The sequence below is a fragment of the Solirubrobacter deserti genome (assembly GCF_027587175.1).
Taxonomy (GTDB): domain Bacteria; phylum Actinomycetota; class Thermoleophilia; order Solirubrobacterales; family Solirubrobacteraceae; genus Solirubrobacter; species Solirubrobacter deserti.
This window is the reverse complement of sequence record NZ_JAPCID010000018.1, coordinates 56785-113405: the sequence shown is the minus strand read 5'-3', so window position 1 is coordinate 113405 and position 56621 is coordinate 56785. Positions and strand designations below refer to the sequence as shown.

50 protein-coding genes, 1 tRNA gene, 1 other RNA gene and 1 riboswitch (2 of these 53 only partly in view) are annotated in these 56621 nt (G+C 70.5%); of the genes, 21 read left to right on the top strand and 31 right to left on the bottom strand.

What is annotated here, in order from left to right; all coding sequences use genetic code 11:
• The 3 genes in view from OJ962_RS14725 to OJ962_RS14715 are tightly spaced (at most 58 nt apart) and all read left to right on the top strand, a layout consistent with a single transcriptional unit that may run on beyond the window.
• Positions 1-1134 carry the 3' portion of an NCS2 family permease gene (locus tag OJ962_RS14725; RefSeq protein ID WP_202957378.1) on the top strand. The gene continues 243 nt to the left of window position 1, outside the view, so only the last 1134 of its 1377 coding nucleotides appear in the window; its start codon lies beyond the left edge, outside the window; it ends in the stop codon at positions 1132-1134.
• Positions 1135-1192: 58 nt separating this feature from the next.
• Positions 1193-4684, top strand: a complete 3492-nt coding sequence (locus OJ962_RS14720) for a serine/threonine-protein kinase (RefSeq protein ID WP_202957379.1) — start codon at positions 1193-1195, stop codon at positions 4682-4684.
• Between the two features lie 48 nt (positions 4685-4732).
• Complete coding sequence (locus OJ962_RS14715) at positions 4733-4963, top strand: PspC domain-containing protein (RefSeq protein ID WP_202957380.1); 231 nt, start codon at positions 4733-4735, stop codon at positions 4961-4963.
• On the opposite strand, the gene OJ962_RS14710 is transcribed toward OJ962_RS14715, so the two are convergent.
• From OJ962_RS14710 to OJ962_RS14675, 8 genes are read right to left on the bottom strand one after another with little or no spacing between them, the layout of a single operon-like run.
• Positions 4960-5463, bottom strand: a complete 504-nt coding sequence (locus OJ962_RS14710) for a DUF2017 family protein (protein WP_202957381.1) — start codon at positions 5461-5463, stop codon at positions 4960-4962. The genes OJ962_RS14715 and OJ962_RS14710 overlap by 4 nt on opposite strands.
• A complete protein-coding gene (clpS, locus tag OJ962_RS14705; RefSeq protein ID WP_202957382.1) occupies positions 5439-5726 on the bottom strand; it encodes an ATP-dependent Clp protease adapter ClpS in 288 nt (95 codons plus the stop codon). Before clpS ends, OJ962_RS14710 begins: the two co-directional genes overlap by 25 nt.
• Before the next feature lie 6 nt (positions 5727-5732).
• The gene (locus OJ962_RS14700; protein ID WP_202957383.1) at positions 5733-7292 is read right to left on the bottom strand and encodes an FAD-dependent oxidoreductase; all 1560 of its coding nucleotides are present in this window, start codon (positions 7290-7292) and stop codon (positions 5733-5735) included.
• On the bottom strand, positions 7289-8215 hold the full coding sequence (coaA, locus tag OJ962_RS14695) for a type I pantothenate kinase (RefSeq protein WP_238932277.1): 927 nt from the start codon (positions 8213-8215) through the stop codon (positions 7289-7291). Before coaA ends, OJ962_RS14700 begins: the two co-directional genes overlap by 4 nt.
• Entirely contained in the window at positions 8209-8397 is a 189-nt protein-coding gene (locus tag OJ962_RS14690; protein WP_202957384.1) for a YbdD/YjiX family protein, read from the bottom strand. The genes coaA and OJ962_RS14690 overlap by 7 nt, the downstream gene beginning before the upstream one ends.
• On the bottom strand, positions 8394-10490 hold the full coding sequence (locus OJ962_RS14685; protein ID WP_202957385.1) for a carbon starvation CstA family protein: 2097 nt from the start codon (positions 10488-10490) through the stop codon (positions 8394-8396). Before OJ962_RS14685 ends, OJ962_RS14690 begins: the two co-directional genes overlap by 4 nt.
• A gap of 48 nt (positions 10491-10538) precedes the next feature.
• Positions 10539-10850 carry an AzlD domain-containing protein gene (locus tag OJ962_RS14680; protein ID WP_202957386.1) on the bottom strand — a complete coding sequence of 104 codons (312 nt, stop codon included), beginning with the start codon at positions 10848-10850 and terminating at the stop codon, positions 10539-10541.
• Positions 10847-11518 (bottom strand): AzlC family ABC transporter permease, encoded by a 672-nt coding sequence (locus tag OJ962_RS14675; protein ID WP_202957387.1) that lies wholly within the window; start codon positions 11516-11518, stop codon positions 10847-10849. Before OJ962_RS14675 ends, OJ962_RS14680 begins: the two co-directional genes overlap by 4 nt.
• 31 nt (positions 11519-11549) lie before the next feature.
• Between OJ962_RS14675 and OJ962_RS14670 the strand changes: the two genes are divergently transcribed.
• Positions 11550-12149, top strand: a complete 600-nt coding sequence (locus tag OJ962_RS14670) for a CGNR zinc finger domain-containing protein (protein ID WP_202957388.1) — start codon at positions 11550-11552, stop codon at positions 12147-12149.
• Here the strand turns inward: OJ962_RS14670 and OJ962_RS14665 are convergent.
• Positions 12129-13205 carry a M24 family metallopeptidase gene (locus tag OJ962_RS14665; RefSeq protein WP_255526191.1) on the bottom strand — a complete coding sequence of 359 codons (1077 nt, stop codon included), beginning with the start codon at positions 13203-13205 and terminating at the stop codon, positions 12129-12131. The genes OJ962_RS14670 and OJ962_RS14665 overlap by 21 nt on opposite strands.
• On the opposite strand from OJ962_RS14665, the gene OJ962_RS14660 reads away from it, so the two are divergent.
• Positions 13197-14120 carry a hypothetical protein gene (locus OJ962_RS14660; protein WP_202957390.1) on the top strand — a complete coding sequence of 308 codons (924 nt, stop codon included), beginning with the start codon at positions 13197-13199 and terminating at the stop codon, positions 14118-14120. The genes OJ962_RS14665 and OJ962_RS14660 overlap by 9 nt on opposite strands.
• On the opposite strand, the gene OJ962_RS14655 is transcribed toward OJ962_RS14660, so the two are convergent.
• Genes OJ962_RS14655 through OJ962_RS14645 form a run of 3 tightly spaced genes read right to left on the bottom strand, consistent with a single transcriptional unit; the run spans position 14117 to position 17041 of the window.
• Positions 14117-15397, bottom strand: a complete 1281-nt coding sequence (locus tag OJ962_RS14655; RefSeq protein ID WP_202957391.1) for a TolB-like translocation protein — start codon at positions 15395-15397, stop codon at positions 14117-14119. The two genes, OJ962_RS14660 and OJ962_RS14655, sit on opposite strands and share 4 nt — an antisense overlap.
• Before the next feature lie 49 nt (positions 15398-15446).
• A complete protein-coding gene (ilvA, locus tag OJ962_RS14650) occupies positions 15447-16658 on the bottom strand; it encodes a threonine ammonia-lyase (RefSeq protein WP_202957392.1) in 1212 nt (403 codons plus the stop codon).
• Positions 16655-17041 (bottom strand): Rid family detoxifying hydrolase, encoded by a 387-nt coding sequence (locus tag OJ962_RS14645; RefSeq protein WP_202957393.1) that lies wholly within the window; start codon positions 17039-17041, stop codon positions 16655-16657. The genes ilvA and OJ962_RS14645 overlap by 4 nt, the downstream gene beginning before the upstream one ends.
• Positions 17042-17060: 19 nt before the next feature.
• On the opposite strand from OJ962_RS14645, the gene OJ962_RS14640 reads away from it, so the two are divergent.
• From OJ962_RS14640 to OJ962_RS14630, 3 genes are all read left to right on the top strand, one after another.
• Positions 17061-19019, top strand: coding sequence for a thioredoxin domain-containing protein (locus OJ962_RS14640; protein WP_202957394.1), 1959 nt, complete (start codon positions 17061-17063; stop codon positions 19017-19019).
• Positions 19020-19158: 139 nt separating this feature from the next.
• On the top strand, positions 19159-20370 hold the full coding sequence (locus OJ962_RS14635) for an MMPL family transporter (RefSeq protein WP_202957395.1): 1212 nt from the start codon (positions 19159-19161) through the stop codon (positions 20368-20370).
• The gene (locus OJ962_RS14630) at positions 20367-21221 is read left to right on the top strand and encodes an MMPL family transporter (RefSeq protein WP_202957396.1); all 855 of its coding nucleotides are present in this window, start codon (positions 20367-20369) and stop codon (positions 21219-21221) included. The genes OJ962_RS14635 and OJ962_RS14630 overlap by 4 nt, the downstream gene beginning before the upstream one ends.
• Here the strand turns inward: OJ962_RS14630 and OJ962_RS14625 are convergent.
• The 6 genes from OJ962_RS14625 to dnaE all read right to left on the bottom strand — a co-directional run bounded on the left by OJ962_RS14625 (position 21181) and on the right by dnaE (position 29458).
• On the bottom strand, positions 21181-22521 hold the full coding sequence (locus tag OJ962_RS14625) for a glutamine synthetase family protein (protein WP_202957397.1): 1341 nt from the start codon (positions 22519-22521) through the stop codon (positions 21181-21183). The two genes, OJ962_RS14630 and OJ962_RS14625, sit on opposite strands and share 41 nt — an antisense overlap.
• Before the next feature lie 56 nt (positions 22522-22577).
• A complete protein-coding gene (locus tag OJ962_RS14620; RefSeq protein ID WP_270006430.1) occupies positions 22578-22853 on the bottom strand; it encodes a winged helix-turn-helix transcriptional regulator in 276 nt (91 codons plus the stop codon).
• 86 nt (positions 22854-22939) lie between these two features.
• Positions 22940-23383, bottom strand: a complete 444-nt coding sequence (locus OJ962_RS14615) for a carboxymuconolactone decarboxylase family protein (RefSeq protein WP_270006429.1) — start codon at positions 23381-23383, stop codon at positions 22940-22942.
• Between the two features lie 314 nt (positions 23384-23697).
• Complete coding sequence (locus OJ962_RS14610; RefSeq protein ID WP_202957400.1) at positions 23698-24384, bottom strand: hypothetical protein; 687 nt, start codon at positions 24382-24384, stop codon at positions 23698-23700.
• Between the two features lie 37 nt (positions 24385-24421).
• Positions 24422-24566, bottom strand: a riboswitch (cyclic di-AMP (ydaO/yuaA leader).
• A gap of 47 nt (positions 24567-24613) precedes the next feature.
• The gene (locus OJ962_RS14605; protein WP_202957401.1) at positions 24614-25123 is read right to left on the bottom strand and encodes a c-type cytochrome; all 510 of its coding nucleotides are present in this window, start codon (positions 25121-25123) and stop codon (positions 24614-24616) included.
• 174 nt (positions 25124-25297) lie between these two features.
• Entirely contained in the window at positions 25298-29458 is a 4161-nt protein-coding gene (dnaE, locus tag OJ962_RS14600; protein ID WP_270006428.1) for a DNA polymerase III subunit alpha, read from the bottom strand.
• A gap of 85 nt (positions 29459-29543) precedes the next feature.
• Between dnaE and OJ962_RS14595 the strand changes: the two genes are divergently transcribed.
• On the top strand, positions 29544-30080 hold the full coding sequence (locus OJ962_RS14595; protein ID WP_202957402.1) for a dihydrofolate reductase family protein: 537 nt from the start codon (positions 29544-29546) through the stop codon (positions 30078-30080).
• Here the strand turns inward: OJ962_RS14595 and OJ962_RS14590 are convergent.
• The gene (locus OJ962_RS14590; RefSeq protein WP_202957403.1) at positions 30065-31276 is read right to left on the bottom strand and encodes an MFS transporter; all 1212 of its coding nucleotides are present in this window, start codon (positions 31274-31276) and stop codon (positions 30065-30067) included. The two genes, OJ962_RS14595 and OJ962_RS14590, sit on opposite strands and share 16 nt — an antisense overlap.
• 34 nt (positions 31277-31310) lie before the next feature.
• Between OJ962_RS14590 and OJ962_RS14585 the strand changes: the two genes are divergently transcribed.
• The gene (locus OJ962_RS14585; RefSeq protein WP_202957404.1) at positions 31311-31844 is read left to right on the top strand and encodes a GNAT family N-acetyltransferase; all 534 of its coding nucleotides are present in this window, start codon (positions 31311-31313) and stop codon (positions 31842-31844) included.
• Here the strand turns inward: OJ962_RS14585 and OJ962_RS14580 are convergent.
• The gene (locus OJ962_RS14580) at positions 31799-32548 is read right to left on the bottom strand and encodes a TetR/AcrR family transcriptional regulator (protein ID WP_202957405.1); all 750 of its coding nucleotides are present in this window, start codon (positions 32546-32548) and stop codon (positions 31799-31801) included. The two genes, OJ962_RS14585 and OJ962_RS14580, sit on opposite strands and share 46 nt — an antisense overlap.
• A gap of 65 nt (positions 32549-32613) precedes the next feature.
• On the opposite strand from OJ962_RS14580, the gene OJ962_RS14575 reads away from it, so the two are divergent.
• A complete protein-coding gene (locus OJ962_RS14575; protein ID WP_270006427.1) occupies positions 32614-33585 on the top strand; it encodes an ATP-binding cassette domain-containing protein in 972 nt (323 codons plus the stop codon).
• Positions 33585-34379, top strand: coding sequence for an ABC transporter permease (locus tag OJ962_RS14570; RefSeq protein ID WP_202957665.1), 795 nt, complete (start codon positions 33585-33587; stop codon positions 34377-34379). The genes OJ962_RS14575 and OJ962_RS14570 overlap by 1 nt, the downstream gene beginning before the upstream one ends.
• A 165-nt stretch (positions 34380-34544) precedes the next feature.
• Here the strand turns inward: OJ962_RS14570 and OJ962_RS14565 are convergent, their stop codons facing one another.
• From OJ962_RS14565 to rnpB, 4 genes are all read right to left on the bottom strand, one after another.
• The gene (locus OJ962_RS14565) at positions 34545-34718 is read right to left on the bottom strand and encodes a hypothetical protein (RefSeq protein WP_270006425.1); all 174 of its coding nucleotides are present in this window, start codon (positions 34716-34718) and stop codon (positions 34545-34547) included.
• Between the two features lie 601 nt (positions 34719-35319).
• Positions 35320-36606: a Y-family DNA polymerase gene (locus OJ962_RS14560; protein ID WP_270006424.1), complete on the bottom strand. Its 1287-nt coding sequence runs from the start codon at positions 36604-36606 to the stop codon at positions 35320-35322.
• Positions 36607-36687: 81 nt separating this feature from the next.
• Positions 36688-37860: a phosphatidylinositol-specific phospholipase C1-like protein gene (locus OJ962_RS14555; RefSeq protein WP_202957409.1), complete on the bottom strand. Its 1173-nt coding sequence runs from the start codon at positions 37858-37860 to the stop codon at positions 36688-36690.
• A gap of 97 nt (positions 37861-37957) precedes the next feature.
• An RNA gene (rnpB, locus tag OJ962_RS14550) (RNase P RNA component class A) lies at positions 37958-38286 on the bottom strand.
• A 55-nt stretch (positions 38287-38341) separates the two neighbouring features.
• Between rnpB and OJ962_RS14545 the strand changes: the two genes are divergently transcribed.
• Both OJ962_RS14545 and OJ962_RS14540 read left to right on the top strand, forming a co-directional pair.
• Positions 38342-38563, top strand: coding sequence for a hypothetical protein (locus OJ962_RS14545; protein WP_270006423.1), 222 nt, complete (start codon positions 38342-38344; stop codon positions 38561-38563).
• A 39-nt stretch (positions 38564-38602) separates the two neighbouring features.
• Entirely contained in the window at positions 38603-39451 is an 849-nt protein-coding gene (locus OJ962_RS14540) for a 3-hydroxybutyryl-CoA dehydrogenase (protein ID WP_202957411.1), read from the top strand.
• Between the two features lie 3 nt (positions 39452-39454).
• Here the strand turns inward: OJ962_RS14540 and OJ962_RS14535 are convergent, their stop codons facing one another.
• From OJ962_RS14535 to lexA, 3 genes are read right to left on the bottom strand one after another with little or no spacing between them, the layout of a single operon-like run.
• Positions 39455-39832 carry a nuclear transport factor 2 family protein gene (locus OJ962_RS14535; RefSeq protein WP_202957412.1) on the bottom strand — a complete coding sequence of 126 codons (378 nt, stop codon included), beginning with the start codon at positions 39830-39832 and terminating at the stop codon, positions 39455-39457.
• Between the two features lie 9 nt (positions 39833-39841).
• Positions 39842-40423, bottom strand: coding sequence for a hypothetical protein (locus OJ962_RS14530; RefSeq protein WP_202957413.1), 582 nt, complete (start codon positions 40421-40423; stop codon positions 39842-39844).
• Positions 40423-41070, bottom strand: a complete 648-nt coding sequence (gene lexA, locus OJ962_RS14525) for a transcriptional repressor LexA (RefSeq protein WP_202957414.1) — start codon at positions 41068-41070, stop codon at positions 40423-40425. The genes OJ962_RS14530 and lexA overlap by 1 nt, the downstream gene beginning before the upstream one ends.
• A 108-nt stretch (positions 41071-41178) precedes the next feature.
• On the opposite strand from lexA, the gene OJ962_RS14520 reads away from it, so the two are divergent.
• The 3 genes from OJ962_RS14520 to OJ962_RS14510 all read left to right on the top strand — a co-directional run bounded on the left by OJ962_RS14520 (position 41179) and on the right by OJ962_RS14510 (position 43130).
• Positions 41179-41263, top strand: a tRNA-Leu gene (locus tag OJ962_RS14520).
• A 380-nt stretch (positions 41264-41643) separates the two neighbouring features.
• The gene (locus tag OJ962_RS14515; RefSeq protein WP_270006422.1) at positions 41644-42708 is read left to right on the top strand and encodes a tyrosine-type recombinase/integrase; all 1065 of its coding nucleotides are present in this window, start codon (positions 41644-41646) and stop codon (positions 42706-42708) included.
• A gap of 83 nt (positions 42709-42791) precedes the next feature.
• Complete coding sequence (locus OJ962_RS14510) at positions 42792-43130, top strand: helix-turn-helix domain-containing protein (RefSeq protein WP_202957416.1); 339 nt, start codon at positions 42792-42794, stop codon at positions 43128-43130.
• Here the strand turns inward: OJ962_RS14510 and OJ962_RS14505 are convergent.
• Positions 43105-43416 carry a helix-turn-helix domain-containing protein gene (locus OJ962_RS14505; protein ID WP_270006421.1) on the bottom strand — a complete coding sequence of 104 codons (312 nt, stop codon included), beginning with the start codon at positions 43414-43416 and terminating at the stop codon, positions 43105-43107. The two genes, OJ962_RS14510 and OJ962_RS14505, sit on opposite strands and share 26 nt — an antisense overlap.
• A 785-nt stretch (positions 43417-44201) precedes the next feature.
• Here OJ962_RS14505 and OJ962_RS14500 point away from each other — a divergent pair.
• Both OJ962_RS14500 and OJ962_RS14495 read left to right on the top strand, forming a co-directional pair.
• On the top strand, positions 44202-45638 hold the full coding sequence (locus OJ962_RS14500) for a hypothetical protein (RefSeq protein WP_202957419.1): 1437 nt from the start codon (positions 44202-44204) through the stop codon (positions 45636-45638).
• Complete coding sequence (locus OJ962_RS14495; protein WP_202957420.1) at positions 45635-47341, top strand: hypothetical protein; 1707 nt, start codon at positions 45635-45637, stop codon at positions 47339-47341. Before OJ962_RS14500 ends, OJ962_RS14495 begins: the two co-directional genes overlap by 4 nt.
• Before the next feature lie 410 nt (positions 47342-47751).
• Here the strand turns inward: OJ962_RS14495 and OJ962_RS14490 are convergent, their stop codons facing one another.
• The 3 genes from OJ962_RS14490 to OJ962_RS14480 all read right to left on the bottom strand — a co-directional run bounded on the left by OJ962_RS14490 (position 47752) and on the right by OJ962_RS14480 (position 53380).
• Positions 47752-49341, bottom strand: a complete 1590-nt coding sequence (locus OJ962_RS14490) for an alkaline phosphatase D family protein (RefSeq protein ID WP_202957421.1) — start codon at positions 49339-49341, stop codon at positions 47752-47754.
• Between the two features lie 80 nt (positions 49342-49421).
• A complete protein-coding gene (locus tag OJ962_RS14485; protein WP_202957422.1) occupies positions 49422-50999 on the bottom strand; it encodes an alkaline phosphatase D family protein in 1578 nt (525 codons plus the stop codon).
• Between the two features lie 2 nt (positions 51000-51001).
• On the bottom strand, positions 51002-53380 hold the full coding sequence (locus tag OJ962_RS14480) for a beta-propeller fold lactonase family protein (protein ID WP_202957423.1): 2379 nt from the start codon (positions 53378-53380) through the stop codon (positions 51002-51004).
• Between the two features lie 419 nt (positions 53381-53799).
• On the opposite strand from OJ962_RS14480, the gene OJ962_RS14475 reads away from it, so the two are divergent.
• Together OJ962_RS14475 and OJ962_RS14470 are read left to right on the top strand one after the other, a co-directional pair.
• The gene (locus tag OJ962_RS14475) at positions 53800-55818 is read left to right on the top strand and encodes a SpoIIE family protein phosphatase (protein WP_202957425.1); all 2019 of its coding nucleotides are present in this window, start codon (positions 53800-53802) and stop codon (positions 55816-55818) included.
• Positions 55819-55893: 75 nt separating this feature from the next.
• Positions 55894-56621 carry the 5' portion of an MEDS domain-containing protein gene (locus OJ962_RS14470; protein ID WP_270006420.1) on the top strand. It continues 190 nt past the right edge of the window, so the window shows 728 of its 918 coding nt (coding positions 1-728); its start codon is at positions 55894-55896; its stop codon lies beyond the right edge, outside the window.

Genomic DNA, 56621 nt, shown 5'->3' with positions numbered 1-56621 from the left:
GGCATCAACGCCGTCGTCGCGTTCCAGATCGTCGGGGGCGAGGGCGTCCCCTGGCAGGTCGCGATGGCCTGCATCGTGATCGAGGGCGTGCTCGCGATCGTGCTGGTTCTCGCGGGTCTGCGGGAGGCGATCATGCGCGCGGTCCCGCACGAGATCAAGCTCTCGATCGGGGTCGGCATCGGTCTGTTCATCACGCTCGTCGGCCTGCGCGACGCCGGCATCACCGTCAACTCGCCCGCGACCGGCATCGAGCTGGGGGACATCACGGCCGGCCCGCCGCTGGTCGCGCTCGCCGGCCTGCTGACGATGATCGTGCTGGCGGCGCGCAACGTCAAAGGCTCGCTGTTGATCGGCATCGCGGTCTCGACCGTCGTCGGCCTCGTCTTCGGCGTGCTCGAGGGGCCGGACAGCATCGCGCGTCTCCCGCAGGGGGACGACTTCTCGACGATCGGCGACGCGCTGGCGCCCGACAACCTGCTCGACGCGCTCACCTGGGCCCTGGTCCCGCTCATCTTCGTGCTGTTCGTGACCGACTTCTTCGACACGATCGGGACGGCGGTCGCGGTCTCCAGTGCCGGCAACCTGCTGGACGAGAACGGTCAGCCGCCCCGGCTCAAGCGCCTGCTGCTCGTGGACTCGGTCGCGGCGGCGGGCGGCGGCGTACTCGGCACGTCCTCCAACACCACGTACGTGGAGTCCGGGGCGGGCGTCGCGGAGGGCGCGCGGACGGGCCTGGCGTCGGTCGTCACCGCCGGCTGCTTCCTGCTCACCATCTTCCTCGTGCCGCTGATCACCGTGGTCGCGCAGACCGTGCTGATCGGCCCGGAGGGCGCGCAGCAGGAGACGCACCCGGCCGTCGCGCCCGCGTTGATCATGATCGGCTTCCTGATGATCCGGCTGGTGGCGGACATCGACTGGAGCCGCCCGGAGGCCGCGATCCCCGCCTTCTTCGTGATCGCCGGCGTGCCGCTGACGTTCTCGATCGCGGCGGGCATCGGCCTCGGCATCCTCAGCTACGTCCTCGTGATGGCGGGCACCGGCCGAGCGAGCCGGGTCCACCCGCTGATGTGGGCGCTCGTCCCGCTCTTCCTCGCGTTCTTCGCCTCCGACTGGCTGTCGGCCAACGTATTCTAAAGGGTCCGTCGGGCCCCGATGATTGCGTCGCGGGCGAGCGGCTGATAGAGACGAGCCCATGGACGAGCTGGCGATCGGGGCGACGTTCGCCGACCACGTGATCCGCGGCGTCGCGGGTCGCGGGGGCATGGGCATCGTCTACCGGGCGCTGCACGTCCCGCTCAAGCGCGAGGTGGCGCTCAAGGTCATCGCGCCGAGCGTCTCGGCCGATCCCGAGTTCCGCGCCCGCTTCCGGCACGAGTTCGAGGCCGCCGCGTCCGTCCAGCACCCGAACGTGGTCCCGATCTACCACGCGGGCGAGGAGGACGGGCTGCTGTACGTGACCATGCGGTTCGTCGACGGCGTCGACCTCGCCCGCCTGGTGATGACCGAGACCCGGCTCGCTCCCACCCGCGCCGCGCTGATCGTCGGCCAGGTCGCGGCGGCGCTGGACGCCGCGCACGCGCGCGGTCTCGTCCACCGCGACGTCAAGCCGGCCAACGTCCTGGTCGAGGGCGAGCACGCGCTGCTCACCGACTTCGGCCTGATCAAGCACATCGAGGGCGCCGACACGCAGGTGACCAAGCCCGGGACCGTGATCGGCACCTTCGACTACGCCGCGCCCGAGCAACTGGACGGCCGCCCGGTGGACGCGCGCACGGACGTGTACGCGCTCGGCTGCGTGCTCTTCCAGGCGCTCACGGGCCGCGTCCCGTTCCCGCGCGACTCGGTCGGCGCGACGCTCTTCGCCCACTTCAAGGACCCACCGCCGTCGGTGACCGCGCTCGTCCCGGAGGCGCCGCCCGCGCTCGACCAGGTGATCGCCGTCGCGATGGCGAAGGAGCCGGAAGCCCGCTACGCCAGCGCCGGTGACCTCGCCCGCGCCGCGCTCGCCGCCGTCGACCACCCGTCGCTCGTGCGCACCCCGTCGAGCTGGTCGTGGCCCGCCCCGGCCGCGCCCAGTGCCGGCCTCCCGCTGCAGGGCGCGCTCGTGAGCGAGCTCGAGAGCGGGCGCTTCGTCGGCCGCGCCGGCGCGCTCGACCACCTGCGCGCCCGCTGGAACAGGGCCGCGGCCGGGGCGCGCCAGTTCGTGCTCGTCAGCGGCGATCCCGGGATCGGCAAGACGCGCCTGGCCGTCGAGTTCGCGCACGAGGCGCACGCCGCCGGCGCGACCATCCTCTACGGCCGCAACGACGCGGAGTCGCTCGTCCCGTACCAGCCGTTCGTCACCGCCGTCCAGCACTTCATGGCCCACCGCGCGACGCTCGAGTTCCCGCCCGAGCTCGGCCCGGAGCTGAGCGAGCTCGCGCGCCTGGTCCCCGCGCTGCGCCGCCATCTGCCCGAGCTGCGCGAACCCGCCGCCGAGGACGGCGAGACACGCCGCTACCGCCTGTTCGAGGCCGTCACCCGCGTCCTGGCCCGAGCGGCGCGCGACGCGCCCACCGTCCTGATCCTCGACGACCTGCACTGGGCGGACACCTCCACGGCGCTGCTGCTCGGCCACCTGCTGCAGGACGTCGAGCCGACGCCGCTGCTGATCATCGGCACGATCCGCGCCGCGGGCGAGCACCGCGCGGACGAGCTGACGGCGCTGCTCGCGCGGCTGTACCGCGACCCGGGCTTCGAGCGCGTCGCGCTCACGGGCCTCGACGACGCCGAGACCGGCGAGCTCGTCGCGGCCGCCGACCGCCGCGCCAGCGGGTCGTTCATCGTCCGCCTCCATGAGGGCACGGAAGGCAACCCGTTCTTCATCAAGGAGACGCTGCGCAGCCTCGCCGACGAGCCCGAGCTGCGCGACGAGACCCTGCGGCTCGTCCCGGTGCCGGAGAGCGTGAAGGAGCTGATCGGCACGCGGCTCGCGCGCCTGTCGGAGACGACCACCGCCGTGCTCACGGCGGCGTCGGTCGTGGGTCGCGAGTTCCGGCTCGAGGTGCTGGAGACGCTGCTGGACGAACCGGTGGAGCGGCTGATCACCGCCCTCGAGGAAGCCGACGAGGCCGGGCTCGTGCGCGAGGTCCCGGACGACGCCGACCGCTTCGCGTTCACCCACGCGCTCGTGCGCGAGACGCTGTACGAGCGCCAGTCCGCGTCGCGGCGCGTGCGCATGCACCACCGGATCGCGCAGGCGCTCGAGCAACTTGACCTCGCGACGCCCGCCGAGCTCGCGTACCACTACGTCGAGAGCCGCCACCTGGACCGCGAGGGCAAGGCCGTGGACTTCTCCGAGCGCGCGGCCGCCGCGGCCTCGGACGCGCTCGCCGACTTCGAGGCCAAGAACCACTACGTCGCCGCCCTCGAACGCCTCGGGCAAGGGGACGAGCCGCGGCGCGCCCGGCTGCTGATCGGCCTCGGCACGTCCGCCGCGCGCCTCTACGACCCGGAGGCCGACGACGCGTTCATGGAAGCGGCAGAGCTCGCGCAGCGCAACCACGAGCCGACGCTGCTGGCGGAGGCCGCGCTCGGCCGCTTCGGCAACTACGCGCACGCGGGCGCGGTCGACTATCCCGCCATCGAGCTGCTCGAACACGCGCTCGCCGCACTCGGCGACGAAGAGAGCCCGCTCACCGCCCGCCTGCTCACCCGGCTGGCCAACGCGCTGCACTTCACGGGCCAGCAGGAGCGCGTCGCGGCGCTCACGGCCCGCGCGCTCGAGCTGGCCCGCGCCGGCGACGACCCGCTCGCGCTGCTGAACGCGCTCGAGAGCCGGCACACCGCGCTGCTGCTCACCGCCGAAGCCGAGGAGCGGCTGGAGATCGCGAACGCGTTCTCGGAGCTGGCGGTCCGCATCGACGAGCCGGAGCTCCTCGTGCTCGGCCTGCAGTGGCGCCTGTACGACTCGCTGGAGCTGTTCGACCTCGACGCCGCCCACGGCTGGTTGCTGACGCTGCGCGAGCTGGCGGACCGCCTCGGCCAGCCGATCTACCGCTACCGCGCGGCGCGCTGGAACGTGATCTGGGCGATGATCGAGGACCGGCTCGACGAGGTGCCGGACCTCATCGCCGTCGCGCACGAGCTCGGCGTCCGCGCCCGCCGTCCCGAGGTGGACGTCGAGTCCGCCGGCCAGCACGCCGGGCTCGCGTACCGCACCGGCACGCTCGGCGCGTTCGCCCCCGCGCTCGCCGCTCAGATCCAGAGCGACCCGCAGCTGGTCGTCAACCTGCCCGTGCTCGCGCTCGCGCACCTGCAGGCCGGCGAACGTGAGGCAGGCGCGGCGATCTTCGAGCGCTTCGCGGCCGACGACTTCGCCTCGATCCCGCGCGACATGCTGTGGATGGGCGCGATGGCCGTGCTCACGCACGTGTGCACGATGCTCGGCGACAGCGCGCGCGCCCGCGTCCTCTACGAGCTCCTGCTCCCCTACCGTGACCGCAACCTGGTGATCGGGATCGTCGCGTGCTGGGGGTCGGTGGAGCGCTTCCTCGGGATGCTCGCGAGTGATCCCGCGGCCGCCGACGCGCACTTCGAGCGCGCGCTCGCGCGCAACGCCGCCATCCCGTCGATGCTGCGGATGACCAGGGCCGCCATCAGGGGCGACTCAGGGATGGCGGCCACACAGATAGGGGGCACCTAGGGTCATTCCCAATGGTGGGCGGGCCGCCGCGACGGCAAGCTGCACACCATGGAAACCAAGAAGACCCTCACCCGCTCCTCCACCGACAAGCAGGTCGGCGGCGTGTGCGGCGGCCTCGCCCGCTACTTCGACATCGATCCTGTCGTGACCCGCGTCGGCTTCATCGCCACGACGCTGTTCACCGGCGGGGCCGGCGCGCTCGCGTACCTCGCGATGCTCGTCGTCATGCCCTCCGACAAGAAGACCGTCGAGCACCACTATGACCCGCTGGCCGCTTAATCGGAAAGCTGCGCGTCGACGATTTCGTCGAGCAGGCCACCGAGATAGCCGTACAGGGCCACCGTGCGTGCGTTGGGATCGTTCGGGTCGAAGCTGAGGTCGTGATCGTCGTCGGTGATGTCGAGCATCGTCCCCAGCACGAGCCGCAGCGAGTTCACGGCCTGCATCCAGGCCGTGAGCTGGTCGATGTCGAGCAGCTCCGCGTCCACCGATGACTCGACGACCTCGATGCTCGCCAGCCGCCCGCTCTGCAGCTCCTCGCGCGTGAGCGAGCGGTACTCGTTCTCGAGCTCGGCGTCATCGGCGTAGGCGGACGGGTACAGCCGGCGCACCCGCGGGTCCTCGGGGCTGAGCGCGAGCAGCTCCCGCAGCTCGGACAGCAGCTGGCGGATCAGCGCGCGCTCCTGGTCGTCCATGCGCACGATGAAGCGGTTCTGGCGCCGGTCGATCCGGCGCCGCTGGCGGCCGAACACGCTCAGTCCTGCCGCATGGTCGCCCACAGGCCGTGCTCGTGCAGCCGGAACACGTCCAGCTCGGCCTTCTCGCGCGTCCCGCTGGAGACGACGGCGCGGCCCTTGTGGTGCACGTCGAGCATCAGCTCGGTCGCCTTCTCGCGCGAGTACCCGAACAGCTTCTGGAACACGAGCACCACATAGCTCATGAGGTTGATCGGGTCGTTCCAGACGATCACGATCCACGGGCGGTCGGCGACGGAATCGTCGTCGGTCTCCGGGAGCTTGACCTCTACGGGAGCGGCGGACACTCCCCCTCAGGCTACCCGGCTCATCGCGTGCTCGGCGAGCGCGGTGATCGTGAGGCTCGGATTGACGCCGACATTGGCCGGGATGGCGGCGCCGTCGCACACGAGCAGGTTCTCGTAGCCGAACACCCGCAGGTCGGAGTCGACGACGCCGCTGGCGGGCGAGGCGCCGATCACCGCGCCGCCGAGGATGTGCGCCGTCGACGGGATGTTGGCCGCGGCCTCCATGATCGAGCTCTGCGCGATGCCGCCCGTGCGCTTGGCCAGCCACTCCGTGAACGCGTTCGCGACCGGGATGAACGTGGGGTTCGGGCGCTCCGGGTCCTGCTCGGTGGTCAGCCGCACGCCGCGGCGCGTCTTGCGCGCCCGCAGCGCGATCGCGTTGTCGAGCGACTGCATGACCAGGACGATGATCGTGCGCCGCGACCAGCCGCGCGGGTTCATCGAGCGCGCGAGCCGGACCGGGTGCCGCGCCGCCGCCCCGACCAGCTTCAACGGGCGGGTGAGGGTCGTGCCGTCGCCGGTCAGCAGCGTGAAGATGCCCGACATCGCGTCGCCGGCGTCGCCGTAGACGACGGTCTCGATGTGCGTGTGCGGGTCGGGGTAGATCGAGCCGGTGATCGCGACACGCCGGATCACGTCCTCGGACGTGTCCTTGGGCAGCGTCACGGCCAGGATCGCCTCCGAGTTCGTGCGCACGAGCTCCCCGAGCCGGTCGCTGATGCGCGGCAGCGAGCCGTGGAGCTTGCACGCGGCCAGCAGCCGGTTGGTGCCCAGCGCACCCGCGGCGACCACGACACCCTTCGCCGTCTGGGTGCGGCGCTGCTTGCGCATCCACGCGCCGGAGCGCTCGCTCGTCACCGCGTACCCGCCGCCCGGCAGCGGCTTGATGTCGGTCACCGTGCGCTCGGGCATGATCCGCGCGCCGGCGCGCTCCGCGAACCACAGGTAGTTCTTGACCAGCGTGTTCTTGGCGCCGTGCGGACAGCCGACCATGCAGCGCCCGCAGCGCATGCAGCCCGTGCGGTCCGGCCCTTCGCCGCCGAAGAACGGGTCCGGGACGGTCTTGCCGGGCGCGCCGAGGAACACGCCGACGCGGGTCTTGGCGTACGTCTCCCCCACCCCGGTCGCTTCCGCGTACTCGCGCAGGTAGTCGTCGGCGGGGTCGTCCTCGTCGTAGGTCGTCACGCCGAGCATCCGCTCCGCCTCGGCGTAGTGCGGCGCGAGCTCCACCTGCCAGTCGTTGAGCTCCGCCCACTGCGGGTCCTCATAGAAGCGGGCGGGCGCGCGGTAGAGCGTGTTCGCGTAGCCCAACGATCCGCCGCCGACCCCGGACCCGCTCGCAATCGCGACGTCCCGGAAGATCGTCATCCGGAAGATGCCTTTCAGGCCGAGCCGCGGCGCCCACCAGTAGCGCCGCAGATCCCAGGTGGACTTGGGCAACTCGTGGTCGGCGAAGCGCCGCCCGCACTCGAGCACCCCGACCCGATGGCCCTTCTGCGCCAGCCGCAGCGCGCTCACGCTGCCGCCGAAGCCAGAACCTATGACGAGCCAGTCGAAGTCGGTCACGCGCGCCGGAGCAGGATACGCGACACGAAGTGGTCCCCGCCCTTTTCGAGGATGAGGTCCGCGCGCGGGCGCGTGGGCTTGATGTTTTCGCGCAGGTTTGGGCGGTTGGTGCGCTCCCAGATGCCCGACGCGACCTCCACCGCCTCCTCGTCGGACAGCCGTGCGTAGCGGTGGAAGTAGGACTCGGGGTTCTGGAAGGCGCCGTTGCGCAGGGCGAGGAAGCGGTTCAGGTACCAGCGCTGGACGTCGGTCTCGAGCGCGTCCAGGTAGAGCGCGAAGTCCGCGAAGTCGGACACGTAGACCCGGCCCGAGCCGCGCTGGAGGACGTTCACGCCCTCGAGCACGACGACGTCGGAGCGGTCGACGATCTGCGTCTCGCCCTCGACGATGTCGTAGGACAGGTGCGAGTAGACGGGCGCGTGGACCTCGTCCACCCCGCTCTTGAGGTCGGCCACGAAGCGCAGCAGCGCGCGCCGGTCATAGCTCTCCGGGAAGCCCTTGCGGGCGAGGATCCCCTTCTCGATCAGGGCCGCGTTGGGCAGCAGGAAGCCGTCCGTGGTCACGAGCTGCACGCGCCACTCGGGTCGCAGCAGCTGCAGCAGGCGGACGATCACGCGCGCGGCGGTCGACTTGCCGACGGCGACGCTCCCGCCGAGCGCGATCAGGTACGGCACGGCGTGCGATGGGTCGCCCAGGAACGAGCCCTGCGCCGCGCTGAGTTGCCGCGCCGCGTCGATGCGCAGCTCCAGCAGCCGCGCGAGCGGCACGTAGACGTCGCTGACCTCGGCCAGCTTGACGGGCTCGCCGAGGCCCGAGAGGTCGGCGAGCTCGTCGTAGGCGAGCGGCGGCGCGGGCGCGCCCAGCTCGCTCCAGCGCGAGCGCTCGACCGCCACGAACGGCGACGCGGCGCCGAGCTTCAGCAACAGCGAGCCTGCGGCCGGGCCTCGCGCTCGTCCTGGCGCCAGCGCTCGAACGCGCGCCGCGTCATCACCGGCTCGTCCGGGTGCTCGCGCCGGCGGTGCTCGACGTAGCGGTCGTAGGCGCTCTCACCTGCCACCTCGCGCAGGTACCAGCGCACGCCGCTGACCACTTCCCGGACGGTCATGCGACGGCCTCGCGCTTGCGGTCGAACAGCCCGTCGGGCGCGTCCAGCGTGGACTCCTCCGCGGAAACCTCGGTGGTGGGCAGCAGCTCGCGCGACCGGATGGCCTTGATGCACATGCGGGTGGCGTCGAGGATGACCACGATGATCAGGACGGCGAACAGGGCGGCGAGGATGCCGTCCACGGTCGAGTTTGTCACGACCTTGTTCATGTCGTCCATGGTCTTGGCCGGCGCGAGCACCTCGCCGTTCGCGATCGCGTCCTGGAAGCGGTCGCGCTGGGCGAAGAAGCCGAGCGTCGGATCGCCGCTGAAGACCTTCTGATAGCTGGCGGTGAGCGTGACCGTCGCGTCCCAGGCGAGCGGGATGCCGGTCACCCACGCCCACTTGAGCTTGCCGTGCTTGATCAGCAGCACCGTGCAGACCGTGAGCGCGACGGCCGCGAGCAGCTGGTTCGCGATGCCGAACAGCGGGAACAGCTGGTTGATGCCGCCGAGCGGGTCGGTCACGCCCGCGTACAGGAAGTAGCCCCACGCGCCGACGATGATCGCGCTGCAGAGCCACACGCCCGGCTTCCACGACACCTCGCGGAACGGCTTGTAGACGTTGCCGAGCGTGTCCTGGAGCATGAAGCGCCCGACCCGCGTGCCCGCGTCCACCGTCGTGAGGATGAACAGGGCCTCGAACATGATCGCGAAGTGGTACCAGAACGCTCTGAGGCCCTCACCGGTCGCGCCGGCGAAGATCTCCGACATGCCGATGGCCAGGGTGGGCGCGCCGCCCGTGCGGCTCACCAGGCTCTCCTCCTCGACCGCGGTGGCCGCGGACTGCAGCGCCTCCGGCGAGATGGTGAAGCCGAGCCCGTTCACGAACTGCGACGCCGACTCGACGCTCCCGCCCGTCGCGCCCGCGGGCGAGTTCATGGCGAAGTAGAGGCCTGGGTCGATGATCGACGCGGCGATGATCGCCATCACCGCGACGAAGGACTCCATCAGCATCGCGCCGTAGCCGATGAAGCGGACCTGCGTCTCCTTCTCGATCAGCTTGGGCGTGGTGCCGGAGGCGATCAGGCTGTGGAAGCCCGAGAGCGCGCCGCACGCGATCGTGATGAACACGAACGGGAACAGCGAGCCGGCGAAGACCGGGCCCTTGCCGGTGGACGCGAACTCGCTCACCGCGTCGTTCTGCATCACCGGCAACGTCACGACGATGCCGATCGCCAGCAGGACGATCGTGCCGATCTTCATGAACGTGGACAGGTAGTCGCGCGGGGCGAGCAGCATCCAGACGGGCAGGACACTGGCCACGAAGCCGTACGCGATCAGGCAGAAGACGAGCGTCTCGGCCTCGAGCGTGAACGTGTCCGCGAGGCTCGAGTCCTGCACCCAGCCGCCGGCCGCGATCGCGATCAGCAGCAGCGTCACGCCGATCGCCGTCGTCTCCAGCACCCGCCCGGGCCGCAGCACGCGCAGGTAGAAGCCCATGAAGAACGCGATCGGGATCGTCATCGCGATGCTGAACGTGCCCCACGGCGAGTCCGCGAGCGCGTTCACCACGACCAGCGCGAGGACCGCGAGCAGGATGACCATGATCGCCAGCACGGCGATCAGCGCGGCGGCGCCGCCGACCGGGCCGATCTCGTCGCGCGCCATCTGCCCGAGGCTCTTGCCGTCGCGGCGCATGGAGAAGAACAGGACGACCATGTCCTGGACCGCGCCGGCGAAGATGACGCCGACGATGATCCAGATCGTGCCCGGCAGGTAGCCCATCTGGGCGGCGAGCACGGGGCCGACGAGCGGGCCGGCGCCCGCGATGGCCGCGAAGTGGTGGCCGAACAGGACGCGCCGGTCGGTCGGCTGGTAGTCGCGGTCGTTGTTGAGGCGCTCGGCGGGCGTGGCGCGCCGCGCATCCGCGCCGAGGACCTTGTACTGGATGAAGCGCGCGTAGAAGCGGTACGCGATCGCGTAGGAGCCGACCGCCGCGGCGATCAGCCAGGCAGCGCTGATCGCCTCGTCGCGCATGAGCGCGATGACGCCCCAGGCGACGGCGCCGACAATGGCGACGGCCGACCAGATCGCAATCGACTTGGCCCTCACGGTGTCTCCTCCCGTCCGCTAGCGGGGAATCCCTCCCCGCGCGCGGGCTCACGTAAACAGGCGCAAGCCCGCTGCCGCGGCGGCCGCGACGAGGACCACGGCGAACATCGGGGCCTTGAGGAGGATCGCGACGATCGCGGCGACCAGGCCGGCGGCGCGCGCGTCGACCGTCAGGCCGCCGCCTTCGGCCCCGAGTGTTTCGAAGACGAGCAGGCCGGCGAGCAGCGCCGGGGCCAGCAGCGCGGTGACGTTGAGCGCGCGCGGTGGCAGCTCGCGGTCGCCGAGGACGAGCGTCCCGGACGCCTTCGCGGCGAACGTGCCGACCGTGAGGACGGCGACGGTGATCCAGACGGCGGTCATCGCGCGGCGGCCGGCGTTCGCTTGAGGCCGATCAGCGCGGCGAAGGCCGCGACCAGTACGGGCACGCCCGGCGGCGTGAACGGCAGCAGCGCGAGCGCGATCAGCGCGCCGCCGACCGCCGCGACCACGCGCGTGCGGTCCTTGAGCTCCTCGAACAGCAGGTAGGCGAAGAACGCGGGGAACATCGCGTCCAGCCCGAGCGCCTGCGGGTCGCCGAGGAACGAGCCGCCGAGCACGCCGATCACCGTCCCGCCCACCCAGGCCGCGCCCTGCGGCAGCGTCGACCCGATGAGCTTGAGGCGATCGAATGTGCCATCGCCGCGGCTCGCGAGCGCGAAGGAGGAATCGACGATCGCGATCGACTCAATCGAGCGCTGGACCGGCCCGCCCTTGAGGAACGGCCCGATCGCGAGCCCCATCGGCAGCCAGCGCGCGTTGAGCAGCATGCCCGCCGCGATCGCCGCGAACGCGCCGCCGCCCGCCGTGAGGACGGTCAGCGCCGCGAACTGCGCCGCGCCCGAGAAGACCGTGATCGACATCACCACCGGCGCGACCGAGCCCATCACGGGTTCCGCCAGGACACCGAAGGAGATGCCGATGGCGAGGGTCGGAAGGACGAGCGGCAGCCCGGCCCTGAGGCCCGCGCGGATGTCGCTGTCTTGATGCATCGCGGGCACCTTACCGTATACTGGCACCACAGTGGTAATACCCACGCCTGAGACGATCAAGCTCCAGGGCGGTTCCCTGTCCCTCGACTTCGCCAACTCGGCGGACTGGACGGCGGCCGAGGAACTCATCGAGGCCCAGGACGTCCTGCTTGAGCCGGACTCGCTGGAGCGCTGGGGCGCACGCATGGGCGTCGCCGGCCGGCCGGGCGGCCCGGAGGAGCTGGAGCTGGCGCGCGGCCTGCGGCACGCGCTGCACTCGATCTTCTCCGCTTTGGCCCGCGACGAAGCGCCCGATCAGTACTCGCTCGCGCGGCTGCGGTTCGCGTACGCGCAGGCGGTCGCCGCGGGGACGCTCGTGCGCCAGCCGGACGGAGGCTTCGGGCTCGAGTGGTCGAGCGAGGAGACGCGGCGCGTACGGTTCGCGGTCGCCGCGGACGCGGTCGCGCTGCTCGCCGATCCCGCCCGCATCGCGCGGCTGCACCGCTGCCCGGGCCGCGACTGCGGCTGGGTCTTCCTCGACACCAGCGGCCGGCGCCGCTGGTGCTCCATGCAGACGTGCGGCTCGCGCGAGAAGATGCGCCGGATGTACGCGCGCAAGCGCGCCGCCGCCTCAGCCGCCGAGGACGCGTAGCTCCAGCGGGTACGGCGACAGGTTCTCCGGCCCGACGAGGATGTCGTCCTCGAGCCGGATGCCGCCGCGTTGCGAGTCGTAGATGCCAGGCTCGACCGTGAAGATCATGCCTTCGCGCAGGGGCGTGTCGCTGCTCGCGACGAGGAACGGCGGCTCGTGGATCTCGGTGCCGATCGCGTGGCCGGCGCCGTGCAGGCAGGCCCCGAGGTCGGGGTGGGCCTCGATGATCCGCCGCTGGGCCGCGTCCACGTCCTTGGCCGTGTTGCCGAGCTTCGTGGCCGCGACCGCGTCGTCGTAGGCCTGCTTGACGACGTCCCAGGCCCGTTGGGCCCAGTCGGACGGCGTCCCGGCGTGGGCGCAGCGCGTCATGTCGCCCCAGTAGCCGTTGAACTGGGCGGAGATGTCGGCCACGACGACGTCGCCGGGCTGGAGCGTGCGAGGGCCGGGCGAGCCGTGCGGGTCACCGGCGTGGGCGCCGAAGAGGATGTGCGGCTCGGGGTGGCTGCCGCCGCGGCGGGCGAGCGCGTACGCGGCCTTGGCGTTTACGTCCGCTTCGCTGTCGCCGACCTTCAGATCCGCCCACAGCTCCTCATAGACGGCGATGATCTGCGTGCAGGCGTACTTGACCGCGGCGATCTCCTCCGCGTCCTTGGCCGCGCGCAGCTCCATGATCAGGTCGCTGGCGGGGACGAGCTCGTAGCCGGCGTCCGTGAGGGCCTTCGCGCGGGCGAAGTTGAGGTGGTCCTCCTCCACGCCGATGCGCTTCGCGCCGTCGAGCGTGTCGTAGAGCGTCGAGAGGCCGTTGCCCTTGGCGGCGTCGTAGAGCGACTTCTCGAGCGCGGTCGGTGCCTGGCCGACGCTGTCGCGGTCCAGGGACGGTGCGATCAGCGCGCCTTCGCCGCCGCGGCGGACGGCGACGCCGAAGAAGCGCTCGAGCTGCAGACCCCAGAAGCCGGTCAGGTACGCGATCGACGCGTCTTTGGTGGCGAGGACCGCATCCAGTCCAGCGTCCGTTAGCAATCCGTCCAGAGCGGAGACTCTCGCAGCGTGCGACATCACCCGGGACCCTATCTCGCCGCCCTCGTGTTCTTCGGCCTGGCCGAAGCCGCCGAGGCCCGCAAGGTCAAGATCCGCCAGCAGGGGGCGCCGGAGGTCACGCTCACGGTGCCGGCGGGCTGGAAGGTCCAAGAACGGCGGACGGCGACCGTGCTGACCCGCTCGGGCCGGCGGATCGTCCTCTATCAGTGCCCGCTCACCCGCCACACGGGGGTCACGGTCAACATGGCCGGGCGGCGCGCGCGAGCTGGGTACGTGCCGATCCGCGGAGGGTCCTGCCTCGGGATCACGGGCGGTTCGCTGCGGTTCGCCCGGAGCCTGCGGCCCGTGCTCGGCGAAGGCGGGCGGACGCCGCGGTCCGACATGGCCGCCGAGCAGCTCGCCCGTGCGGCGCGCGAGCGGACGCTGGCCCAGCCGCGCATGGTGGGCACCGCGACGGCCGTGCCGTTCGGCATCGACGCGCCGATCGAGTCCGCGTTCGCCTACGACGGCGGTTACGCGTACCAGTCCGTGCGCTTCCGCGGCCTCTCGTACCAGTCCGTGCTCGACTCAGACGCCGGATACGTGCGTCACCCTGGTCAGACCTGCTGGGACGGCGGATACGACCCCGACGAGGACGACGCGCTCGAACCGCGCCTCGAGCTCGAGGACTGGGACGCGCCGCCGTCCACCAAGACGTCCTGGCATGTCTCCTACAAGCCGATCATCACGCTCCCGGACCGTTCGCGGCTCGTGCGCTGGACGGGGTTCGTCGCCGACGGCGAGGCGGTGATCGGCGCGGACGGCCTGCTGCAGCGCGTCCGCATCGTCGATCACCACCAGGCGCGTGGCCGGACGTCGTGGCGGACCGTCGAGGTCGTCTTCACCGGCTTTCCGGCGACGATCGCGCGGGTCGCACCGCAGCCCTCGTGCTAGCGGACCTTCAGCGCTGACGTCGTCGTCACACCGTTGAACGTCAACTTGAGGGTGAGACTCCTGACGTTCTGGCGCACCTTGCCGAGCTTCACCGTCACCGTTCCGGCCTGCTTGGCCATGGCTTTGCCGCTCGCGAGCGTCTTGCCCTTGGCGACGGCCGCGAGCTCCACCTTGCCGGCGCCCGGCACCGTGACCTTGATGGCGAGTCCCTTGCGGAGCGCCTTCTTGGTCGTCTTGGCCAGCGCGAGCGTCGCCTTGGCCGGCGCGGTGGCGACCGGCGCGGGCTGGGTGGGCGCGGGCGTCGGCGGGGCCGGCGTGGTGACCGGCGGCGTGTAGGCGGCCGCGGGCGGGTCGGCGGGCCCCCAGTCGGGCTCGGTGCCGGTGGGCGTCAGCAGCACGTCATGGGGCGCGGCGCAGTCCATCGGCGCGAACTTCGTGAAGCGCGTGACCTCGATGCCCTTGCTCGACCCCCACGCGAACCCGGCGCCGTCCGGCGCCCACGTCGGGTCGTGGTACTTGCGGTCCGGCTGCGTCATCTCGCACGCGTACTCGGGGTGGGCGGGCGGGAGCTCGGTCTTGACGTCGCCCTTGACGGCGAAGAACTTGATCTTGAGGTTCTCCCCGTAGTCGGAGGTGACGGCGAGCTTGGTGCCGTCGCGGGTGACTTCGCCGTCGCCCATGTCCCCGTTCGGGACCATCCAGGGCTTGCTGTTGTAGTCGCCGGCGTCGAGGTCGTCGATCGCCACCTGGCGCCCGAAGCCGCCGAACACCAGCGTGCGCGTGTTCGTCACCCATTCGGGGTTGGAGACGCTGTGCTGGTTGCCGTAGACGCTGTGCGGCGTGGCCGTGGTGACGTTGGCGTCCGTGTAGAAGACGGAGCGCTGGACGCCGCCGCAGCCGGCGCCGGGCGGGCACGAGTGGCCGAGGTAGGCGTAAGCGATCTTCGTGCCGTCGGGCGAGAAGGACAACTGCACCGGGTTGGGCGCGAAGGTCCCGCCGTTGCCGGACTTCGCGGGCGGCGTGGTGATCGTGTGCAGCGGACGTCCGTCACGCGCCATCACCTGGATCGGCCCGGTCCCCTGGACCGCGGCGATCGTCCCGTTGTCGGCCTGCGTGGGCGAGTGCCAGCTCCCGCCGGTCGTCAGCTGGACCTTGTGCGAGCCGTCGGGAGCGGCGGACCACACGTTGCCCTGGTCGACGTAGACGATCGAGTCGGCGTTCGCCGCGGCCGGCGCGAGCGCCAGCAGGCCGGCGGCGAGGATCAGGCGTGAGAGCATGACCGGGAATTTCGCTACCCCCGGTTGCCAAAAGGTTGCCCGCGCCTTGTCAGCTCAGCACCTGGGCCTCGTAGCCCTCCTCCTGCAGCCGGCTGAGCACCTCCTGCGCGTGGTCGCGCCCGCGCGTCTCGAGCACCAGCTCGACGGCGGTCTCGCGCACGTGCAGGCCGAGGCCTTCGCGCACGTGGGACACGTCGACGATGTTCGCGCCCGTGCCCGCGACGGCGGCGAGCAGCGTGGCGAGGCCGCCGGGCCGGTCGGGTATGCGGGTGAGCGCGACCAGGCGCCGCCCGGCCTCCGTCTCGTGGCGGCGGGCGATCGCGGCCAGCAGGCCCGCGTCCACGTTCCCGCCCGAGAGCACCGCGACGGTCGTACCCTCGACCGTCTCCGCCTGGCCGCCGAGCAGCGCCGCGACGCCCACCGCTCCCGCGCCTTCGACGACGAGCTTGCAGCGTTCCAGCAGCAGCGCCATCGCCTCGGCGGTCGCCTCCTCACTGACGACCACGAGGTCGTCGAGGTGCGTGCGCAGGATCTCGAGCGGGATGCCGCCGGGGCGCTTGACCGCGATGCCGTCGGCGATCGTCAGCGCGGTCTTGGCCTCCACCGGCGTCCCGGCCTGCATCGACTCGGGGTACGGCGCGCAGGCCGCGGCCTGGACGCCGATGATCTTCACGCCGGGCTTGGCGGCCTTGATCGCGAGCGCAGAGCCGGCGCACAGGCCGCCACCGCCGACCGGGATCACCACCTGGGCGAGGTCCGGCACGTCTTCGAGCAGCTCGAGCCCGAGCGAGCCCTGGCCGGCGACGATCGCCGGGTCGTCGAACGGGTGCACGAACGCCAACCCGCCGGTCTCGGCCCGTTCCAGCGCCGCGACGATGCACTCGTCCACGCTCTTGCCGCCCTCGTGCACGATCGCGCCGTAGCGGCGGGCGGCCTCGACCTTGGCCATCGGGGCGTCGTGCGGGACGAACACCTCGCACCGGACGTTGCGGGCCGCCGCCCCGGCCGCGAGCGCCTGCGCGTGGTTGCCGGCGGACGCGGCCACGACGCCGTTCGCGCAGCCCGGCGCGCCGAGCGCTTCGAGCTTGGCGGCCACGCCGCGGACCTTGAACGAGCCGGTCCGCTGGAGATTCTCGGCCTTCAGCGCCACCGTGCCGCCCGTGCGCTCGGAGAAGGTGCGGGTGGACAGCATCGGTGTGCGGCGCGCGACGGTCTGAACCGCCGCGCGTGCGGCTTCGACGTCGCGCGCGGTGACGGTCACAGCGCGATGATGGCGTCCATCTCGACCTCGGCGCCCATCGGGAGGGCGGCGACGCCGATGGTGGTGCGCGCGGGCGGGTCGGCGGGGAAGTAGGTCGCGTACGCCTCGTTCATCTCGGCGAACACGCTGATGTCGGTCACGTAGACGGCGACCCGCACGGCGTTCTCGAGCTTCGCGCCCGCGGCCTCGGCGATGATCGTGAGGTTGTCCAGGCAGCGCTTGGCCTTCTCGGCGGGCGAGCCGTCGATCAGCTGGCCCGTCTCCGGGTCCAGATGGACCTGTCCGCTGATGAACAGATGGCCGTTCGACTTCACGGCGTGCGAGTAGGGTCCGGCAGCCGGCGGGCCCGGGTTCGCCGTCACGGTTTCGCGAGAATGGCTCATGTGAAGGACCGTATCTGAGATGCCGAACCGCCTTGCTTCCGAGACATCGCCCTACCTGCTGCAGCATGCGGAGAACCCCGTGGATTGGTATCCGTGGGGTGACGAGGCGTTCGCTCGTGCTCGTTCTGAGGACAAGCCGCTCCTGATCTCGATCGGCTACGCGGCGTGCCACTGGTGCCACGTCATGGAGCGCGAGTCCTTCGAGGACCCGGCCATCGCCGCGCTGATGAACGAGCATTTCGTGTGCGTGAAGGTGGACCGCGAGGAGCGTCCGGACGTCGACGCGATCTACATGGACGCGGTCCAGGCGATGACCGGCCACGGTGGCTGGCCGCTGAACGCGTTCGTCACCCCGGAGGGCAACCCGTTCTGGGCCGGCACCTACTTCCCGCCCGTCTCGCGTCAGCAGATGCCGTCCTGGCGTGACGTCGTCGCGTCGTTGGCGCAGGCCTGGCACGACCAGCGCGACGAGATCATGACCGCCGCGCGCGAGATCGTCCCGCGGCTCGCCGGCGCCGCCTCGTTGGAGGCCGGCGGTGACGAGTTCGACCCGGGCCAGCTGGAGTTCGCGGTCGGCATCCTCGGCGAGGTCTTCGACCGCCAGTTCGGCGGGTGGGGCGCGGCGCCCAAGTTCCCGCTCACCTCCGTGATCGAGTTCCTGCTCGCGCGCGGCGAGCGGCCGATGGCGCTGCAGACCTTGCGCCGGATGGCGTCGGGCGGTCTGTATGACCAGATCGGCGGCGGCTTCGCCCGCTACTCCGTGGACGCGCGGTGGCTCGTCCCGCACTTCGAGAAGATGCTCTACGACAACGCGCTGCTCGCCTCGGCGTACCTGCACGCCTGGCAGATCACCGACGACCCGCTGTTCCGGCGCGTGTGCGAGGAGACGCTGGACTTCGCCGTGCGCGAGCTGCGGCAGGACGAGGGCGGGTTCGCCTCGTCGCTGGACGCGGACTCGGAGGGCGTCGAGGGCAAGTTCTACGTCTGGACGCCCGATCAAGTGCGCGCCGCGTTGAGCTCGGATCTCGCGGAAGCCGCGATCACGCACTTCGGCATCACCGAGGCAGGGAACTTCGAGGGCGGCAGCACGGTCTTGACGCGCGTGACCGGCGATCCGGCGTCGTTGTCCGAGATCAAGGCCGGGTTGCTCGCCGCCCGTGCCGCGCGGGTCCGTCCCGCGCTGGACGACAAGCGCGTGTGCTCCTGGAACGCGTTGATGATCTCGGCGCTGGCGGAGGCGGGTGCGGCCTTCGGGCGCGCCGACTACGTGTCGGCCGCCGAGACGTGCGCGTCGTTCATCGAGTCCGAGCTGCGCGCTCCGGACGGGGGCGTGCTGCGCGTCTTCAACCGCGGCGTGGCCAAGCAGCCGGGCTTCCTCGACGACTACGCGTACCTGCTCGAGGCGTACCTGACCCTGTACGAGGCGACCTTCGACGAGCGCTGGTTCGTGCGCGCAACCGAGCTCGCCGAAGCGATCCTCACCCGCTTCCACGACCCGGAGCGCGGCGGCTTCTTCTCCACCGCGGCCGAGCACACCGGCTTGATCGCGCGCCGCAAGGACCTCGAGGACGCCCCGATCCCCGCCGGCGCCTCCTCGGCCTGCTTCGGCCTGCTGCGCCTGGCGCGCCTGACGGGCGAGCGGCGCTACGAGGACGCCGCGGTGTCGTTGATCGCGCTGCTGCACCCGATCGCGCCGAAGCACCCGCTGGCCTTCGGCCACCTGCTGCGCGCGATGGACTTCTACGCCGCGCCGGTGCGCGAAGTGGCGCTCGCGGGTGCCGACGTCGCCGACCTCGCCGCGGTCGTCCGGCGCGGGTTCTTCCCGCACGTGGTCCTCGCGGGCGGCGGCGGCAACGCGGTGCCGCTGCTGGAAGGGCGCGAGCCCGTGAACGGCGAGGCTGCCGCCTACGTGTGCGAGAACTTCACCTGCGGTCTGCCGGTGACGCGCGGCGAGGAATTGGCGAACTTGTTGCAATAGCGCGTAGATCCGGCACAGCGCCCGCGGTGATGCTTCGTGGAGTTCCAGGATCACCCGCTCGCCCGCCAGGACGACGCGCCACCGGACCAGACGATCGCGAGAATCCAAGCCGCGGGCGCGCGCCGTAGAGGTCCCTGACATGCTGACGCTCCCCGCGGGTCGCCGCTCCAAGTACGTCGTCCTCTTCCTCGCGATCGTCTGCTTCGGTGGCTTGGCGTCGTTCGCCGGCAAGTTCGAGGGCATCCAGAAGAACGAGTCGTCGTCCTTTTTGCCGGGGGACGCGGAATCCGTGCGTACGCTCGAGGCGCTCGAGCGGCTACCAGGAGGGGAGCTCGCTCCGGCCGTGGTCGTCTTCGAGCGTCGCGGCGGCCTGACCGAGGCCGACCGGCAGCGCATCGCGGACACGCGGACGCGGCTCAACCAGGACCGGCGCGAGCTCGTGCTGGAGGCGCAGGAGCCCGTGTTCAGCGAGAACGGGGAGGCGGCGCTGATCGTCCAGCCCGTCCAGCCGGGCGGCGGTGTGGCCGACAAGTTCGAGAACGCCGTCCAGTCCGTCCGCGACCGCGCGGGCACCGCGCAGGACGGGCTCGAGGTCAAGGTCACGGGCGCGGCGGGTTACAGCCTCGACGCGATCAAGGTCTTCGGCGGCGTCAACGGCCCGCTGCTGTTCGCGGCCGCGGGCATCGTCCTGATCCTGCTGATCGCCATCTACCGCTCGCCGATCTTCTGGGCGATCCCGTTCTTCAGCGTGCTGCTCGCCGAAGGGGCGTCGCGCGGCGCGGGCTACGTCCTCGGCGAGGCGGGCCTGACCATCAACGGCCAGACGGGCGGCATCCTGCCCGTGCTGGTGTTCGGCGCGGGCACGGACTACGCGCTGCTGCTGGTCTCGCGCTATCGCGAGGAGCTGCGCCGGCACGAGGACAAGCACGAGGCGGTGGCGATCGCGATGAGGAGCGCCGGGCCGGCGATAATCGCCTCGGGCGGCACCGTCATCGCCGCGCTGCTGTGCCTCTCGCTCGCCGAGGTCAACTCCACCGCGGGCCTCGGGCCGGTCGGCGCGGTCGGCGTCGTGCTGGCGATGCTGTCGATGCTCACCATCCTTCCCGCGCTGCTCGCGATCGCGGGCCGCAACGCGTTCTGGTCGCCGTTCGACACCATCCCGCACCCCGGCCAGGGGGGCGTGGACGAGACGCACGGGTTCTGGCGCGGGATCGGCAACCGCGTCGCCTCGCGGCCGCGGGCGGTGTGGATCACGGGCACGATCGTCCTGCTCGTCATGGCGGCGAACGCGCTCGCGCTGGACCCGACGCAGACGCAGGACAACAGTTCCGCGGCGAGGTGGACAGCGTGACGGGCCAGGAGATCCTCGCGCGCAACTTCGCGGCGGGCGCGTCCGCGCCGACGGACATCGTCGTGCCCGACCGCGCGAACGTCGAGCGCGTCACGCAGGCCGCGAGCGAGTTCGGGCAGGTGCGCCCGGGTCCGTCCGGCGAGGCCGGGACCGTGCTCAGCGTGACGCTCGCGGACGCGCCGTTCTCCAACGCGGCGCTGGACACGGTCCCGCGCCTGCGGCAGGCCGTCGGCGAGGCGGGCCTCGTGGGCGGGCCCTCCGCGCAGGAATACGACCTGCGCGAGGCGGCGAACCGCGACAACCGGCTCATCCTGCCGCTCACGCTCATCGTCGTGTTCGCGATCCTGGTCCTGCTGTTGCGCGCGATGGTCGCGCCGCTGCTGCTGATCGCGTCCGTGATCGTCTCGTTCGCGGCCGCTCTGGGGGTCGGCGTGTTCGTGTCCGACTACATCTTCGGCTTCACGGGCGTGACGCCGACGCTGCCGCTGCTTGCGTTCGTGTTCCTCGTCGCTCTCGGCATCGACTACAACATCTTCTTGATGGCCCGGGTACGCGAGGAGGCCCTCAAACACGGTACGCGCGAGGGCACGCTGCGCGGGCTGGCCGTGACCGGCGCGGTCATCACGGGCGCGGGCATCGTGCTCGCCGGGACCTTCGGCGCGCTGGCCGTGCTCCCGCTCGTGATCCTCACGCAGATCGGCTTCATCGTCGCCTTCGGCGTGCTGCTCGACACCTTCCTCGTGCGGTCGGTGATCGTCCCGGCGGCCGTGATCGACATGGGCCGCCGGGTCTGGTGGCCTTCGCGGCTAGCTAAAGAATCGAGAGATACCGCTCGAGTTCCCACGGAGTGACCTGGACGCGATAGTCCTCCCACTCCTGGCGCTTGATCTCAATGTAGCGGTTGAAGATGTGCTCGCCGAGCGTGCGCAGCACGAGCTCGGACTCGGCGGTGACCTCGATCGCCTCGCCCAGCGTCTCCGGCAGCTGCTCGATGCCGAGCCGGCGGCGCTCGTCGGGGCTCAGGTGATAGAGGTTCTTCTCCATCGGCTCCGGCAGCTCGTAGCCGCGCTCGATCCCCTCGAGGCCCGCCTGCAGAAGCACCGCGAACGTCAGGTATGGGTTGCACGCGGGGTCTGGCGCGCGCAGCTCCATCCGGGTCGCGTTCTCCTTGCCGGGGTGGTAGAGCGGGACGCGCACGAGCGCGCTGCGGTTGCGGCGTGACCACGCGACGTAGACCGGCGCCTCGTAGCCCGGCACCAGGCGCTTGTAGGAGTTCACCCACTGGGCGAAGATGCTGCAGATCTCGCGCGCGTGGCGGAGCTGACCGGCGATGAACGCCTTGCCGATGTCGCTCAGGAAGTACTTGTCGTCCGCGTCGTAGAAGGCGTTGCGGCCGTCCTTGAACAGGGACTGGTGGGTGTGCATGCCCGAGCCGTTCTGGCCGAACAGCGGCTTGGGCATGAACGTCGCGTGCCAGCCGTACTTGAGCGCGTACTCCTTGACCGTGATGCGGTAGGTCATGCAGTCGTCGGCCATCTTGAGCGCGCTGCTGTAGCGCATGTCGATCTCGTGCTGGGACGGGCCGACCTCATGATGGGAGTACTCGACGTCGATGCCGAGGCGCTCGAGCGCGAGGACCGTGTCGCGGCGGACGTCCGAGCCGGCGTCCAGCGTCGTGAGGTCGAAGTAGCCGCCCTCGTCGAGCACCTCGGTGCCCTTGTTGTCCTTGAACAGGTAGTACTCGAGCTCCGGGCCGATGTTGAAGACATCGAAGCCCATGTCCTTCGCGCGCTGCTCGGCGCGGCGCAGCACGTGGCGCGGGTCGCCCTCGTACGGGCGGCCCTCCGGCGTCTTGACGTCGGCGAACATGCGCGCGACACCGGCCCCGTCCTCCGGCCGCCACGGCAGCACGTTGAACGTCGTCGGGTCGGGCATCGCGATCATGTCCGACTCCTCGATGGCGTTGAAGCCGGTGATCGAGGAGCCGTCGAAGCCCATGCCGCCCTCAAAGGCGTCGTCGAGCTGCTCGGCGGAGATCGAGAAGGACTTGAGCTGCCCGAGGATGTCGGTGAACCACAGGCGGATGAAGCGGATCGAGTTGTCCGCGACGAGCGCCTTGACGTCTTCGGGGGTTTGGGGGCGGTCAGACATGGCCGCGTGGAGGCTAGTGGACCGGGCGGCGTGCTGGGGTGGACGCGCGGTCGGACTCAGTCCAACCAGCGGTCGGCCCAGGTCTTGAGCTCCGCCATCGCGGGCGCGAGCTCACGGCCCTTCGCCGTGAGCTCGTACGAGACCCTGGTCGGCGTGCCGTCGCTCACGTGGCGCTCGACGATCCCGCGGGACTCGAGCTCCTTCATGCGCTCCGACAGCAGGCGATCGGACAGGTCCGGCACCGCGTGCGCGATCTCGGTGAACCGCATCCGTCCACCGTGCAGCAGGACATAGAGGATCGCGCCCGTCCACCGCTTGCCCACCAGCTCCACGGCCTCGTGGTACCGCGGGCAGCAGTGCGCGCACTCGGCGCTGGCGCTCGGTGCCTCGGTTGTCGTGGACCCGGACTTCATAGGCGTTACGCGGCGCGCAGCACCCGCGTCTCTTCGACGGAGCCGTCGACCGGGACGTCCCCGGCGACGTTGACCATAGCGGTGAAGGATTCCATCGACAGCACCGCGATCGCTTCCAGCAGCTGCGCGTCGCTCCATCCCGCCTCGCGCGCTTCCTCGTGCAGGTGCTGCGGGAACTCGCCGTCGATCAGCAGCGGGCGCAGATAGCGCAGCAGCGCCGCCTCGCGGGCGTCCGCCGAGTCCCAGCGCTTCGCCCGAGCGACCTCGTCGATGCCCAGGCCCGCCTGCCGGCCCGTGCGCGTATGAAGCTGGAGCCCGGGCTTGGAGCCGTAGTACTCGGCCACCGCCAGGCCGATCCGCTCCGCCGAGTGCTTCGGCAGCTCGCCGTGCCGCAGCTCCGCGCGGGAGCGCGTGTACGCGCGCAGCGCCGCCGGAGCGTTGGCGAGCACGCCGAGGAAGTTCGGAAGTTGCCCTGCTGCCGACGACGCACCCTTGAGGATCGGAAGCGAACCTTCGGGCGCTGTCAGATCGTCGTGGATAGGGAACCGGCTCATCTCTGTCTTGGGCATTGCCACCACCGTGGGGGAGCTAGGGGGGCTTACGACAGATAAGGGTATTTGCGGACGGCGCACCCCGCAAGGCAGGCGCTCATCATTGGAAAAGGAAATGACGCCGGATGGCACGGCGGCAACCGTCCGGTCGTCGTCCGCAGTGGCGATCAAGCTGCGGCCGGACAGTGTGCACCCGGCCGGCACGCGCCGGATCACTGCCCGGTGGTCAGCACCGCGATCAGCACGAGCAGGAACCCGAGCGCGACCGCGTACGCCGCGATCCGGTCCGGCCGGTGGCCGATCCGCTCCACCGCGGTCCGCGGCGCCCGCTGCGTCCGCGGCGCGGGCAGCCGGTCAGGGTGCCCGCTGATCTTGATCGTCCGGCGCTCGCGCACCTCGCCGCCCGCAGCGACGTACTCCTTGGTGTCCCTCGCCAGCTCCCCGTCGAGCATCAGCTCGTCGTACGCGCGCGGGTCATGGCCCGCGTCGTCGTAGTCCTGCGCGTGCGTGTCCGCCGCCGTGCCCGGGCCCGCGTCGCGCGAGAGCACGATCGTCCGGGTCTCGCCGGGGACCATCGGCGCCGTGTCGTCGTCGAGGTCCGCGCCCCAGGACATCATGGCCCGCGCGGCCGCGCGCGGGTCCAGCGCGCCCGTCTCGCCGGAACGCGCCGAGCGCTCGGTGCGAGCGGACACGGCGCCGCGCACCGGCGGCTCGCCCTGCTCGATCACGGCGACGCTCGCGTCGGTCTCGTCGCGACGCAGCACGATGTCGTGGTGCTCGGCGCGCCGTTCGAAGCGCGCGACGCGGCTCGGCATGCGGTCGAAGATGTCCTCGTTGACGCCCCAGTCGGCCGCAGCACGACGGCGCCGTCGCGGCTCGTCGCTTTCGTGGTCGTACAAAGCCCGCGTATGAGCTTCTGATTCAGGGGCCATCGACTCGTCCTCTTCCTCGGCTTACGGGGTTAGCTGACGGGCTCGCGCCAGAAGAGCGGCGCTACGAGGCTTGACCGACCATCGATTCGCCCCACCTGCAGTGGGTCCCCCGCTTCCCGCTTCCAACGGGAATTCAGCGGATGCGATTCGAGATCGTACCAGCGCCGAAAGCGCCTGCACGCTTGTGCTTTTTACATCAACCGCCGGACGGAGTCTCGGCGCCCACGGACTTTGCGACAAATTTCGCGACGTCCTCGGCGTCCTTCCCCGTGAACAGCTGAGCGGGCATCTGCCCGTTTCCCTGCGAGCGGCCCTTGAGGATCGCGTCCAGCGTAAGCGCCTCATTCGGGCGCATCTCGTCGAGGTTCGGACCCACCTTCGCGACCGCGTTCGCGGCCTTCAGGGTGTGGCACATGCTGCACCGCGTGCCGAACAGCTCGTGCCCGCGCTTCTCGTCCTCCGTGAGACCGGACACCTGAGCCGACGGAATGTCGTCCCGGTTGACCTCCTCGCTGATCACCCACGCCGGCACGGCCGCGCCGAGCACGAGCAGCGCCACGAAGAACAGGAACGTCGCGAACCGGCGGCTGCCCCGCGTCTGCGAGTGCATCAGGCCGGCAAGACCGCCACGACCGCGACTCATCGCGATCACCAGCGTGATCAGGCCGAGCGCTACGAAGACCAGGACGAAAAAGAGGGTGCCCACGGGCGTGCAATGTACCCGCTCGGCCGAACGGCTAGCGGCCTCCTCCCCTCCGACGGCTCCCATCTGACCACCAGACGCGCGAAATCCGGCGCCGCGCCGCGCCATCCATCACCGGCGAGACCACGGCACCGAAACAACTGTCGACGCGGCCCTGATGACGCGCTGCGGGCGCCCTCATCGGCGCCTCCCTGACGCGAAGCTCTGAATCGGCGGCGAGACCTGGCGGAACTCGCCGAGCGTCGACGCCGCCTCGCGCCCGCCCTGCGCGCCCTCGCCGCGCCCCGTCGCCGCCGCCTGCACGCGCCGCTCCGCGAGTTCGACCACGTCCGCCTTCACGTCGTCCGGAGTCACCAGCGCCCGCACCGCCTTGACGAACAGGTTGATCCCTCCCCCCGCCTGCGGCAGCTTCTCCAAGCGCCCCTGACACAGCAGCAACGGCTCCGACCGCACCGTCAGCCGGTTCGCCTCGTAGAGATCCGGCGGGACGATGAGGTTGATCGTCCCGAACTCATCCTCGAGCAACAGGAACACGATCCCCTTCGCCGTCCCCGGCCGCTGCCGCGCAACCACCAGCCCGCCCAACCGCACCGGTGTGTCGTGCGGAATCCGCTGCAGATCCGCGATCGACACCGTGTTCGGCGGCAACGACGGCCGCAACAGCTTCATCGGATGCGGCCCGAGCGTCAGCCCCGTCGTCGCGTAGTCGCCGATCATCGACTCCCACGGCGTGAGCGGCCGCAGATCCGGCGCCTGCGGAACATCGAGCGGCAGGGACAGCTGCGTCCCCTCCACCACCCGCTCCCCGGGCGCCGCCACGCCCAGCTGCCACAGCGCGGTCCGCCGCGCATGCTCGGACGACCCACCCGTGAGCGAGTCGCACGCCCCCGCCCACGCCAGCTTGTCCAGCGACGGCCGCCCCGCCCCCGCCCGCGACGCCAGATCCGCCAACGAGGTGAACCGCCCGCCCTCCTCACGCGCGGCCACGAGCGCCTTGACCTCCTCCTCCCGCACCCCCGACACGAACCCGAGCCCGAGCCGCACGATCCCCGTGGGGACGGCGCCCGCCTCGCCGCCCCCGCGGTGCGGGCCTCCCATGCCCGCCGCGCCGCCCCCGCGGTGCGAGCCTCCCATGCCCGCCTCGCCGCCCCCGCGGTGCGGGCCTCCCATGCCCGCCTCGCCACCCCCGCGGTGCGGGCCACCCATGCCCGCCTCGCCACCCCCGCGGTGCGGGCCACCCACGCCCGCCTCGCCACCCCCGCGGTGCGGGCCACCCACGCCCGCCTCGCCGCCCCCGCGGTGCGGGCCACCCACGCCCGCCGTCCCGCCCCCGCGGTGCGGGCCTCCCACGCCCGCCGTGTCGCCCCCGCCGCCCTTTTCCGGCCGAGTCGCGACCTGCGCGGTCACGTCCCTCTCTGCGACATGCGCGGTCACGTCCTCTTCCGGCCACGAAACGGTTGCGTTCGCGCGATCTCCCCGCGCTGCAGCGCTGAGCGCCGCCGCACCACCTCCCACGCGCGCGATCGCCGACCCCGCCCGTCCCTCGCGCGCCACCGCGCTGAGCGCCGCACCGCTGCCGCCGGCCTTCGCGACGGCGCGCAACGCGCCGCCCTCATCCGCGGCGGACCCGATCTCGTGCAACGCCGCGACCGCCCGTTCCGCTTCGGCCTCCGGCACGGGTCCTGGATACGGCCCCATCTCGGGCACCCACTCGACCTTGCACAGCGCGTCGCTCTCATTGACGTCCGGCGGCCGCAGCTCGATCCCACGGCGCTGGGCCTCGTGCGCGAGCGTGTCCGGCGCGTAGAAGCCCATCGGCTGCTCGTTGAGCAGTGCGGCCAGGAACTCTGGGGTGTGGTGCACGCGTAGCCAGGTGGACTGGTAGGCGAGCAGTCCGAAGGCGGCGCCGTGGGCCTTCGGGAAGCCGAAGCCGGAGAACCCGACGATCATCCCGTAGACGCGCTCGGCGACCTCCTCGCTCACGCCGTGCGTCTTCATCGCCCCTTCCAGGAACCGCTGGTGATAGGCCTCGATCGCCTCCTCCGAGCGCTTGCGGCTCATCGCGCGGCGCAGGCCTTCAGCCTCGCCCGGCGTGAAGCCCGCGAACGCCATCGCGACCTCGATCACCTGGTCCTGGAAGATGATCGTCCCGAGCGTGTCCTTGAGCGGCCCGCGCAGTGACTCGTGCTCGTAGGGAACCTCGTAGTCCGGGTTCTCGCGCTGCGTCTGACGCCGCGAGATGTAGGGGTTGACCGCGCCGCCGAGGATCGGCCCCGGCCGCACGATCGCCACCTGGATCGTCAGGTCCTCCAGCGACTCGGGCCGCGTGCGCAGCAGCGACGCCATCTGCGCCCGCGACTCGATCTGGAACACACCCATCGTGTCCGCGACCTGGATCGCGTCGTAGGTCGGCTTGTCGTCGTACGGGATCCGCGACAGGTCCACCCGCTGCCCGCGCACGCGCCCGATCTCCTCGACGCACCGCTCGACCGCCGACAGCATCCCGAGCCCGAGCAGGTCGATCTTCAGGAACCCCGCGTCCGAGCACGAGTCCTTGTCCCACTGGCAGAGCTGACGACCTTCCATCGCCGCCGGCAACACCGGGCAGCAGTCGATCAGCGGCCGAGTCGAGACGATCATCCCGCCCGAGTGCTGCGACAGATGTCGCGGCAGGCCGTACGCCTCGTCGCACAGCCGCGCGAGCCACGCCCACCGCCCCGGCAGGTGCGTGTACGACCGCTCGGAGGTGTCCGTCTCGTGCGCATCAGCCTGGTCCGGCCGCTTGCCGTTGACCATCGCCAGCCACTCCGACGTGCTCATCGCGAACGCGTTCGCCCGCGCGTCGGGGTCCACGAACGGGCCCGGCTCCCCCGTGGGCTCCATCCCCATCGCGACCTCGACGTCCCGCCCCACGTTCTTGACCGCCCACGGCTCCGCCCCGCGCGCCACCCGCTCGAGCTCGCCGGCCGGGAGGCCGAGCACCTTTCCCAGCTCGCGGATGGCCCCGCGCGAGCGGAACGTCGGGAACGCCGCCACGAGCGCCGACCGCTGCTTGCCGTAGCGGTCGTGCACCCGCGGGATGAGCTTCTCGCGCACGTCGCGCGGGAAGTCCAGGTCGATGTCCGGCAGCGAGTTGAGCTCCTCGTTGAGGAAGCGCCCGAGGAACAGGTCGTTCGCGATCGGATCGATGTGCGAGAGGCCGGTGAGGTAGCACACGATCGACGACACCGACGACCCGCGACCGCGCCCCGGCGGCAGCAGCGCCCGCGCCGAACTCGGCCCGCGGACCTCGACCGCGACGTCCCGCGCGAGCTCCAACAGATCCCGGTGCAGCAGGAAGAACCCGGACAGGCCGAGCCCGTCGATCACCCGCAGCTCCTCGTTCAGCCGCGCCTGCGCAGCGCCGTGGTTGGGCGACCCCGGCGGATAGCGCACGTCCATCATCGCCCAGCACAGGTCGGAGAGCTTGCGCGTGGACTGCGGATCCTCCGCGCCGGGGTAGCGGTAGCCGAGGTCCTGCGTGAGGTCGAACCGCAGCCGCGCGGCGAGCTCGCCGCTTTCCTCGACCGCGTCCGCGTGGCCTTCGAAGCGCGCCGCCATGGCCTTCGGCGAAGCGAGCACGTGCGCTGTGTTGCCGCGCCGGACGGGTTCCGACGAGTCCAGCGTGAGGTGGTGACGGAGCGCGACGAACGCGTCCTGCAGGGGCGCGCGCGACCGCGCGTGCACGTGGACGTTGCCCGTCGCGACCGTCCGCAGCCCGAGCCCGCTCGCCAGCTGCGCCAGCTCCCGGTTGCGCGCGCGGTCGTGACGCTGGAACGGCCGCTGGAGCTCGACCCGCAGGTTGTCGGCCCCGAACGCGGCCTTCAACCGCTTCAGCGTCGGCGCGTCGTGCACGCCGTGATCCGCGCACCCGCTCAAGCAGACCAGGCCGGCCGCGTGCGCCTCCAACGTCTCGAGCGGCACCATCGGCGGCGGATCGTGCGGGTCTCGATCATGCACGTGCGCGCGCGTGACGATCCGGCACAGGTTGCGCCAGCCCGTCGCATTCTCGACCAGCAGCGTGACGTGCCGGGTCGGCACCGGCTCGCGCGCGCCGCGCCCGCCACGTGCCCCCTCCCAGCGTGGTTCCTCGACGTCGATCTCCACTCCGTGGATGGCGCGCAGGCCGAGCGGCTGGGCCGCCTGCGCGAACTCCATCGAACCCGAGACCCCGTTGTGGTCGACCACCGCCATCGCCTCGTGCCCCAGCTCGATCGCCGCGGCCGCGAGCTCGGCGGGCGAGGAGGCGCCGTCCAGGAACGAGAAGGCGGTATGGGCATGGAGCTCGACGTAAGGCACGAACACATGTTCCCATTCCGTCCGGACGGAAGCGTACATTCGTTCGCATCGATGACTTCCGCCCTCGACACCGGTCTTTCCCTGCATGCGGAAACTGCTCTTGAAGATGGAGATGTCGCTCGACGGCCACGTCGCCGACTCGGAAGGCGGCTCCTCCTGGCCGCTCGACTTCTACGACGACAAGCTCACTGCGGACTGCGTCGCGTTCTTGGCCGCCGCGGGACTGCACATCATGGGCCGGCAGTCGTACGAGGACATGGCGCCGTACTGGCCGACGTCGACCTCGCCGTTCGCGAAGCCCATGAACGACACCCCGAAGGTCGTCTTCTCGCGGTCGCTCGAAGAGGCGAACTGGCCCGAGACGCGGATCCACCGCGGCGACCTCGCGGAGGAGATCGAACGCCTGAAACTCCAGGACGGAGGCCCGATCGTCGTACACGGCGGCGTGCGTTTCGTTCAGTCGCTCACTCGGAGCAGACTGATCGACGAGTACCGCCTGCACGTACATCCGACGGCGCTCGGCTCGGGCCGGTCGCTGTTCGACGCGCCGCTGAAGCTCAACCTCGTCGACATGCGGCGGTTCTCGAGCGGAACGGTGGCGATGACCTACACGCCGGGCTGAACCGCCGGCTCGTCGCGCAGATGGCGGATCGCGGGCACGGCGAGCAGGGCGACGGTCGTCACGAGCACGACGGCGGACGCGACCCAGAGTGCCGGGGAGATTCCGATCAGCGCCGCGATCGGCCCCCAGATGATCATGCCGACCGGCTGAAAGGCGATCGACCCGAACCAGTCGTAGGCGCTGACGCGCGACAGCGCCTCGCCCGGCACATGGCGCATGAGCGTGGACTCCCAGATGGCGTTGCCGAGCACCATCGACACGCCGCCGAGCAGCGCTGCCGCGGCGAGCAGCGCGACGGGGGCGCCGGCGGCGAGGAACGCAAGCGGAAACGCCATCAGGACGAACGAGCCGCCGGCGACGACAAGCGGGCCTCGCGGCCGCACGCGCACCGCGACGAGCGCGCCGATCAACGCCCCGACGCCGATCGCGCCGAGCACGGTGCCCCAGGCCGCCGCGCCGCCGAGATCCTCCTCGGCGACGATGGGTCCGAGCGTCGACCACGCTCCCCACACGAGGTTCCCGATCGCGGCCGCGAGCACGAACGTCCACACCCATGTCAGCGAGCGGAACAGGCTCCACCCTGCTTTGAGATCGGCCACGAACGACGAGGCCGCGCGGGGCACCTGGTCAGGAAGGCGCAGGCCGAGCAGGAAGAGCGCGCTGACGGCGAACGTAAGCGCGTCGATCGCCATCGCCCAGCCGGCGCCGACGGCCGCGATCAGCACGCCCGCGATCGCCGGTCCGACGATCTCACCGGCGCTGAGCGCGGTCGCGCGCACACCGTTGGCCTCCTGCAGACGGTCAGCCGGGACGATGACCGGCAGCAGGCCCGTGGAGGCGGGGTTGAAGAAGCCCGTGGCCGCGCCCGTCAACCCGGACAACACGGCGATCATCCAGACCTCGGCGGTGCCGGCGATGAGCAGCGCAGCGATCGCTCCTTGGCTGAGCAGCCGGGCGAGGTCGGCGCCGACCATGACCGCGCGCCGCGACATGCGGTCGGCCAGGACGCCGCCGATCAAGAGCGTGAGGACCATTGGCAGGGTGCGGACGGCGAGCACGATGCCGATCTCGGAAGCCGATCCACCGAGTTCGATCACGGCGAACGCGAGCGCGATCGCGACCATCCGGTCACCCAGGACGGAGACTGCCTGGGCGCCGAACAGCAGGCGGAATTCGCGCAGCTTGAGAACCCCCACCGCACGCAGCGTACGAGTGAGGTAGAACCGAGGCGTGGATCAGCTCGTGACGCCCCGCCTGCTCCTGCGCCCGTTCGTGCCCGAGGACGTGGAGCTCGTGCATCCGGTCTACTCGGATCCGGAGGTCATGCGCTACGTGGCGACCGGGCCGATGGCGGACATCAGCTACACGCAGCGTCTGATCGACGACTACACCGACCACCAGCTCCAACACGGCTACTCGTTCTGGGCCGTGATCGAAAGCGCGTCCGGAGCGTTGATCGGCGACGCGGGCCTGTACCGGACGCCGAACGGCGAGGTCGAGCTCGGCTACACGCTCGGCAAGGCGTGGTGGGGCCGTGGGTACGCGACGGAGGCGGCGGGCACGTGGTTGCGTGTCGCGTTCGAGGAGCTGCGGGTGGAGGAGGTCGTGGCGCTCGCCGAGCCGGCGAACACGGGCTCGCTGCACGTGCTGGAGAAGCTCGGGATGCGGCGGGCGGGCGAGCGCCTCGCGTTCGGGCGCCCGCACGCGGTGTTCCGCGGTCAGCGGCCGGCGAGCATCGCCTCGATGCCGTCGAGCACGCGCTGAAGGCCGAACTCGAACTGGTCCACGGGCTCCTCGTATGCGCCCTGCTCCCACATCAACGTGATGTGCGGGAAGCGCTCGACCTCGAAGTACTCCTCCCAGAACGCGTTCCGCTCTCCCCACCACTCCTCGTCGGAGACACCGCTCTCCTCCGTCACCTGCACGGCCTCGACGGCGGCGCGCGTCGAGCCGCGGACGTAGTTGTCGATGAGCTCGGTCACCGCCAGCGTCTCGTGCGGCTCGAGCCCGATGTCCTTCGCGGCACCCAGGATCGCGTTGAACACGGCCATGATGTTCGGCCCGAGCGGCGGGCGCTGCCCCATCCGGACCTGCAGCATCCACGGGTGTCGCTGGATGAGTGCGCGGCTTTGATGAGCGTGCCAGGTGAGCCGTGCGCGCCACGGTTCGGTGTCGGCGGGCGGCGTCGCGTCAGCGTGCTCGGCGTGGATGCGGTCGAGCATCAGGTCCAGTAGCTCGGCCTTGGACGGGACGTAGCGGTAGAGCGACATGGCACCGACGCCCAGGCGCTCGGCGACCCGGCGCATGCTCACCTGCTCGATGCCCTCGGCGTCGGCCAGCGCGATGGCGGTCTCGACGACCCGATCGACCGTGAGGGTCGGTTTCGGGCCGCGCGGCGCGCGTTCCTTCGTGCCCCAGAGGAGCTTGAGGCTGATGCGGAAGTCGCTTCCGCCGGTGGATTCAGGCATGCAGACTTGACAAAGTGCGTACGCTGTACTCGCTTATGCGTACAGCGTACTCGGAGGAGTCGGATATGGGGTTGGCGATCGTCGCAGAGGACTTACGCAAGCGCTACGGGGACACTGTGGCACTCGACGGTTTGGATCTCGCCGTGCCGGAGGGAACGGTGTGCGGGCTGCTCGGGCCGAACGGCGCCGGCAAGACGACGGCGGTGCGCGTGCTGGCGACCCTGCTGCGGATGGACTCCGGGCGAGCGACCGTGGCGGGGTGCGATGTCACGAGCGACCCGCGCGCGGTCCGCGCCAAGATCGGCCTCACCAGCCAGCACGATGCGGTCGACGAGGCGCTCAGCGGCCGCCGCAACCTCGAGATGTTCGGGCGCTTGCACCACTTGTCGCCGGCGGCGGCGCGGCGGCGTGCCGACGAGCTGCTCGAGCGGTTCGGGCTGAGCGAGGCGGCCACGCGGCCGGCGAAGAAGTACTCCGGCGGGATGCGGCGGCGGCTCGATCTCGCGGCGAGCTTCATCCGTGCGCCGCGCGTGCTGTTCCTCGACGAGCCGACGACGGGGCAGGACCCGCGCAACCGCAACGAGGTCTGGGACGTGGTGCGGTCGCTAGTCGCGGAGGGCACGACGGTGCTGCTGACCACGCACTACCTGGACGAGGCGGACCAACTCGCGGATTCGATCTCGGTGATCGATCGCGGCCGCGTGATCGCGTCGGGCACGCCGGCGGAGCTGAAGGCCCGGGTCGGCGGCTCTCAGATCGATGTCGTCGTCGCAGCGGAGTCGGACCTGTCCGTGGCGGCCTCGGCGGTCGGCTTCGCCTGCGGGTGCACGCCGTCCGTGGACACGGCCGTCCGCCGGGTCACCGCGCCGGCCGTCGAGCCGGTCGCCGCGCTGGGCGCGGTGCTGCGCGGACTCGAGGACGTCGGCGTGACCGCCGAGGACGTCGCGTTGCGCCGGCCGACGCTCGACGAGGTGTTCCTGCAGCTGACGGGCCGGCCGGCCGAGTCCGAGACGTCGGCCGAGGAGGTGGCGGCGTGATCGCGCGCCTGCAGTGGGGCGTGTACGACACGTGGACAATCACCCGGCGCGACCTCATCACGTGGGTCATCAACCCGGTCCGCGTGGTCGGCGAGCTGGTGTTCCCGATCATGTTCGTGCTGCTGTTCGGCTACGTCTTCGGGAGCGGCATGGTCGTCCCCGGCGGCGGCGACTACCGCGACTTCCTGATGCCCGGCATCTTCGCCATGACCATGGCGTTCGGCATCGGCAACACCATGACCGTCGTCGCCACCGACATCGAACGCGGCGTGATGGACCGCTTCCGCTCGCTGCCGATGGCGCCTTCGGCGATCGTCGCCGGCCGCTGCTCGGCCGACATGGTGAACTCGTTCCTTGGCCTGCTGATCACCATCGCGTGCGGCCTGGTGGTCGGCTGGAGCTGGCACGACGGCCTGCTCAACGCGCTGTTCGCCGTGCTGCTGTTGTTGCTGTTGCGCTTCGCCTGCCTGTGGATCGGGATCTACCTCGGCCTGATCGTCGGCAGCCCGGAAGCCGCGGGCGCGATCTGGGGTCTGCTGTTCCCGTTCACCATGGTCACCAGCGCCTTCGTCGCCCCGGAGCTGATGCCGGACTGGCTCGGCTTCCTGGCCGAGTGGAACCCGCTCTCCTCCACCGTGGGCGCCGCCCGCGAGCTCTTCGGCAACGTCGGCGCGGAGACGGGCAGTTCCTGGATCGCCTCCAACGCGGTGCTGATGGCGGCTGTGTGGCCGCTCGTGATCACCGCGATCTTCCTCCCGCTGTCGGTGCGTCGCTACCAGCGCCTCTCGCGCTAGGCGTTCGGGGTGAGGTCGGAAGCGTGCGCTGAGCGAGCTTTCCGACCGCACGCACCGCCCGCGGACAGGTGCGGTCGGAGAGTGTCCTCCCAGGCAACTTTGCGACCGCACCCCGCCGACGCCACCGGGCGGGAGCGGCGCCCCGGCACGCGCCGCAGGGGTGGCCTATCGCTGCGAGTACCAGAGGCCCTCTTCGAGGTCGCGGAACACGACGAGGTCGCGACCGTCGCCGGTGACGACCTCCCAGTAGCGCCGGCGCAGTGGCGTGTCCGTCCACCAGCGGTCCTCGACGAGCCAGGACTCCCGCACGGCATCCACCTCACGGCGGCCGATCGTCAAAGGGCGACCGGCATTGTCGGCCTGGACCCGGACCGGCTTGGGCTTTGCAAGGCGGCGCGGGCCGCGGCTGGCGATCGGCTCGATACCGACGCTCGCCGCACCGCCGTTCGCGCCACCGCGTCGGGGCGCCGGCGGACGCGAACCGGGCGGGCCGGCCGGTGCGCGACGCAGGCCACGGGACTCGTCCCGCTCGACCGCACCCGGTGGCACGGTGGTGGGCAGCCGACGTGGCCCGCCCTGGGCAGGCGGAGGGCCAGGCTGAGGACGGCTGGGCGGATGGCCGCGTTCGGCGCTCATGGCTCACACGGCACGAGCACCCGGCAATGCCGGGCCACGCGCGAGTCGAGAGCGACAATGGGCTGCGCAGGCGTGGACACCCAAGGCGCAAGCGCCCGGCGACGCGTGGGCACGCGCGAGACGAGAGCGACAATGGTTCGCGCAGGCGTGGACACCCAAGGCCTGAGCGCCCGGCGACGCGGGGGCACGCGCGAGACGAGAGCGACGATGGTCCGCGCAGGCGTGGGCACCCAAGGCCTGAGCGCCCGGCGAGGCTGAGACACGTGCGAGACGAGATCGACGAAAGGCGGCAAGGGCGTGGGGCTCATGGCTCCCACGGCGCGAGCGCGAGGCGACGTTCTGGCACGCGCGAGTCGGGGTCCACAGCGAGGATGCGCAGGGCGGCGTCCGGGCCGGCGGCGGCGCGGGTCTGGCGGACGGCTTCGCGCAGGCGGGCGCGGCGGATGGCGGCCGGCTCGGCCAGCAGGGAGCGCTGATCCCCGGACGGCGGGCCGAAGGCCTCCACGCGCAGGCGCAGTGAGTCGGCGGGTGCGGGGAGTTCGGTGAGGCGGCCGACGAGCGCGAGGCGCATCCGGCGGGGATCGGCGAGGGACTCGCGGAAGGTGAGCTGGGTGCGCCAGGTGCCGCCGCCGACGAGCGCGGCGGAGAGCACGACGGCGCGGACCGTCCGGCCGCGGCGCTCGGGCCGGGCGAGCACGCGGTCGATGAGCATGCCGAGGGCACGTTCGAGCTGAGGGCCGAGCGCCGACTCCGGCAGCTCGAGCACCTCTTGCAGGCGCTCGGCAGGGACGCGGGGCCGCAAGGGAGTGTCGCGGCCGAGGGCGAGGTCGCGCGCGAGCAGGCCGGGCTCGCCGAAGCGGTCGGCCAGCGCGGCGCGGGGCAGCTTGGCCAGCTCGCCGAGGGTCGCGATCCCGAAGCGCTCCAGCGCTTCGGGCAGAGCCGCGACCTCGGGCCGGGAGGTCAACAGCGAGACCGGCAACGGCGCGAGGTAGGCGGCCAGGCTCGCCGGCTTCTCCGGCGCGACCTCGGGCCGGCGGGCCCGCGCACGGTGCGCGGCGGACAGCGCGGCGAAGCGAGACGGCGCGACGCCGATGCGCGCGCCAGCGCCGGCCGACAGGCCACTTGAGGCGGAACCCGCGTGCGGCGCGGACGCACCGGGCGGGTCCGACGCGACGGCGAATCGAGGTTCGCGGAGGCATTTGGCCAGTGCCCGGCGGGTGACCGTGATCACGCCTTCGACGCTTCCGCCGTGGAGGCGGCGAAGCCCACGTTCGTCGAACCAGGCCATGCCGGGGCGGTCGGTCTCGACCGCGGCGCCGATGCCTTCGAGGGCGTCGACGATGGTCTCCCAGGCGTCGGCGACACCGGCAGGGTCGGGCGTGACGAGCTGGAGCGTCGGACAGCGTGCCAGGGCCTCGCCGAGGCGCAGGCCGGCGCGGACGCCGTGGGCTTCGGCGGCGGCGGACGTCTCACCCACCAGTTGCTCGCGGCCGATCTCGGGCGCGGGGGCGAGCGGCGCGGCGGCGAGCGCCTCGCGGCCGCCGGCGGCGACCGCGAGCTCGAAACGGGGGAAGAGGGCACATACGATCATCGAGCAGAACGTATGTTCGCATGCGGGGCGGCGGGAAACGCCGCACCTGTCACCGAGGCGACGACAATCCGCCGTCGCCGATTACCAGTCGCGCGACGGTTCCAGCACGCTCGGTCGGCACCCGCGGGGGACGAGGATCGGGTTGCAGCGCCAGGTACCGCCGCCCGGGACCTCCGCCACGAAGTCGCTGTCATAGCGGGCGGACATGCCGACGTCCTGGAAGTCGGTCGAGATGAGCTGGGCGCCGCTGCGGAGGGCGGCGTCGAGCTGGGTGGTGTCGCCGGACAGGATGGTCGTGAGCGGCACGTCCGAGCGGGTGCGGACGAGGTAGCCGCGGCGGACGAGGTCCTGGATCTCCGCCAGACCGGCGTTGCGGGGCTCGTTGCGCTTGATGAAGGCCATGTCGCTGAAGCCGGGGCGCGAGTTGGTGAAGATCGCGCGGCCCTCGAGGTTGGGGCGGTTGGCGGTGTAGGCGTCGCGGATCGGGCCCGGGTCGTTGTCCATCAGGAACAGGACCTTGCCGCGGGCCTCGTCCAGCGACGGCCAGCCGCGACGGAGCACGGACTGCTCGAGCGTCATGCCGCGGCGGCGGATGTCGTCGGCGGTGATCATGTCGCGGTCGCTGAAGACGGAGCGGATCTCGCTCTCGACGGTCTCCAGCGCCGTGATGTCCCACGGCGGGGCCTTCACGCCGCCGCCGGCGACGACGCGGGCGTCGCTCTGCTTGAACTCGAGCATGATCAGCAGCGGAAGGTGGCGCGGATTCGCGTCCGACCAGGCGCGGATCTGCTGCAGGCAGCTGACGAAGCGGATGCAGCCGGCGGACGTGTTGTAGTCGAGGTCGGCGATGTGGATGAGCTTCGTGCCCGGCTTGGTCCACTCGGCGTTGGGCAGCGGGCCCTGGCCGAGCGCCTTGCGCACGAACGGGTGCGCGTACAGGCCGCCCTGCGGGTCGGGCCAGAGGTCGAGCTCGAGGCCGCGCACGTCCTGGCGCGCGAGCTGGTTGGTGATCGACGGGTGCGAGTAGGCGAGGTACTTGGCGTAGTCGCCGGGCGTCTGGATCAGCTCGTCGTACTTGGCCTGCTCGGCGGGCGTGATCTCGCGCTTGTAGCTGTTGTGGGTGCCGATGACCTGGACCTCGTTCAGCGCGAGCCCGCCGCCGTGGCGCGTGGCCTGCGCGACGGACGGCACGGCGGCGGCGACGCACGCGAGCGCGGCCGCGGCGGCGATGAACGGACGGCGGCGATGCCGCATCATGGCGAACCTCCCGAGTTCGATTGGCGCCCGGGAGTCAAGCGCCGGGGCGGCGGCGGTATGTGAAATAGATGGGGCTCCGGTTTCCCGGAGCCCCACCCGTAGCGGTTCTGTAAGCCGGATTCTGTCGAGAGCAGCCATCCATCTGTGCGACCGACCTGGACCTCGGCGGGCAGCCTGCAATCGGCCCTGCTTGGTCTTGCATCAGGTGGGGTTTACCTGGCCGCCGCGTCACCGCGACGCCGGTGCGCTCTTACCGCACCTTTTCAACCTTGCCGGGCCACTCTCGCGAGCGGCCGTAGGCGGTGTGTTTTCTGTGGCACTTTCCCGCGGGTTTCCCCGGGTCGGCGTTACCGACCACCTTGCCCTGTGATGTCCGGACTTTCCTCGAAGGCGCAAGGCCCCCGCGGCTGCTCGAACCGCCCGGTCAAAGTAGCTGGTTGTGAAGCTATGGTGATCTTGGGTCCTGGATCCATCCGGGGTGCCGAAGATCATGGACGTGACCATGTACGACGTCGTCTACATCGACGCGCAGGGGACGGAGACCCCGGTGGCGCAGCAGCTGGATGACCGGAAGGACGCCGCCGATGTCGCGCGCAAGGCAGCCGCCGAGCGTGGGGCCGGACGGATGATGCTCCCGGGCTCGAGCCGCCTGCCGAACTGTGTCTGCGTCATCCCGGTGCCGCCGGCCAAAGCCGCGTAACGCGCGCCCGCGGCCCGCGAGCCGCTAGGTTGCTCCGGCATGCGAGTCGGTGTGATCGGTGGTGGCCAGATGGGCGCGGGGATCGCGGAGGTCTGCGCGCGTTCGGGCGTTGACGTGACTGTGGTCGAGGCGGACGAGGCGGGCGTCGAGCGTGCCCGTGCGGCGATCGAGCGCTCCTTGGACCGGGCCGTGCGCTCGGGCAAGGCGAGCGAGGAGGACAAGGCCGCGGCGCTCGACCACCTGGTGGTGACCTCGGTGTTCGAGGACCTCGAGGGCGCGGACGCGGCGATCGAGGCCGTCGTCGAGAACGAGGCGCTCAAGCGCGACGTGTTCCGGCGGCTCGACGAGCTGCTGCCCGACGCGCAGTTCCTCGCCTCCAACACGTCCTCGGTGCCGATCATGAAGCTCGGCGCGGAGACCAAGCGCCCCGGCCGGGTGTTGGGCATGCACTTCTTCAACCCGGTGCCCGTGCTGCCGCTGGTGGAGCTCGTGACGTCGATCATGACCGAGCCCGAGACGGTCGAGAGCGTGCGCGCGTTCGCCGAGGGCACGTTGGGCAAGCAGTGCATCGACTCCCAGGACCGGGCGGGCTTCGTCGTGAACGCGCTGCTGATCCCGTACCTGCTGAGCGCGATCCGCATGTATGAGTCGGGGTTCGCGTCCAAGGAGGACATCGACCAGGGCATGGTGCTGGGCTGCGCGCACCCGATGGGTCCGCTGCGGCTCTCCGATCTGATCGGCTTGGACACGTTGCTGGCGGTCGCCGAGTCGCTGCACGACGAGTTCCGCGATCCGGCTTCGGTCTCGCCGGCGCTGCTGAACCGGATGGTCGAGGCGGGCCTGCTCGGTCGCAAGACCGGGCGCGGCTTCTACGACTACTCGAAGTAGCGCTCAGCCCAGGGTCGACGAGTGGCGGGCGACGACCTGCCACCCGTTCGTCCCGCGGGACCAGACGTCCGTCAGGCGGAACACGTTCGAGAGGTTGTTCTGCTCCCAGCTCGCGACCTGACTGAAGCGCGAGTGGATGACGGCGGTGTCGCCGAACACGTCGATCTCCATGCGCTCGAACGCGAACGAGGTGATCATGTAGCCGTCGCGGGCGGCGTCCATCCACTGCTCGCGTGACATCGGCTCGTCATTGAGGTGAACCGCGGTGAAGCGGAAGCCGTCCGCGACCAGTGCCTCAAGGCGATCCATGTCCCGCGACTGCATCGCGGACATCCACTCCTCCTCGAGTCCAGCGAGTTCCTGGCGGTCGGCTGCACTCATGCGACGAGGCTAGTCGATCGTCGTCCCGCAAGAGGTGCAGCTGCCGCCGTTGACGCCGGGCGGTGCCGGCAGCACCTCGCCATCGCAGACCGGGCACGCCGCGGGCAGCGCCATGACCAGACCCTCCCATACGCGCGACACCACGTCGTCGAGCGTCGGTCCGGCCAAGGGCGCGCCCGCGGCCCTCTGCGTGCGCGGTGCGCCGGGAACGTCCGGAGCGAGCATCGAGCGTTCCGCCTCGTCGACGTCCGGCGCGATCTCCGTGAGCCACTCGTCCTCGGGCGCCACCGTCGGAGCGGGCTCGAGGAGACCCGTGGGAGGCGCGAGCGTCTCGGCCGGCGACGGCGCGGCAGCGGGCACCAACGCACGCTCGCCGAGAGCTTCAGTGGCGGGCGACGGGGTCAGCGCCGACGCGTCCGCCCCCGGCTCGGCGGACGCCGGGACCTCACGGCGGCGCGGGAACTCGACGACGCGGCCGCCCTCGGGCTCTTCGCCGCTCGGCCGTGCCGACGGCTGCGCGAGCACGTCGAACAGGGACGCCTGGCGCTCTTCATCCGCGAAGTCGCGGTGATCGGCCATCAGCGCACTCATTATGCGACCCTCCGCATCACCCCGACCACCCGGCCGAGGACGTTGACCTCACGCGACCGGATGGGCTCCAGCGCGTCGTTCTCCGGTTGCAGGCGAATGTGGTCGTCCTCGCGGAAGAAGCGCTTGACGGTCGCTTCCTCGCCCACGAGCGCGACGACGATCTCGCCGTCCGCGGCGGTATCCTGCTTGCGGACGACCACTACGTCGTCCGGGAGGATGCCCGCCTTGATCATCGAGTCCCCGCGCACGCGCAGGAGGTACTCGCCGTCCTCTCCGCCCGCGATCTCCGGGATGTGGACGTACTCCTCGATGTTCTCCTCGGCCAGCAGCGGCTGACCGGCGGCCACGTGCCCGACGAGCGGCAGCCCGCTCGGGGACACGGCCGATTTGACGGCGTCCATGGCGGACGCGGCGGTCGACGCCGCCTTGTCCAGCAGCTCGATCGCGCGCGGCTTCGACGGGTCCCGCCGCAGCAGGCCGACCTTCTCGAGGTTCGCGAGGTGCGCGTGCACCGTCGAGGACGACGCCAGGCCCACGGCCTTGCCGATGTCCCGCACTGTGGGCGGATAGCCGTGGCTCGCTGAATAGCGCTTGATGAAGTCGAAGATCTCCTGCTGGCGCTTCGTCAGGTCCTTACCGATGTCCATACGCTGTGCGTCTCCTCGAGTTCCCGAACGTGTGTTCGCACAAGGTACCCGGCTCGGCGGACGGACTCAACCTTGCCCCGTCGCTGGCTATACTTCGCCGCCGCTCTCGCGCCGATGGCGGAATTGGTAGACGCGCCAGGTTGAGGGCCTGGTCCGGGATAACCGGGTGGAGGTTCGAGTCCTCTTCGGCGCATGTGTGAAAGGCCCGCTCCGGCGGGCCTTTCGACGTTCTGGAGCCGTTCGTCCCGGTGGGGGAGAACATTTCGCGGCAACGCCTATGGCAACCGGAGAACACCTTTCGTTCTCCACGTTCCCCTTCGAGCAGGAGGCGCCATGAGCGTGCACTACGACCGGACCCGCGAGCGTTGGGTCGTTCGCTGGCGTGAGGCAGGACGGCAACGGGCGCGGCGGTTCGTATCCGAGGATGCGGCGAGGGCGCTCGATGCGAGGGTGTCGCCAGCGCGCACCGCACCCGCCGCGGAGGCACCGATTGCCGACGGCGCTGGCGTCTACGGGTACGAGACCGCGGACGGCCCACGATGGCGGTTCGTCTTCCGGCTCTCCGATGGCCGCATGACGTCGCGACGCGGATTCACCAGCCGATCCGCAGCGCTGGCCGCCCGGGCGAAGGCGGTCGAGGACGTCCGCCGCGGCGACGTGCGCGCGACGCGGGACACGTTCGGCGAGTTCTGGGCGAAGGTGCTCGAGGCCAAGCGTCCGTATGTCACGGCCGGCACGCTGCAGGACTACACGACGCACGGGCGCAAGCGGCTGTTGCCGTGGTTCGGGGCGCTGAAGCTCGCCGCCGTCGACGAGGACCGCATCCGCGACTGGCTCGCGCAGATGGCCGAGCTCGTGGCTGACGGCGAGCTGAGCGCCAAGACGGTCAACAACGCGCGGACGTGTCTGTCGATGACGATGGGCGAGGCGGTGCGCCGCCGGTACATCCCGCAGAACCCGTGCCGGTGGGTGCCGGAGCTGCCGGTCGAGCGGACGGAGATCGACTACCTGCGGATGGGCGAGATCGATCGCTACCTCGACGCGTGCGCAGACTTCTACCGCCCGCTGGCCGAGTTCCTGGTCGGGACGGGCGCGCGGATCTCGGAGGCGCTCGGCGTGCGTTGGCAAGACGTCGACCTGGAGGCCGGCGTCGTCCGCATCTCGCGCCAGCGCGCGCGAGACGGCGACGGCACCGCGCCGACGAAAGGCAAGCGATTCCGTTCGGTGCAGGTCGGGCCGCAACTGGCCGCGACGTTGCGCGGCGTCCGTGAGGAGCGCACGACCTCGGGTTTGGATGACGGCGACTGGATCTTCCTATGCCCTCCCCCACGCCGCGGCCGCTACTCAGTCCGCACGGAGCCGGTGCCACCGAGCCGCAAGACCGCGCACGACTGGCATGAGTGGGCACTGCAGGACGCCGGCCTGCGGGACATGCCGCTGCACTCGCTGCGGCACACCGCGGCGACGGCGTGGCTCGCGACCGGCCACCCGCTGATCTTCGTGCAGCGCCAGCTCGGGCACCGGTCGATCACGACGACCGAGGAGCACTACGGCCACCTGGAGACCTCGTTCATGCGCGAGGCGGCGGCGCGCACTGAGGCGCTGATCGCCGCGGGCGGCGATCGCCGTGCGGCGTAATGATTGCGTTTCGGTAATGCAATCATTACGCTGATGCCCTACGACGCGGACGACTTGCTCGACGCGCTGCGGGAGGACTCGCCGTGACCGAACGACCCAAGCTGACGAGCGCCGACGACGTCCGGCGTCGGCGCCCGCCTCGTCGCGAGCGCGTCGAGACGATCAAGCGCGTGGTCGAGTTGGAGATCGCGCTGCACGAGTTGCGCGAGCGGCGAGGCGTGACGCAGGAGCACGTTGCTGAGCACCTCGGCACGAGCCGGCCGAACGTGTCGCGGATCGAGCGCGAGGACGACGTGCGCGTGTCGACGCTGCAGCGTTACGTCGCGGCGCTCGGCGGCGAGCTCGAGGTGATCGCTCGATTCCCCGACGGCGGACGCGAGACTTTGCTCGGCTCGACTACGGAGCGCCCTGGCCGTCGATGATCGTGTCGATCGACAGCTGAGCCGGCACCAGCGACACGGGCCGCGCCGCTCGACGCGTCGCGGCCGTCGTCGTTTCGCCCGGTACCCAAGCGCTGCGTGCGCGGTCGAGCCACGCGTCGACGTCGTGGGCGAGGAAGCGCAGCGGCCCGTCAGGACCACCGAGCCGCACGCTCGGAATGCGTCCTTCCTTCGCCGCCTCGTAGACCCAGGAGCGCGAGACGCGCAGGCGCGCAGCGACCTCGGTCGGCTTGAGCAGATCAGTGTCCAGATTGGCCGTCATGTCCATCAAGCCGTGTCGGGCCGCCTCCGGGCAATCTTTCTGCGCCGAGGGACGGCTCTCATCTTCCGGCTACCGGCTTCGGGCGAGAGCTTCCAGCTCGTCGAGGTGCGCGCGAATCGCCGCGAGGGCGGACACGGCGTCCGTGCTCGTAGACGGCTCCCGCGCACGTTCTACCTCAGCCGCGACCATCTGACCGAGCCGAATGCTTGCGGGCGTGGACCCGCACAGCTTCTTGAACGCCTCCCAGGTCACGTCGTCGACCGCAACTCGCGCTACACGAGCACCAACGGGACGCTTCTTCCGTGAACGTCCCGCGCGACGTATGACGGGTGGCTCGATGGTCGCCGGCGGCTCGATGGTGGCCGCTACATCGGCCAGCAGCGCGGGAGGTTCATCTGACTCTAGAGGCGGCGCACTCGCGGCTCGTTCGCGCTTCAGTCGGCTCTTGCGACCCACGTCTGAACTGTAGCGCCGCTGTATACAGCACTTGAGTGCAACTGCGTGCCCGATCTAAATCCGGTGTTGCCGGTCTGCGTCTGCCCCGCACCCAAGCCAGGTCGCATGCCCACATCGACTGAGCCGCCATGTGAGAGCACCGCAAGTATGTGAAGCTCGCCGAGCTTCTGAGTGCCGACGCGTTTTGAGGCCTGGCACATCGTGTGGTCCGGCCAAGGCATTTGCCTGCCGTGCGCAGTGCCCACCGTAGCCCTAGCTAAGGGCACGGCTCATCGCGTTGGTTCGACGACACTGAAAGAACAGTCTTCACTGAACCGCTCGACCGCTGCGTTCAGATGATTGAATCTGCACCCAACGACTCTATGGATACTCACGGATGGCTCTACAACGTACTGCTGCTTGCCGCGATAGCGAGCAACCTAGCCGCAATCGGCTGGCTCTTTCGCATGCTTGCCGTACATCCGGCGCCTGTTGCAGGACGGCTGTCCTTACGACGTCAAGCACTCAAACTGCTGTCTGCCTCAAACCGGCGGAAGCGATGGACCGACGCGATTCAGCGCCGGCGCCAAAGGCTTGGCTGGACTCGTTTTGTCATCTACGCTGCCGCCCTTTTCGTTGTCGTCCTGATCCCGGTCGATGTTCGATGGGGACCCCTGGACGATGTCGAGGACTCCGAGGAGTTCCTTCGGACGCTTTGGCAGGTTGTGGGTGCTGCACTCGGCGTGTCCGTCGCCATGGTGGCTTTTGCCTTCGAGGCATTCCGCGGCTCAGGCCAACAGGCGTACGGTGGATCTCTACGGGAGTTCGCTGGCGCGTCACGACTGCTTCTCGTGATCGAAATCGGGCTCGTGTCGTTGCTTCTGGACGGGGTGGTGCTATTCGGCTGGGGGCACAATGCGCCGCGCGGGCTTCCAGCGGCGTGGGCGATTATCGTCTCGGGGATCACTCTTGTTGGAGTGGGGTACGTGATGCACCGCGTTGTGCGGCTTCTCGACGACTCCGCGTTGCGGCGTATGCGAGAGGAGCGAGTGCGACGGTTGGTGGACCAGGCGATGACCCAGCAACTTGTCGGACAGGCAGCTACGTTGTGGCTGGGTAGCTCTTCCCTGCCGATCCGCACGTCATTCGGGAACCCTGGTGGCGCGACGCCGATTGTCGCGTCGCGCGCGGGTGAGGTGGTTGATGTCCGCCTCGGTCCCCTGAGCCGTTTCGCGGTGCGGCATCCTAACTCACAGCTTTGGCTGCCCGTAAATCTCGGCGACTCGGTAGCAGAGTCAGGGACTGGCCTGTACCTCACTGGACAAGTGTCGCCGCGCAAGAGACGGCGTCTGGCCGCGGCTGTGCGAGTCCGCAGGGCAGACGACGAATCGGGGAATCGGGCGCTCACGGAAGCGCTCGAGCGCCTTCACCAGCAGGCTATGGGCGCGGCTCGGGGCGGACGCGAAAACGAGTGGAGGGCCATCGGCCAGCTGTACGAACTTGTGCTCCTTGCGCTTCCTAAGGCCGCGGCGGCCTGGGGTATTCCGTTCGCGGGCGCGGTAATGGCCCCCGGATTCTTCGGCGTCGGGCCGGTACAACGGATCGCTGATTTCCTCTATGACGAACTCGTCGCTGCGGTGAACGCGAATAGTCGGGAACTCATCGGCCCAATCACGTACCTTCCACAGCACGTCGCAATCGAGGCCACGCGGCTCGGTGCACCGGCGCTAGCGGCGCCTCTTTTCCAGCTTTATCCAGCAATGTACGCCCTCGCGAGAAGGGGTCGGGCGTGAACCACTCCGAGGAGTTGCTCCTCCATCAAAGTGTCGATCACCTCTTCGCGGCACGTTGGGCCGTCGAGAGCGCTTTCTCGGGTTCCTCCGACGCACTGACAGAGGATGAGGGTCGCGACCTCGGGTTCTCGTTCTTCAACGCCGTGAACGGGCTCCTGAAGAGCGCCATCGACCTTGCTGATGAGGCCACGTTCGCGACGGTGGAACGCAAGTGGGAAGCAATGTTCGATGAGGTGTGGCTGCCGGCTTTCCCTCACGCGGACCTTGCCCATGCGTTCAACGAACGGCGCGGCGGCGAAGTCCAGTCAGAGCTGCTCGCTCTCCTAAGACGTAGAGAGATCCTGCGCTTCGGTCTCGCAATGTGGGTCGTGCATCTCCTCGAGCGTCCCCAGCCTGTTGAACGAAGCGCTTTCTTGCACACGGCTTTCGGAGTGCTTGCATCGCAGTTCCCGAACGTCGAGTGGGTCCTCGACGCCTATGACGCGTCGACAGCTGCGGAAGAGAGCGACAAGCCCCCTTGGACAATGTGGTTTCTCGCGGAGCTTCCCGACGAGGCAGCCCACTTCATCCCGACATCGGAGAAACTCCTGCTCACGGCGCTGTTGCTGTGCACACGGCTCGTCGCGCCAGGGGAGCCTTCGGAGCTCCGCCCGCGCGACTGGTTTGAGTGGCGACACGAGGAGATCCAAGCGCTTCTCGGGAGACTGGTGCAGGAGCGGGATCGATGGCAACCCGTGCTCGGGGTCGCGGATGCATTCGATACGACTTCAACAGCAACGCCGCCCGATCCTGAACGCGGGTGGTCGCAGCGTCTCGATCGTCTAGCGACATTGCTCGCCAGCGGCCGGGAGGCTCAACAGGACGTAGAACGGGAGCGAGTCCGCAACGCCTCCATCGATGAGACGCGCCTTGACGAAGTTCGGCAACCTGCTCTCCGAAGCGCGGCCGAGTATCGCGTCCTCCGCGACACCCTGGCCTTGCAAGGCAACGTGAACGAGCTTCGCGAGCCGCCGCCTGACAACGCCGGGCTGGTCGCATACAACTGGGCACCGAAGAGCTTCTTCGTCTCGGAGTCTGGCGTACTCGGGCTCGACATGATGGGCCGCGACTTGGCGCGCTCGGCCCGCACGGCCGAAGCTCAGCAGTTGTTCGCGGCTCTGCCGGACGTAGCTAGCTCTCTGGAGCAGGGGGACCTTCGCAGCGCGCTCAGTAAGACCATCGAGGGAATGCGCACGGACGGATTTCACCCGTCGTTGATCGTGTTGCCGATCAACTGGCAGGTTGAACGTGAGCTAGGCCTTACCGCATTCGGCGCTACGCCTGTTCAGCATCAAACCGTGCCACCGAGCCACCAACGCGACTTCTGCGGGATATTCGAGGACGTCGCGGCGATCGACTTCGCTGGGGCGCCGGATGACCGAGTCTGGGTGCTTGACTTGCGTGAAGCCATCCGATTCGACGAGTGGCCGTCTGACAGCGACTCTGGTGTTCGGCTGGAGTTCCGAAGCTTCGACGAGGCGTCCGCGGCGGGGTTCCTTTCCGAGCACCCCGAGATCCGAAAGGGACGCACCTCCGAGGAAGCCGTGAGATTTCTACTGGAGCGTGTACTCATCACCATGCGCTTGTGCTGGCGGATCACGGGAGGAAATCCGCGAGCCGCCCGTGCGCTAGAAATCCCCGAGGAACTCCGGCGCGGAGACTAAGAGGAGACCGGCTTCGCTTTCCGCCGCCGTGAAGTCCGACGACGCAAGGCGCCGACTGCTCGCCGACACAGATTGCCGCTCTGAGGCTCCGGAGTCAGCGCCTGAACTGACCGCGACTCGACTGGCGGAGAACGCTCCCGGAGAACACCTGAACCCGCCCCTGGTCTCTTATGGCGGCACGCCCCGTGGCAACATCCGTGTTGTCCATGGCGTCCAATCTGTTCTCCCCCGCGAACACGAACGGCTCCACCGCGCAGATCGCCGCAATCCGGTCAGTGCTCAACCGTCTTGAGGGCCTGGTCCGGGATAACCGGGTGGAGGTTCGAGTCCTCTTCGGCGCACTAAGAAAAGCCCGCTAAGGCGGGCTTTTCTCGTTTCAGAAGCGGCGTCGGGTCGCACGCAACGCGCGTTTACATGCGGATGGCGCCGGCCTTGCCGCTCTCGACGCCGAAGGTCGCCAGCGTCGTGGCGGTGCCGTACACGCGTTTCTCGACCTCGGTGACGATCCGGAACCGTGAGGTCCAGGACTGCGGGGTCATCGAGCACTCGACGTAGCCGCGCTGGTTGTTGCGGAACAGCAGGTGCGGGTTGTTGGCGTCGTTGTTCCAGCGGACGAACGGGTTCGGCGTGTTGCCGGCGGTCGAGAGCGAGGTGCCCATGAACTCGGTCGCCACGGGCGCGCCGTCGAGGCGGTTGAAGTCCGGCGGCACGTTGCGGACCCAGTTGTTGTGCGAGTCGCCCGTGATGACGATCGGGTTGGGCGTGCGGCGCTCGGCGAGTGTCGCGAGGATCTTCTGCCGGTCGGCGACATAGCCGTCCCAGTTGTCGGGGCTGTTGAACTCGACCGAGTTGAGCGCCGTGTCGCGGTCGAACGGCGAGAAGGCCTTGTTGTTGGCCAGGATGTTCCAGCCGGCCTTGGTGGTCGACAGCTCGTTCAGCAGCCAGCTCATCTGCTCGGCGCCGAGCATCGTCCGGTTCGGGTCCAGCTCGCTCGGCGTGTAGCCGTTCGCGCCGCGCGGGCTGGTCGGATCGGCGTTCGGGGAGCGGTACTGGCGCCCGTCGATCGCATAGAAGCTCGCCAGGCGGCCCCACTGGATCGTCCGGAACATCATCATCCCGGTGCCGGCGGAGGGCACCGCGGTCTTGCGGAGCGGCATGTGCTCGTAGTAGGCCTTGTAGGCGGCGGCGCGGACGGCCGGGAACTGCTCCGGCGGCACCTCCCCCGTCCCGGAGACGAGGCCCGCGTAGTTGTTGTCGACCTCGTGGTCGTCCCAGGTCATGAAGAACGGCAGCGCCGCGTGCACCTTCTGCAGGTCCGGATCGGTCTTGTACTGCGCGTGCCGGATCCGGAAGTCCGACAGTGACGCGAGCCTGACGGCGGGCAGGTGCGGGCGGAACGGGGCGGTGCCGCCGGGCCCCTCGTAGATGTAGTCGCCGAGGTGGACGACGAACTGCGGGTCGCGCCGGACGATGTCGTCGTAGACGTTGAAGTAGCCGTTGGCCCAGTTGTGGCAGGACACGAACGCGAAGGTCAGCTCGCGGTTGGCGTGCAGCGGCGGCGGCGCGGTCCGCGTACGCCCGACGGGGCTCACGTTCGTACCCCACTTGAAGCGGTAGAAGTACTCGCGCGCGGGCAGCAGGCCGGCGACCTCGACGTGGACGCTGTGCGCCCATTCGGGGACGGCGTACTCCACGCCCTTGCGGACCGGGAACTTGAACTGCTCGTCGAGCGCGACCTCGTACTGGACCGCGCAGCGCTCCGGGCGCATGCCGCCGAGGGCCAGCTCCGGCTGCGGGGCGAGCCGCGTCCACAGCACGACCCCGTCCGGCGTCGGGTCGCCCGAGGCGACGCCGAGCGAGAACGGATTCCCGTCCACGCTCGACGACGACGTCGCGCGCGCGATCGTCGGAGCGAGCACGACGCCGGCCGCGAGCGTCCCGCCTGTACGAAGCAATGTCCGCCGGCTGATGCGCCGGTCCCAATCCCCACTGATGCTCATGTCTCCGGGCACCCCACAGTGCGTCGAACTGCCATGTGTTTGAAGTTCGTGACCCGTCCCCTGGATGACGGGTCACGTGGCTATGCGCGCGCGGCGCCGCCGCGGCCGCTCTCGACCACGAACGAGGTGAGCGTCGAGCCCTGGCCATGGACGCGGGTCTCGACCGAGGGGACGATCCGGAAGTTCGTCGCCCACAGCTGCGGCGTCAGCACGCACTCCACGTAGCCGCGGTTGTTGTTGCGCAGGAGCTGGTGCGGATTGTGGGAATCGTCCTGCCACTGGATCACCGGCTCCTCCTTGTCTCCGCCCGTGCTGACGGAGGTGCCCAGGAACTCGGTGGCGACCGGGGCACCGTCCAGGCTGTTGAAGTTCGGCGGGACGTTGCGCACGTAGTTGCTGTGCGTGTCGCCGGTGATCACCACGGCGTTCAGTCCCCGGCGAGCGGCGATCGCGTCCAGGATCCGCTGGCGGTCGGCGACATAGCCGTCCCAGGTCGTCGGGTTGTTGAACGCGACCCGGTCGATCGCGGTGTTGCGGTCCACGGGCGCGAACGCCTTGTTGTTGGCGAGCACGTTCCACCCGGCTTGCGAGCTCGACAGCTCCTCCAGCAGCCACGCCATCTGCGCGCCGCCGAGCATCGTCCGCGACGGGTCGATCTCGGCGTCGGTGTAGCCGTGGCGCCGCCGCGTCCCACCGGACACATCGCCCGAGCGGTACTGGCGCCCGTCGATCATGTTAACCGTCGCGAGCCGCCCCCAGTGGAAGCGCCGGTACAGGTCCATGTCCGGCCCGGACGGCATCGAGGAGCCCCGCAGCGGCATGTGCTCGTAGTAGGCCTTGTACGCCGCGGCCCGGCGAGCGCGGAACACGTCGACGGACTGGCCCGACTCGTTCTCGAGGTTCGCGTAGGCGTTGTCGACCTCGTGGTCGTCCCAGGTCACGAGGAACGGCAGTGCGGCGTGCGCCGCCTGCAGGTCCGGGTCCGTCTTGGTCTGCGCGTGCCGGATGCGATAGTCCGACAGCGTCATCAGCTCCACGGCCGGCAGCGGCTGCTGGAAAGGCGCCACGCCGCCGTAGTTCTCATAGATGTAGTCGCCGAGGTGCACGACGAACTCCGGGTCGCGCGCGACGATGTCCTCGTAGGCGTTGAAGTAGCCGTTCGCCCAGTTCTGGCACGAGACGAACGCGAACTTCAGCTCGCGGTTGGCGAAAAAGGGCGGCGGCGCGGTGCGCGTGCGCCCGACCGGGCTCACGTGCGCGCCCCACTTGAAGCGGTAGAAGTACTCGCGCGCCGGCAGCAATCCGCGCACGTCGACATGGACGCTGTGCGCCCACTCGGCCACCGCGTACTCGGTCCCGCGCCTGACCGGGAACTTGAACTGCTCGTCGAGCGCGACCTCGTACTGCACCGCGCAGCGCTGCGTGCCCATCCCGCCGTCGACCGTCAGCGGCGCCGGGGCCAGCCGTGTCCAGAGCACCACCCCGTCCGGCGTGGGATCACCCGAAGCGATCCCGAGCGAGAACGGATCTCCGCCCGCGCTCCACGACGTCGCGCGCGCGAGCGCGGGCGCCAGCACCACGCCCGCCGCGAGCGTCCCCCCGGTCCGCAGCAGCGTGCGCCGGCTGATCCGTCGGTCCCAATCCCCGGTGATGCTCATCGCTACGGCTGCGTCGTCGACAGCGTGAAGGTCACGGTCTTGGAGTAGCGCCCGGTGCGCAGTGCGTCGGTGGCCTTCACGAACTGCTTGAAGCCGACCGTGACCTGCTCGTTGGAGACCGGGCCGTCCCAGATGGACTTCGAGAGCGCGACCTCCAGCGGCTCCGGCAGCTTGAAGGCGCCGTTGACGAGGTGACCGGGCTCGCCGACCGACAGCGTGGCGTCGCCCGCCGTGGACGTGACGGTCGCCGCGGCGGTCGTCTCGTACAGGCGCTCGACGCCCGGCACGAACGGGCCGAGCGGATCCGGGGTGCCGACCGCCAGCGACAGCGTGGCCGGGACGGTGCCGCCGACAGGCGTCTCGGCCGAGGTCTGGTAGGCCGGCAGGCGCTCGTCCAGCTCTTGAAACGCGTTGTCCATGTGGCCGATGAAGACGCGGCCTTCGGGGCTCACCGCGAGCCGCAACCAGGCGTCCAGGTCACGGCGCAGCGAGTAGGCGCCGAGCGAGAGCGTCTGCAGCAGCTCGGGCTTGACCGTCGAGCCGATCGTGACGGTCTCGGGGTCGCGCAGGACGTAGACCTCGATCGCTTGCTGCTCCGGGACGCGGACGGCGAACAGCAGGTCGCCGCCGGGGGTCGCCTCGGTGTCCTGCACGTACGGGTTGCGCTCCGGGATCTCGAGCGTGAACGCCCCGAGCGACGTGCCCGTCGAGAGCTCGTAGACGTCGACGGAGCCGAACGCGGGGTTGTAGGTGCGATCGCCGATGCGCGTACCGCCGAACGTGCCGGCGTCCGCGCGCTCGAGGACCGTCTCGCCCGCCCGATTCACGCGGGTGAGCGGGCCTTCGGTGCTGCGCAGCCAGTAGCCGCCGGCGCCGTCCGGGACGGCGTCGCCCGCGTGCGAGCCGACCGTCCGGGCGTTGGGCCCGCGCGGGTCGTCCGGATCGACGGACAGCACGCCGTTGTCGGTCGGGAACAGGATCCGGCCGTCGTCGTAGGTCATCGACTTCGGGTTGCCGCCAAAGCCGTAGGTGAGCTCGAACTCGAAGCTGCGGTCCTCGGGTACGACGGGGATGACCGCGTGCGCGCCGGGCGCCGCGACCTTGAACACGGACAGGCCGCCCGACTCGCCGGAAGCGAGCACCAGGTTCCGCTCGGGGATCGGCACGACGTACTCGGGACGCTCGCCCGTCGTGAGGATCTGCAGCAGCTTCGGGGCGGCGGGATCGGCCAGGTCGAGGATGTGCAGCTGGTTGCCGCGCTCGGACACCACGAAGCCGAGCAGCGACTCGCCGAAGCGCGCGACGGCCGCTCCCTCGTACTGGTGGCCCGCGTCGCCGGCGTCGCTCGTCGGGTAGAAGCCGCGGCGCGCGGTCTCGCGCTCGCCCGCGAGCCCGGAGTCGTACACCAGCGCGCCCGTCTCGGCGTTGTAGATGCCGTACCCGCGGCCGCCGAACTTGCGCGTGACGGCGCCGGAGTCGATCGCGCGGACGCCGTCGGAGAAGAAGTCCTTCTCACCCTCGTTGGCCGCCAGGAAGTGCGTGCCGTCGGGCAGCCAGGCGACGCCGTCGGGCATGCGCGGAGCCTTCGCCGGCGCCGTCCAGTCCCACGGCCCGAACTGCCGGCGCTCCTTGTACGTGGTGGTGTCGGTCGAGCCCGCGTCGATCAGCCTCTGCACGGCGCCGGACACGAGATCGACGAGCGCGAACGCGTTCTGGTCCTGGACCGAGACGAGCGCGACGTTGTCCTCGCGGACGTCGACGTGCTCGGGTTGGAGCTTGAGCGTCACGTCCAGCGGCTTGAACCAACGTTCGTCGTCGCGGGCCGGCAGCGCGATCTTGCGCGTCGTCCAGTCGGCCACGTCGCGCCCGAGCATGTCGAGCACGATCACCGAGCCGTCGTTGAAGCCCCGGTCCTGCTCGTCGGCGATCGCCGCGTACTGCCCATCGGGGGACACGTCGACCGAGTCGCCGCTCGGGATCGCGATCCGGCGGACCTCGGCGAGCGTGCCCGCGTCCAGGATGCGCAGGTTGCGCGCGTCCGGCCCGCCCGGGTGCTCCGGGTCCAGCTGCTGGTCGACGACGAGCAGGTAGCGCCCGTCCTTGGTGAACGCCAACGCGGTCTGGTCGGTCTCGACGCTCGCCTTCACCCGCAGGGCGGCGGGATCGGTGATGTCGACGAGCGCGATCCCGGTGGCCGGCGTCGCGGTCGCGACCGTCCTGCCGTCGGGCGAGACGCTGATCGCCTCCGGGGACACGTCGGTGAACAGCGGGCCCGCCGGCGTGAAGACCGGCACGGCGGCCCCGGCGGGTGCGGCAAGCGTGAACAGGCCGAGCGCGGCGGCCGTCCCGGCCAGCCGCGTCAGGCGCGCGGATCCATGCACTGAAGCTCCAAATCTCTGGTGAAGTGAGCGCGACACTACGGACGCCGCGGTCCGGAACCCGGAGCCGGCTACGGATTGTTCACGAGGCAGGCGCTCTGCCTAGGCGGGCCGAAGCGACCCGCTGCTGCCGGGTAGAACGGGACGCGTCGATCGCCCCGACTCGTCCGCGCACCGGCAGCGCGGGACCGTCCGTCGCTCCGGCGTGTGCGAGGAAGCAGCGGTCAACCGGCCGTCGCATTCGTTGACCTCGCGCAACGGGTCACGTCCCGAGCTCGTCAAGCAGTGCTGCTCGATGAGCACAGGCGGCCCGACGACGGCGGCATTCGGCCTCAACTACCGCGTGCGCCCGCAGGAGGCGCGGACGCGCGATTGTCTTGGCGCCAGCGCCGTGTCGGCTGGGACCGGTTAGGGTCAAGGCGATGAGCGGTCGACGCGCCAAGACGAGTGCCTCCAGCCGCGCGGACGACTACCTGCGGCTTCTGGTCGATTCCCAGCCGGACTACGCGATCTTCCTGCTGGACGACTCCGGCCACGTCGTGACGTGGAACGGTGGCGCCCGCCGGCTGAAGGGCTATGAGGCGGACGAGATCGTCGGGCGCCACTTCTCCGTGTTCTATCCGGCCGAGGCGGTCGCCGAGGGGGTCCCGGAGCAGATCCTGGAATCCGCGCGGCTGACCGGGCGCTATGAGGCCGAAGGCTGGCGGGTGCGCAAGGACGGCACGACGTTCTGGGCCGACGTCGTCATCACCGCGCTGCGCGACGAGGAAGGCGCGCTCGTGGGCTTCGGAAAGGTGACGCGCGACCTCACCAGCCGCCAGCTGGCGACCGAGCAGCTCCGCTCGACGGCGACGGAGCTTCGCATCGCCAATGCCGAGCTCGAGCAGTTCCGGCTGCTGGTCACGACCGTGCGCGACTACGCGATCTTCGTGCTCGACGCGTCCGGCGTGATCCAGACGTGGAACGCCGGCGCCGAACGCATCAAGGGCTACACGGCCGATGAAGCGATCGGCCGGCACTTCGAGCTGTTCTACACCGAGGCCGCCCGCGCTCGACGGCACCCCGCGTACGAGCTGGAGGTCGCGGCGCGCGAGGGCCGCTTCGAGGAGGAGGGATGGCGGCTTCGCAAGGACGGCACGCTGTTCTGGGCCAACGTCGTCATCACGGCCCTCCGCGACGCTCGCGGAGTGCTCCTCGGGTTCGCCAAGGTCACACGCGACCTGACCGAGCGCCGTGAGGCCCAGCAACGCCTCGAGGACTCCGAACGCCGTGCGCGCGAGGAAGCGGAGCGCCAGCGTCGCCGCAGCGCCGCGCTCGTGCAGGTCAGTCGCGCCATCGTGGCCCGGCTCGAGCTCGACGAGATCCTCCAGACGGCCACCGACGCGGCGACCGATCTGACCGGTGCCGAGTTCGGCGTGTTCGAACGCGACTTCACCGAGACCCGCATCGTCCGCAGCGACGACATCGGCGCGGCACGCCCGGGCCTCCCGGAGCCGGTGCGCAGCTACCTGGCCGTGCCGATCCGGACGTCCGACGGCACGATCGCGGGCGGGATGGTGTTCGGACATCGCGATGCCGCGGTCTTCGACGCCGAGGCGGAAGCCGCCGCGGCGAGCATCGCGTCCACGGCGGCGGTCGCGATCGCCAACGCCGAGCTGCTGCAGTCGGCGCGTCGCGAGGCCGCCGCGCGCGAGGCAGCTCTGCACCAGCGCGACCAGGTCGCGCTCGCCCTGCAGCGGAGCCTGCTTCCCCCTGACCTGCCCGCGATCCCGGGACTGGAGCTGGGCGCCCACTACCACGCGGGCACCGAGCTCGTCGGCGGGGACTTCTACGACGTCTTCGCGCTCGGCGACGACACCTGGGGCCTCGTCCTGGGCGACGTGTGCGGCAGCGGCCCCGAGGCCGCCTCGCAGACCGCGCTGACCCGGCACACCGTGCGTACGGCCGCGATGTTCGACACCGAGCCGGTGACCGTCCTGATGACGCTCAACCACGCGCTGCTGCGCTCGAACACCACGCGCTTCACCACAGCCACGTTTCTCCGGCTCAGCGCTTCGGCCGATCGCAGCGAGGTCACCGTCAGCATCGGGTCCGGCGGCCATCCCCCCGCGCTGATCTGGCGTGCCGACGGCAGCTTCCACGAAAGCCCTGCACGCGGTCCCCTGCTCGGCGTCACCGGATTCCCCGTCAACGCGTTCGAGGTCGCGCACCACACGCTCGCGGCGGGCGACACGCTCGTGCTCTACACGGACGGCCTGACGGAGGCGCGTGCCGCGGGCGTGCTGTTCGGGCTCGAAGGCGTTCAGACGACGCTGACACGCCACCGCGGCGCCTCGCCGTCCGGCGTGGCCAACGCGCTGGTCGACGCCGCGCTCGCCCACGCTGCCGCGCCGTTGCGAGACGACGTCGCGATCGTCGTCATCCGGGTGCCGCGCGCGTGACGTACGCGGATCACCCCGCATTGCTGACCGTGGAGTTGATCGCGGTGCCCGACCGCGGCTAGCATGCGCATCCCCGTGCCGACCACGATCGCCCCTCATGCCGTGGCCACCGGCGACCACGTCGTCCAGCTCTACGAACGTGACTCGCAGCTGATCGACGGTGTCAGCGCCTACCTGAGCGAGGGTCTGCGCTCCGGAGCGACGGGCATCGTCATCGCCACCGAGGCGCACCGTGCCGCGCTCGAGTCGGATCTCCGAGACGCCGGCGTCGATGCCACCGCAGCGGTTGAGGACGGCACGTTGCTGTGGCTCGACGCCGCCGCGACGCTCAAGCGCATCACCACCGACGACGGCGTCGATCCCGACGCGTTCTTCGCGCACATCGGGGGCCTCGTCGAGGCCGCCGGCGCCCACGGACAGCCCGTCCGCCTGTTCGGCGAGATGGTGGCGCTGCTGTGGGAGGCGGGCAGCGTGGTGGCGGCCGTGGACCTCGAGACGCTGTGGAACCAGCTGGGCGAGCGCATGCCGTTCTCCCTGTACTGCGCGTACCACAGCGACTGCGTCGCGGCCGACGAGGTCGAGCGCGTGTGCCACCTCCACTCCGCCGTGGTGGCTCACACGGACCCCACGGACCGATGGCCGCTCGCGAGCGACCATGCCGCGGCGCGCGAGGCGCGAGGGCTGGTCGTCGACGCGCTGCACCGCCTGGGCCATCAGGGCGAGACGCTCGCGAACGCTCGGCTCGTCGTCACCGAACTGGTCGCCAACGCCGTCATCCACGGCCACCCGCAGGTCACGGTCTC

Bases quoted from the DNA above. Each gene is read 5' to 3' on its own strand.
- lexA (WP_202957414.1), bottom strand. From the start codon at position 41,070: ATGGACATCGGTAAGGACCTGACGAAGCGCCAGCAGGAGATCTTCGAC.
- OJ962_RS14530 (WP_202957413.1), bottom strand. From the start codon at position 40,423: ATGAGTGCGCTGATGGCCGATCACCGCGACTTCGCGGATGAAGAGCGC.
- OJ962_RS14505 (WP_270006421.1), bottom strand. From the start codon at position 43,416: ATGGACATGACGGCCAATCTGGACACTGATCTGCTCAAGCCGACCGAG.
- OJ962_RS14490 (WP_202957421.1), bottom strand. From the start codon at position 49,341: ATGAGCATCAGTGGGGATTGGGACCGGCGCATCAGCCGGCGGACATTG.
- OJ962_RS14625 (WP_202957397.1), bottom strand. From the start codon at position 22,521: ATGTCTGACCGCCCCCAAACCCCCGAAGACGTCAAGGCGCTCGTCGCG.
- OJ962_RS14555 (WP_202957409.1), bottom strand. From the start codon at position 37,860: ATGCGGCATCGCCGCCGTCCGTTCATCGCCGCCGCGGCCGCGCTCGCG.
- OJ962_RS14575 (WP_270006427.1), top strand. From the start codon at position 32,614: ATGGGGTTGGCGATCGTCGCAGAGGACTTACGCAAGCGCTACGGGGAC.
- OJ962_RS14655 (WP_202957391.1), bottom strand. From the start codon at position 15,397: ATGCTCTCACGCCTGATCCTCGCCGCCGGCCTGCTGGCGCTCGCGCCG.
- OJ962_RS14595 (WP_202957402.1), top strand. From the start codon at position 29,544: ATGCGGAAACTGCTCTTGAAGATGGAGATGTCGCTCGACGGCCACGTC.
- OJ962_RS14645 (WP_202957393.1), bottom strand. From the start codon at position 17,041: ATGAGCCATTCTCGCGAAACCGTGACGGCGAACCCGGGCCCGCCGGCT.
- OJ962_RS14635 (WP_202957395.1), top strand. From the start codon at position 19,159: ATGCTGACGCTCCCCGCGGGTCGCCGCTCCAAGTACGTCGTCCTCTTC.
- OJ962_RS14535 (WP_202957412.1), bottom strand. From the start codon at position 39,832: ATGAGTGCAGCCGACCGCCAGGAACTCGCTGGACTCGAGGAGGAGTGG.
- OJ962_RS14665 (WP_255526191.1), bottom strand. From the start codon at position 13,205: ATGTCGCACGCTGCGAGAGTCTCCGCTCTGGACGGATTGCTAACGGAC.
- OJ962_RS14560 (WP_270006424.1), bottom strand. From the start codon at position 36,606: ATGATCGTATGTGCCCTCTTCCCCCGTTTCGAGCTCGCGGTCGCCGCC.
- OJ962_RS14500 (WP_202957419.1), top strand. From the start codon at position 44,202: ATGATTGAATCTGCACCCAACGACTCTATGGATACTCACGGATGGCTC.
- OJ962_RS14720 (WP_202957379.1), top strand. From the start codon at position 1,193: ATGGACGAGCTGGCGATCGGGGCGACGTTCGCCGACCACGTGATCCGC.
- OJ962_RS14680 (WP_202957386.1), bottom strand. From the start codon at position 10,850: ATGACCGCCGTCTGGATCACCGTCGCCGTCCTCACGGTCGGCACGTTC.
- OJ962_RS14475 (WP_202957425.1), top strand. From the start codon at position 53,800: ATGAGCGGTCGACGCGCCAAGACGAGTGCCTCCAGCCGCGCGGACGAC.
- OJ962_RS14515 (WP_270006422.1), top strand. From the start codon at position 41,644: ATGACGTCGCGACGCGGATTCACCAGCCGATCCGCAGCGCTGGCCGCC.
- OJ962_RS14580 (WP_202957405.1), bottom strand. From the start codon at position 32,548: ATGCCTGAATCCACCGGCGGAAGCGACTTCCGCATCAGCCTCAAGCTC.
- OJ962_RS14640 (WP_202957394.1), top strand. From the start codon at position 17,061: ATGCCGAACCGCCTTGCTTCCGAGACATCGCCCTACCTGCTGCAGCAT.
- OJ962_RS14715 (WP_202957380.1), top strand. From the start codon at position 4,733: ATGGAAACCAAGAAGACCCTCACCCGCTCCTCCACCGACAAGCAGGTC.
- OJ962_RS14485 (WP_202957422.1), bottom strand. From the start codon at position 50,999: ATGAGCATCACCGGGGATTGGGACCGACGGATCAGCCGGCGCACGCTG.
- OJ962_RS14540 (WP_202957411.1), top strand. From the start codon at position 38,603: ATGCGAGTCGGTGTGATCGGTGGTGGCCAGATGGGCGCGGGGATCGCG.
- OJ962_RS14675 (WP_202957387.1), bottom strand. From the start codon at position 11,518: ATGCATCAAGACAGCGACATCCGCGCGGGCCTCAGGGCCGGGCTGCCG.
- OJ962_RS14690 (WP_202957384.1), bottom strand. From the start codon at position 8,397: ATGACCGTCCGGGAAGTGGTCAGCGGCGTGCGCTGGTACCTGCGCGAG.